The 56,132-nt window shown below is 60.7% G+C and carries 51 protein-coding genes and 4 tRNA genes (2 of these 55 only partly in view); 21 read left to right on the plus strand and 34 right to left on the minus strand.

Annotated features, from left to right (window positions below; all coding sequences use genetic code 11):
• The 3 genes from HBO41_RS08560 to HBO41_RS08570 all read left to right on the plus strand — a co-directional run.
• Positions 1-1,146, plus strand: the 3' portion of a protein-coding gene (locus HBO41_RS08560; protein ID WP_017136392.1) for an MFS transporter. 45 nt of this gene lie to the left of the window's left edge; 1,146 of the gene's 1,191 nt are visible here — the last part of the coding sequence; its start codon lies beyond the left edge, outside the window; it ends in the stop codon at positions 1,144-1,146.
• A gap of 109 nt (positions 1,147-1,255) precedes the next feature.
• Entirely contained in the window at positions 1,256-2,434 is a 1,179-nt protein-coding gene (locus HBO41_RS08565; RefSeq protein ID WP_017136391.1) for a TDT family transporter, read from the plus strand.
• Positions 2,435-2,499: 65 nt separating this feature from the next.
• Entirely contained in the window at positions 2,500-4,374 is a 1,875-nt protein-coding gene (locus HBO41_RS08570; protein ID WP_169985795.1) for an MFS transporter, read from the plus strand.
• Positions 4,375-4,481: 107 nt separating this feature from the next.
• Here the strand turns inward: HBO41_RS08570 and sugE are convergent, their stop codons facing one another.
• The 3 genes from sugE to rdgC form a co-directional block, all read right to left on the minus strand.
• Positions 4,482-4,796 carry a quaternary ammonium compound efflux SMR transporter SugE gene (sugE, locus tag HBO41_RS08575; protein WP_017136389.1) on the minus strand — a complete coding sequence of 105 codons (315 nt, stop codon included), beginning with the start codon at positions 4,794-4,796 and terminating at the stop codon, positions 4,482-4,484.
• Positions 4,797-4,908: 112 nt separating this feature from the next.
• On the minus strand, positions 4,909-5,868 hold the full coding sequence (locus tag HBO41_RS08580; RefSeq protein ID WP_169985797.1) for a bile acid:sodium symporter family protein: 960 nt from the start codon (positions 5,866-5,868) through the stop codon (positions 4,909-4,911).
• 209 nt (positions 5,869-6,077) lie between these two features.
• A complete protein-coding gene (gene rdgC / locus HBO41_RS08585) occupies positions 6,078-6,998 on the minus strand; it encodes a recombination-associated protein RdgC (RefSeq protein WP_003172886.1) in 921 nt (306 codons plus the stop codon).
• A 159-nt stretch (positions 6,999-7,157) separates the two neighbouring features.
• On the opposite strand from rdgC, the gene HBO41_RS08590 reads away from it, so the two are divergent.
• The 4 genes from HBO41_RS08590 to HBO41_RS08605 all read left to right on the plus strand — a co-directional run bounded on the left by HBO41_RS08590 (position 7,158) and on the right by HBO41_RS08605 (position 7,875).
• Positions 7,158-7,233: transfer RNA gene (locus tag HBO41_RS08590), tRNA-Val, on the plus strand.
• 19 nt (positions 7,234-7,252) lie between these two features.
• Positions 7,253-7,329 (plus strand) — tRNA-Asp (locus HBO41_RS08595).
• A gap of 374 nt (positions 7,330-7,703) precedes the next feature.
• Positions 7,704-7,779 (plus strand) — tRNA-Val (locus HBO41_RS08600).
• A 19-nt stretch (positions 7,780-7,798) separates the two neighbouring features.
• Positions 7,799-7,875 (plus strand) — tRNA-Asp (locus HBO41_RS08605).
• Between the two features lie 79 nt (positions 7,876-7,954).
• On the opposite strand, the gene HBO41_RS08610 is transcribed toward HBO41_RS08605, so the two are convergent.
• Positions 7,955-9,457 (minus strand): MFS transporter, encoded by a 1,503-nt coding sequence (locus HBO41_RS08610; RefSeq protein ID WP_169985799.1) that lies wholly within the window; start codon positions 9,455-9,457, stop codon positions 7,955-7,957.
• Between the two features lie 105 nt (positions 9,458-9,562).
• On the opposite strand from HBO41_RS08610, the gene HBO41_RS08615 reads away from it, so the two are divergent.
• The gene (locus tag HBO41_RS08615) at positions 9,563-10,486 is read left to right on the plus strand and encodes a LysR family transcriptional regulator (RefSeq protein ID WP_169985802.1); all 924 of its coding nucleotides are present in this window, start codon (positions 9,563-9,565) and stop codon (positions 10,484-10,486) included.
• On the opposite strand, the gene HBO41_RS08620 is transcribed toward HBO41_RS08615, so the two are convergent.
• From HBO41_RS08620 to HBO41_RS08655, 8 genes are all read right to left on the minus strand, one after another.
• The gene (locus HBO41_RS08620; protein ID WP_138450464.1) at positions 10,446-11,138 is read right to left on the minus strand and encodes a response regulator; all 693 of its coding nucleotides are present in this window, start codon (positions 11,136-11,138) and stop codon (positions 10,446-10,448) included. The two genes, HBO41_RS08615 and HBO41_RS08620, sit on opposite strands and share 41 nt — an antisense overlap.
• Positions 11,135-13,786, minus strand: coding sequence for a sensor histidine kinase KdpD (locus tag HBO41_RS08625; RefSeq protein ID WP_169985805.1), 2,652 nt, complete (start codon positions 13,784-13,786; stop codon positions 11,135-11,137). Before HBO41_RS08625 ends, HBO41_RS08620 begins: the two co-directional genes overlap by 4 nt.
• Before the next feature lie 122 nt (positions 13,787-13,908).
• Entirely contained in the window at positions 13,909-15,978 is a 2,070-nt protein-coding gene (gene kdpB, locus HBO41_RS08630) for a potassium-transporting ATPase subunit KdpB (RefSeq protein WP_017136383.1), read from the minus strand.
• A gap of 11 nt (positions 15,979-15,989) precedes the next feature.
• Positions 15,990-16,637: a potassium-transporting ATPase subunit KdpC gene (kdpC, locus tag HBO41_RS08635; RefSeq protein ID WP_169985807.1), complete on the minus strand. Its 648-nt coding sequence runs from the start codon at positions 16,635-16,637 to the stop codon at positions 15,990-15,992.
• Between the two features lie 10 nt (positions 16,638-16,647).
• The gene (gene kdpA / locus HBO41_RS08640) at positions 16,648-18,354 is read right to left on the minus strand and encodes a potassium-transporting ATPase subunit KdpA (RefSeq protein WP_099547873.1); all 1,707 of its coding nucleotides are present in this window, start codon (positions 18,352-18,354) and stop codon (positions 16,648-16,650) included.
• Positions 18,355-18,461: 107 nt separating this feature from the next.
• On the minus strand, positions 18,462-18,623 hold the full coding sequence (kdpF, locus tag HBO41_RS29800) for a K(+)-transporting ATPase subunit F (RefSeq protein ID WP_368665703.1): 162 nt from the start codon (positions 18,621-18,623) through the stop codon (positions 18,462-18,464).
• 498 nt (positions 18,624-19,121) lie between these two features.
• Positions 19,122-20,285, minus strand: a complete 1,164-nt coding sequence (locus HBO41_RS08650) for a catalase family protein (protein WP_017136379.1) — start codon at positions 20,283-20,285, stop codon at positions 19,122-19,124.
• Complete coding sequence (locus HBO41_RS08655) at positions 20,282-22,093, minus strand: di-heme-cytochrome C peroxidase (RefSeq protein ID WP_017136378.1); 1,812 nt, start codon at positions 22,091-22,093, stop codon at positions 20,282-20,284. Before HBO41_RS08655 ends, HBO41_RS08650 begins: the two co-directional genes overlap by 4 nt.
• A 258-nt stretch (positions 22,094-22,351) precedes the next feature.
• Here HBO41_RS08655 and HBO41_RS08660 point away from each other — a divergent pair, with 258 nt between their 5' ends.
• The 4 genes from HBO41_RS08660 to HBO41_RS08675 all read left to right on the plus strand — a co-directional run bounded on the left by HBO41_RS08660 (position 22,352) and on the right by HBO41_RS08675 (position 24,746).
• Positions 22,352-23,092, plus strand: coding sequence for an FKBP-type peptidyl-prolyl cis-trans isomerase (locus HBO41_RS08660; protein ID WP_017136377.1), 741 nt, complete (start codon positions 22,352-22,354; stop codon positions 23,090-23,092).
• Between the two features lie 395 nt (positions 23,093-23,487).
• Positions 23,488-23,943, plus strand: coding sequence for a YkvA family protein (locus HBO41_RS08665; RefSeq protein WP_017136376.1), 456 nt, complete (start codon positions 23,488-23,490; stop codon positions 23,941-23,943).
• A 96-nt stretch (positions 23,944-24,039) separates the two neighbouring features.
• A complete protein-coding gene (locus HBO41_RS08670; RefSeq protein ID WP_026013635.1) occupies positions 24,040-24,378 on the plus strand; it encodes a helix-turn-helix transcriptional regulator in 339 nt (112 codons plus the stop codon).
• The gene (locus tag HBO41_RS08675) at positions 24,375-24,746 is read left to right on the plus strand and encodes a hypothetical protein (RefSeq protein ID WP_005786715.1); all 372 of its coding nucleotides are present in this window, start codon (positions 24,375-24,377) and stop codon (positions 24,744-24,746) included. The genes HBO41_RS08670 and HBO41_RS08675 overlap by 4 nt, the downstream gene beginning before the upstream one ends.
• Here the strand turns inward: HBO41_RS08675 and HBO41_RS08680 are convergent.
• Together HBO41_RS08680 and HBO41_RS08685 are read right to left on the minus strand one after the other, a co-directional pair.
• Positions 24,743-26,506, minus strand: a complete 1,764-nt coding sequence (locus HBO41_RS08680) for a bifunctional diguanylate cyclase/phosphodiesterase (RefSeq protein WP_026013634.1) — start codon at positions 26,504-26,506, stop codon at positions 24,743-24,745. The two genes, HBO41_RS08675 and HBO41_RS08680, sit on opposite strands and share 4 nt — an antisense overlap.
• A gap of 119 nt (positions 26,507-26,625) precedes the next feature.
• Positions 26,626-28,740: a carboxy terminal-processing peptidase gene (locus HBO41_RS08685; protein ID WP_017136373.1), complete on the minus strand. Its 2,115-nt coding sequence runs from the start codon at positions 28,738-28,740 to the stop codon at positions 26,626-26,628.
• Between the two features lie 105 nt (positions 28,741-28,845).
• Here HBO41_RS08685 and HBO41_RS08690 point away from each other — a divergent pair, with 105 nt between their 5' ends.
• Positions 28,846-29,808, plus strand: coding sequence for a zinc-binding dehydrogenase (locus HBO41_RS08690; RefSeq protein WP_169985809.1), 963 nt, complete (start codon positions 28,846-28,848; stop codon positions 29,806-29,808).
• Between the two features lie 136 nt (positions 29,809-29,944).
• On the opposite strand, the gene HBO41_RS08695 is transcribed toward HBO41_RS08690, so the two are convergent.
• The 6 genes from HBO41_RS08695 to HBO41_RS08720 all read right to left on the minus strand — a co-directional run bounded on the left by HBO41_RS08695 (position 29,945) and on the right by HBO41_RS08720 (position 35,327).
• Positions 29,945-30,598 carry an HAD family phosphatase gene (locus HBO41_RS08695; protein ID WP_017136371.1) on the minus strand — a complete coding sequence of 218 codons (654 nt, stop codon included), beginning with the start codon at positions 30,596-30,598 and terminating at the stop codon, positions 29,945-29,947.
• Between the two features lie 30 nt (positions 30,599-30,628).
• On the minus strand, positions 30,629-31,618 hold the full coding sequence (locus tag HBO41_RS08700) for an ABC transporter ATP-binding protein (RefSeq protein WP_169985811.1): 990 nt from the start codon (positions 31,616-31,618) through the stop codon (positions 30,629-30,631).
• A complete protein-coding gene (locus HBO41_RS08705; RefSeq protein ID WP_169985813.1) occupies positions 31,615-32,415 on the minus strand; it encodes an ABC transporter permease in 801 nt (266 codons plus the stop codon). Before HBO41_RS08705 ends, HBO41_RS08700 begins: the two co-directional genes overlap by 4 nt.
• On the minus strand, positions 32,402-33,265 hold the full coding sequence (locus HBO41_RS08710; protein WP_178110818.1) for an ABC transporter permease subunit: 864 nt from the start codon (positions 33,263-33,265) through the stop codon (positions 32,402-32,404). The genes HBO41_RS08705 and HBO41_RS08710 overlap by 14 nt, the downstream gene beginning before the upstream one ends.
• The gene (locus tag HBO41_RS08715; RefSeq protein ID WP_169985815.1) at positions 33,244-34,050 is read right to left on the minus strand and encodes an alkaline phosphatase family protein; all 807 of its coding nucleotides are present in this window, start codon (positions 34,048-34,050) and stop codon (positions 33,244-33,246) included. Before HBO41_RS08715 ends, HBO41_RS08710 begins: the two co-directional genes overlap by 22 nt.
• Positions 34,051-34,259: 209 nt before the next feature.
• On the minus strand, positions 34,260-35,327 hold the full coding sequence (locus tag HBO41_RS08720; RefSeq protein WP_017136367.1) for an ABC transporter substrate-binding protein: 1,068 nt from the start codon (positions 35,325-35,327) through the stop codon (positions 34,260-34,262).
• A 351-nt stretch (positions 35,328-35,678) separates the two neighbouring features.
• Between HBO41_RS08720 and HBO41_RS08725 the strand changes: the two genes are divergently transcribed.
• On the plus strand, positions 35,679-36,392 hold the full coding sequence (locus HBO41_RS08725; protein WP_017136366.1) for a UTRA domain-containing protein: 714 nt from the start codon (positions 35,679-35,681) through the stop codon (positions 36,390-36,392).
• A gap of 123 nt (positions 36,393-36,515) precedes the next feature.
• Here HBO41_RS08725 and HBO41_RS08730 read toward each other — a convergent pair whose 3' ends face one another.
• Genes HBO41_RS08730 through HBO41_RS08765 form a run of 8 tightly spaced genes read right to left on the minus strand, consistent with a single transcriptional unit; the run spans position 36,516 to position 42,624 of the window.
• On the minus strand, positions 36,516-37,430 hold the full coding sequence (locus HBO41_RS08730) for a metal ABC transporter solute-binding protein, Zn/Mn family (protein WP_017136365.1): 915 nt from the start codon (positions 37,428-37,430) through the stop codon (positions 36,516-36,518).
• Positions 37,430-38,329, minus strand: coding sequence for a metal ABC transporter permease (locus HBO41_RS08735; protein ID WP_169985818.1), 900 nt, complete (start codon positions 38,327-38,329; stop codon positions 37,430-37,432). Before HBO41_RS08735 ends, HBO41_RS08730 begins: the two co-directional genes overlap by 1 nt.
• Positions 38,329-39,072 (minus strand): metal ABC transporter ATP-binding protein, encoded by a 744-nt coding sequence (locus tag HBO41_RS08740; RefSeq protein ID WP_169985820.1) that lies wholly within the window; start codon positions 39,070-39,072, stop codon positions 38,329-38,331. Before HBO41_RS08740 ends, HBO41_RS08735 begins: the two co-directional genes overlap by 1 nt.
• A complete protein-coding gene (locus HBO41_RS08745) occupies positions 39,069-39,989 on the minus strand; it encodes a metal ABC transporter substrate-binding protein (RefSeq protein WP_017136362.1) in 921 nt (306 codons plus the stop codon). Before HBO41_RS08745 ends, HBO41_RS08740 begins: the two co-directional genes overlap by 4 nt.
• A gap of 19 nt (positions 39,990-40,008) precedes the next feature.
• Complete coding sequence (locus tag HBO41_RS08750) at positions 40,009-40,569, minus strand: DUF6162 family protein (RefSeq protein WP_017136361.1); 561 nt, start codon at positions 40,567-40,569, stop codon at positions 40,009-40,011.
• Positions 40,566-40,889, minus strand: a complete 324-nt coding sequence (locus HBO41_RS08755) for a hypothetical protein (protein WP_017136360.1) — start codon at positions 40,887-40,889, stop codon at positions 40,566-40,568. The genes HBO41_RS08750 and HBO41_RS08755 overlap by 4 nt, the downstream gene beginning before the upstream one ends.
• Positions 40,886-41,425: a thiamine pyrophosphate-binding protein gene (locus HBO41_RS08760; RefSeq protein ID WP_099547882.1), complete on the minus strand. Its 540-nt coding sequence runs from the start codon at positions 41,423-41,425 to the stop codon at positions 40,886-40,888. Before HBO41_RS08760 ends, HBO41_RS08755 begins: the two co-directional genes overlap by 4 nt.
• Positions 41,425-42,624, minus strand: a complete 1,200-nt coding sequence (locus HBO41_RS08765) for a PepSY domain-containing protein (protein ID WP_017136358.1) — start codon at positions 42,622-42,624, stop codon at positions 41,425-41,427. The genes HBO41_RS08760 and HBO41_RS08765 overlap by 1 nt, the downstream gene beginning before the upstream one ends.
• A 268-nt stretch (positions 42,625-42,892) precedes the next feature.
• On the opposite strand from HBO41_RS08765, the gene leuC reads away from it, so the two are divergent.
• The 6 genes from leuC to HBO41_RS08795 all read left to right on the plus strand — a co-directional run bounded on the left by leuC (position 42,893) and on the right by HBO41_RS08795 (position 49,887).
• Positions 42,893-44,311: a 3-isopropylmalate dehydratase large subunit gene (gene leuC / locus HBO41_RS08770; RefSeq protein ID WP_169985822.1), complete on the plus strand. Its 1,419-nt coding sequence runs from the start codon at positions 42,893-42,895 to the stop codon at positions 44,309-44,311.
• Entirely contained in the window at positions 44,308-44,922 is a 615-nt protein-coding gene (gene leuD, locus HBO41_RS08775) for a 3-isopropylmalate dehydratase small subunit (RefSeq protein WP_099547884.1), read from the plus strand. Before leuC ends, leuD begins: the two co-directional genes overlap by 4 nt.
• A gap of 445 nt (positions 44,923-45,367) precedes the next feature.
• Positions 45,368-46,522, plus strand: coding sequence for a KamA family radical SAM protein (locus HBO41_RS08780; protein ID WP_169985824.1), 1,155 nt, complete (start codon positions 45,368-45,370; stop codon positions 46,520-46,522).
• 26 nt (positions 46,523-46,548) lie between these two features.
• Positions 46,549-47,913, plus strand: a complete 1,365-nt coding sequence (locus tag HBO41_RS08785) for an acetyl-CoA carboxylase biotin carboxylase subunit family protein (RefSeq protein WP_236447051.1) — start codon at positions 46,549-46,551, stop codon at positions 47,911-47,913.
• Positions 47,914-47,917: 4 nt separating this feature from the next.
• Positions 47,918-48,658 (plus strand): 2OG-Fe dioxygenase family protein, encoded by a 741-nt coding sequence (locus HBO41_RS08790; RefSeq protein WP_099547886.1) that lies wholly within the window; start codon positions 47,918-47,920, stop codon positions 48,656-48,658.
• On the plus strand, positions 48,655-49,887 hold the full coding sequence (locus tag HBO41_RS08795) for an MFS transporter (protein WP_169985826.1): 1,233 nt from the start codon (positions 48,655-48,657) through the stop codon (positions 49,885-49,887). The genes HBO41_RS08790 and HBO41_RS08795 overlap by 4 nt, the downstream gene beginning before the upstream one ends.
• On the opposite strand, the gene HBO41_RS08800 is transcribed toward HBO41_RS08795, so the two are convergent.
• The 5 genes from HBO41_RS08800 to soxR form a co-directional block, all read right to left on the minus strand.
• Complete coding sequence (locus tag HBO41_RS08800) at positions 49,868-50,782, minus strand: LysR substrate-binding domain-containing protein (RefSeq protein WP_222933963.1); 915 nt, start codon at positions 50,780-50,782, stop codon at positions 49,868-49,870. The two genes, HBO41_RS08795 and HBO41_RS08800, sit on opposite strands and share 20 nt — an antisense overlap.
• Before the next feature lie 156 nt (positions 50,783-50,938).
• Complete coding sequence (locus HBO41_RS08805; protein ID WP_169985830.1) at positions 50,939-52,243, minus strand: dicarboxylate/amino acid:cation symporter; 1,305 nt, start codon at positions 52,241-52,243, stop codon at positions 50,939-50,941.
• Positions 52,244-52,339: 96 nt separating this feature from the next.
• Positions 52,340-53,215 (minus strand): alpha/beta fold hydrolase, encoded by an 876-nt coding sequence (locus HBO41_RS08810; protein WP_099547890.1) that lies wholly within the window; start codon positions 53,213-53,215, stop codon positions 52,340-52,342.
• Positions 53,216-53,636: 421 nt separating this feature from the next.
• Positions 53,637-54,095, minus strand: coding sequence for a VOC family protein (locus HBO41_RS08815; RefSeq protein WP_099547891.1), 459 nt, complete (start codon positions 54,093-54,095; stop codon positions 53,637-53,639).
• Between the two features lie 162 nt (positions 54,096-54,257).
• Positions 54,258-54,707, minus strand: a complete 450-nt coding sequence (gene soxR / locus HBO41_RS08820; RefSeq protein WP_017136347.1) for a redox-sensitive transcriptional activator SoxR — start codon at positions 54,705-54,707, stop codon at positions 54,258-54,260.
• A 100-nt stretch (positions 54,708-54,807) separates the two neighbouring features.
• Between soxR and HBO41_RS08825 the strand changes: the two genes are divergently transcribed.
• The gene (locus tag HBO41_RS08825; RefSeq protein ID WP_099547893.1) at positions 54,808-55,173 is read left to right on the plus strand and encodes an antibiotic biosynthesis monooxygenase; all 366 of its coding nucleotides are present in this window, start codon (positions 54,808-54,810) and stop codon (positions 55,171-55,173) included.
• Here the strand turns inward: HBO41_RS08825 and HBO41_RS08830 are convergent.
• Positions 55,162-56,132 carry the 3' portion of a sigma-54-dependent Fis family transcriptional regulator gene (locus tag HBO41_RS08830; protein ID WP_017136346.1) on the minus strand. The gene runs 133 nt beyond the window's last position, so only the last 971 of its 1,104 coding nucleotides appear in the window; the start codon falls outside the window, past its right edge — the gene reads right to left on this strand; it ends in the stop codon at positions 55,162-55,164. The two genes, HBO41_RS08825 and HBO41_RS08830, sit on opposite strands and share 12 nt — an antisense overlap.

Here is a 56,132-nt window from a genome sequence, read left to right on the forward strand (position 1 = left end):
ATCACGGTGTTGACCTTCCTCGCCGCGTCCAGCGCGCCGACGCCGTTGTATCAGGTGTATCAGGAAAACCTGCATTTCTCCGCGACAATGCTCACGGTGATTTTCGGCGTATACGCCGTCAGCCTGTTGGCAGCGTTGCTGACCGTGGGTTCACTGTCGGATCACCTGGGGCGCAAGCCGGTGATTTTTGTCGCATTGCTGCTCAATATTGCGGCGATGCTGCTGTTTATCAACGCCGACAGCACCGCGCATCTGATTGCCGCCCGCGCGCTGCAAGGTTTCGCCACCGGCATGGCCACGGCGGTGCTGAGTGCGACCTTGCTCGACACCGACCGCCAGCGCGGCCCGATGCTCAATAGCCTGGCGCCGCTGTTGGGCATGGCCAGCGGCGGGCTGGGCAGTGGCCTACTGGTGGAGTTCGCGCCGCGTCCGACCCAATTGATTTACTTCACGCTGTTGGGGTTGATGGTGTTGCAGGCTGTGTATGTGTGGCGCCTGGCGGAAACCGTCAGTCGTATTCCGGGGGCCTTGAAGTCGCTGGCGCCGACCCTGCATGTGCCGCAGCAAGCGCGCCGGGCTTTATGGTTGGTGATGCCGCTGAATGTGGCGGTGTGGGCGCTGGGCGGGTTCTTCTCATCCCTGGCGCCGTCGCTGATCAAGGCTGCCACCGGTTCCACTTCGCACCTGATCGGTGGCGGCCTGGTGGCGGTCGTGACCTTGAGTGGCGCGGTGATGATCTACAGCGTGCGCGAGCGCCCGGCCGATAAAATCATGCGGCTGTCGGCAGGGCTGCTGGCCGTGGGCGTCGCGTTGCTGCTGGTGGCCGTCCACATGGGTATTTTGTGGCTGTTCTTTGTCGCCAGTGTGATTGCAGGTTTTGGTTTTGGCGGCGGCTTCATGGGCAGTGTGCGCAGCATTGTCGGACTGGCGTTGCCCCATGAGCGGGCCGGTTTGATGTCGGCGTTCTATGTCTTGAGCTACTTGGCGTTTTGCCTGCCAGCGCTGTTGGCGGGTTACTTGTGCCAGGTTTACGGCCTTATCGTCACGACTGAAGGTTATGGTGCGGCGCTGATACTGCTGGCCCTGAGTGCCTTGGTCGGTTTAATGCTGCAGAACTCGGTGCGGGCCAAGGCGGCAGTAGAGTGATGCTGTATATTGGTAAAGTAGATAACTTATAGAGATATTACCCGTTATATAGATATTCGTTCAGGTTCTATGATGGCTTCAACCTCATACGAGGAAGAGGATTGCCATCATGACCTGCACGACGACTCCCAGTTGCACGCCCCCAGGCTGCAAAACCCCAAGCTATAAGCCCTTGAGCCATCTGACCCGCCCACGGGAAGTGATTCGCCAGTTCACCCCCAACTGGTTCGCCGCGACCATGGGCACCGGCGTGCTGGCCCTGGCCTTGGCTCAACTGCCGTTCAACCTGCCAGGTTTGCACGCCATTGCCGAAGGGCTGTGGCTGTTCACCATTGGCCTGTTTGTGCTGTTCAGCCTGTTGTACGCGGCGCGTTGGGTGATGTTCTTCCACGAAGCGCGACGCATCTTCGGGCACTCCACGGTGTCGATGTTCTTCGGCACCATTCCCATGGGCCTGGCCACCATTCTCAATGGCCTGCTGCTGTTCGGCCTGCCGCGCTGGGGCAGTGAGGTGATCCCGCTGGCTGAAGCCTTATGGTGGCTGGACGTGGCGATGGCCCTGGCCTGCGGTGTGTTAATCCCGTTCATGATGTTCACCCGCCAGGAACACAGCATCGACCAGATGACCGCCGTCTGGCTGTTGCCGGTGGTTGCCGCCGAAGTGGCCGCCGCCAGCGGTGGCCTGCTGGCGCCGCACTTGGCCGACGCCCATGCGCAACTGGTGATGCTGGTGACCAGCTACGTGCTGTGGGCGTTTTCCCTGCCGGTGGCGTTCAGCATCCTGACCATCCTGATGTTGCGCATGGCCCTGCATAAACTGCCGCCTGCCAATATGGCCGCATCGAGCTGGCTGGCCCTTGGCCCCATCGGCACTGGTGCGCTTGGCATGTTGCTGTTGGGCGGTGACGCCCCGGCGATTTTCGCCGCCAATGGCTTGCCGGGTGTGGGTGAAATGGCCAATGGCCTGGGCGTGGTGGCTGGCATCACCTTGTGGGGCTTCGGTTTGTGGTGGATGTTGATCGCGGTGCTGATCACCCTGCGTTACCTGCGCGCCGGCATTCCGTTCAACCTCGGCTGGTGGGGGTTTACCTTCCCGCTGGGGGTTTACGCGTTAGCCACGCTGAAGCTGGCGAGTCTGCTGCACCTGAGCTTTTTCAGCATCTTTGGCAGCGTGCTGGTGCTGGCACTGGCGCTGATGTGGCTGATCGTGGCCAAGCGCACCGTGCAGGGCGCCTATAAAGGTGAGCTTTTTGTTTCGCCATGCATTGCAGGACTAGCGAATAAGTAAGCGCGATTAGGTAAAGTCGTGGCCTGAGAAACTACACGCCTTCAGGCCACGCAGGAACACGGACGATGAGCCACCCCTCACAATTCACCTTGCTGCGCACACGGCGCTTTCTGCCGTTTTTCATCACCCAGTTACTGGGCGCATTCAACGACAACATCTTCAAGCAATCGCTGATCCTGGCGATTCTCTACAAGCTCACCATCGAGGGCGACCGCTCCATCTGGGTCAACCTGTGCGCCTTGTTGTTTATCCTGCCGTTCTTCCTGTTCTCGGCGCTGGCCGGGCAGTTTGGCGAGAAATTCAACAAGGACGCGCTGATCCGCGCGATCAAGATCGGCGAGATCGTGATCATGGCCGTGGGCGCCACGGGCTTTCTGTTCAACCACCTGGAACTGATGCTGCTGGCGCTGTTTGCCATGGGTACGCATTCGGCGTTGTTCGGCCCGGTGAAGTACTCGATCATGCCCCAGGCGTTGCACGACGATGAGCTGGTGGGCGGCAACGGACTGGTGGAAATGGGCACGTTTCTGGCGATTCTGGCCGGCACCATTGGCGCCGGGATCATCATGTCGTCGAGCAAATACGCGCCACTGGTGGCGGTGGCGATTGTCGGTGTGGCGGTGCTCGGCTACCTGGCCAGCCGCAGCATTCCGCGGGCGGCGGCGTCCACGCCCGAGCTGCGCCTGAACTGGAATATCTTCAGCGAATCCTGGGCCACCTTGCGCTTGGGCCTGGGGCAGACGCCGGCAGTGTCGCGCTCGATTGTCGGCAACTCGTGGTTCTGGTTTGTCGGTGCGATCTACCTCACGCAAATCCCGGCCTACGCCAAGGAATGGTTGTACGGCGACGAAACTGTGGTGACGCTGATCCTTACGGTGTTTTCGGTGGGCATCGCCGTTGGCTCGATGCTCTGCGAAAAGCTCTCGGGCCGTAAGGTCGAGATCGGCCTGGTGCCGTTTGGCTCGTTTGGCCTGACGGTCTTCGGCCTGCTGCTGTGGTGGCACTCGGGCGGCTTTCCGCAATCGGCCCAGGAACATAGCTGGCTGGCGGTACTCAGCTACGGTCAGGCGTGGTGGGTGTTGTTCGATATCCTTGGCCTGGGTGTGTTCGGTGGTTTCTATATCGTGCCGCTCTACGCGCTGATCCAGTCGCGCACGGCCGAGAACGAGCGCGCGCGGGTCATTGCGGCCAACAATATTCTCAATGCGTTGTTCATGGTGGTTTCGGCCATCGTTTCGATCCTGCTGCTGAGCGTGGCCAAGCTGTCGATCCCCGAGTTGTTCCTGGTGGTGTCGCTGCTCAACATTGCGGTCAACACTTACATCTTCAAAATCGTCCCCGAGTTCACCATGCGCTTCATGATCTGGCTGCTCAGCCATTCCATGTACCGCGTGGAGCATCGCAACCTTGAGCTGATTCCGGATGAAGGCGCGGCGCTGCTGGTGTGCAACCACGTGTCGTTTGTCGATGCACTGTTGATCGGCGGCGCGGTACGTCGGCCGATTCGCTTTGTGATGTACTACAAGATCTACCGTTTGCCGGTGCTGAATTTTATCTTCCGCACGGCCGGGGCGATTCCGATTGCCGGGCGCCATGAAGATATCCAGATCTACGAAAAGGCCTTCATGCGAATTGCCCAGTACCTGAAGGAAGGGGAGTTGGTGTGCATCTTCCCGGAAGGCAAGCTGACCGCCGATGGCGAGATCAATGAGTTCCGTAGCGGGTTGACGCGGATTCTGGAGCAGACCCCGGTGCCGGTGATTCCGATGGCGTTGCAGGGGTTGTGGGGGAGCTTTTTCAGTCGCGATCCGAACAAGGGCATCTTTCATCGGATCTGGTCGCGGGTGGTGTTGGTGGCGGGTGAGCCGGTTGCGGCGGAGGCCGCGACGCCTGAGCAGTTGCAGGCGCGGGTAGGGGTGTTGCGCGGGAGTGTCAGGTAGTTATTTGCTGGCTGTAAGGGCCTCATCGCAGGCAAGCCAGCTCCCACATTTGAACGCTGAACACCGTCCAATGTGGGAGCTGGCTTGCCTGCGATAGCGGTAGTGGCTCAGGCGCTGATCTTGAGCCCAACCAGCCCGCAAATGATCAACGCCACACTCGCCAACCTGAACAGCGCCATGGACTCCCCAAACAGGATAATCCCGGCGATCACCGTACCCACCGCACCCACACCGGTCCAGATGGCATAGGCGGTGCCCAGCGGCAGCTCCTTCATGGCCAGGCCCAGCAGGCCGAGGCTGATGGCCATGGCGGCGATCGTCAGTGCTGTCGGCAGCGGCTTGCTGAAACCGTCGGTGTACTTCAGGCCGACCGCCCAGCCGACCTCAAACAGCCCGGCAAAAAACAGAATGATCCAGGACATGTTGATCTCCCCTCTATAGCTGGGGTCGTCCCCGGATTAAGCGCTTGAGAGCGTCGCGAGGTCGTCCCCGCGAAGCCCGGTAGCTTGCCGAAAATTGATCAGGTGATCAAGTTTACGGCGCGCTCTCCAGGGCGCGACGGTCTTCTTTTTCGCTCATTCTGCGAAAGTAAGTCGACAACAATGCCCCGGAAATATTGTGCCACACGCTGAACAGCGCGCTCGGCACCGCCGCCAACGGCGAAAAGTGCGCACTGGCCAGCGCGGCGCCCAGCCCGGAGTTCTGCATGCCCACTTCCAGCGCCAGGGATTTACGCTGCGCCAACGGCAGTTTGAACAGGCGGCCGGTGAAGTAACCGAGCAGAAAACCGAAGCTGTTGTGCAGCATCACCACGGCCATGATCAACAGGCCGGACTCGGCGATCTTCGCCTGGCTCGCTGCAACGACTGCAGCGACGATGATTACGATGCTTACCACTGAGACCAGCGGCAATACCTCCACGGCATGGCGCACCCGGTCGCCCAGCACGCGTTGCGCCACCACGCCCAGCACGATCGGCAGCAACACCACTTGCAGGATCGACCAGAACAGCTCCATGAATGACACCGGCAGCCAGGCCGAGGCCAGCAGCCAGATCAATGCGGGCGTCAGCAGCGGGGCGAGGAGGGTGGTGACGGCGGCGATGGCTACCGACAGCGCGAGGTCGCCCCGGGCCAGCCAGGTCATGACGTTGGACGACGTGCCGCTTGGGCAGCACCCGACCAGGATCACGCCGACGGCGATTTCCGGCGGCAAGTGGAACGCCTGGCACAGCAGCCAGGCCACGCCCGGCATGATCACAAAATGCGCAACCACGCCGAGGGCCACGCGCCAGGGATGGCGGGCGACTTCGGCGAAGTCTTCCAGTTTCAAGGTCAGCCCCATGCCGAACATCACCAGGCCCAGCAGCGGCACGATGGCGCCTTTGAGGCCAATGAACCAGCCGGGCTCAAGGAAGGCGAGCACCGCGAAAATCAACACCCAGTAGGCGAAGGTATTGCCAACGAAGCGGCTCAAGGCGGCGAGTGCGCGCATGGGGAAGTCCTTGTTATTAGAGTTCGAGGGTGTAACTGCAATCAAATGTGGGGCTTGTGTGGGAGATGTTTGTGTGAGGACTGGCTTGTGTGGGAGCCGGGCTTGCCCGCGATGCAGGCACCTCGGTCTTCAGCTGGATCGAGTTGATGCTATCGCAGGCAAGCCAGCTCCCACACAAGCCAGCTCCCACATTTTGATCTTCACATGGCTTAGATGCCCTGCGGGGTTTCTTCGCCGCCCAGTGCCTCAACCAACGCCGGCAGGAACTCACCAAACGTCAGCATCATCAGGGTAAAGCTGGCATCCAGCTGGCCCAATGCCTCGTCGCCGCCGTCCTGTTCAGCCTGGTCTTGCAGCAGGTCTTCGAACTTCAGGCGCTTGACGGTCATTTTGTCGTCGAGCATGAAGGACAACTTGTCCTGCCAGGCCAGGGACAATTGCGTCACGACTTTGCCGGTAGTCAGGTGCAGTTGGATCTCTTCGCCGGTCAGGTCCTGGCGCTTGCAGCGCACGATGCCGCCGTCTTCGTGGGTGTCGCGCAGTTCGCATTCGTCGAGGACGAAGAAGTCATCGGCCGGCTTCTGCGTGGTGACCCAGTCGGTCATGATCGCCGTTGGTGCGGTTTTAACCGTCAGCGGGCGTACCGGCAGGGTGCCGATTACTTCGCGCAGGGTCGACAGCAGGTCTTCGGCGCGTTTCGGGCTCGCCGAGTTGACCAGGATCAGGCCCTGTTTCGGCGCAATGGCGGCGAAAGTCGACGAGCGACGGATAAAGGCGCGCGGCAGGAAGGCCTGGATGATTTCATCCTTGATCTGGTCGCGTTCCTTCTTATAGACCTTGCGCATTTGCTCGGCCTCGATCTCTTCGACTTTCTCTTTAAGCGCGTCACGCACCACGCTACCCGGCAGGATGCGTTCTTCCTTGCGTGCAGCGATCAGCAGGAAGTCACCGCTGACATGCACCAGGGGAGCGTCTTCACCTTTACCAAAAGGTGCGACGAAACCGTAAGTGGTCAACTCCTGGCTTGCACACGGGCGCGCCAGTTTGGTGGCCATGGCCGCTTCCAACGCCTCGGCATCAACAGGCAGATCTTGGGTCAGGCGATAGATAAGCAGGTTCTTGAACCACATGGGGTGAGTCTCTCCTTTATACAAAGGGGGGCATTATTCTCTTGATCCGGGCTGAGGCCAACCCTGCCTAAGCCATTGGAAGGGCTGAAAAAAAAGATTTAAGAAAGTGCTTGCCAGACTTAAGGTCGCTCCGTAGAATGCGCGCCACACCGAAGCGAAGGGTGATTAGCTCAGCTGGGAGAGCGTCTGCCTTACAAGCAGAATGTCGGCGGTTCGATCCCGTCATCACCCACCATTCGTTTCAAGTGTTACGCGCAGCGGTAGTTCAGTCGGTTAGAATACCGGCCTGTCACGCCGGGGGTCGCGGGTTCGAGTCCCGTCCGCTGCGCCATATTCGGTAACCTGGAACACTGAACGCCAGGTCACCACAGAAAGCCCGCTCACTGAGCGGGCTTTTTGCTGTCCGGGGTTTGTAAAACCAAAAAAAACGCCGCCGATCATTTCCGATGATTGGCGGCGTTTTTTTATGGGCTGATCAGAAATCCCAACGCGTTGTCACCATCACGTTGCGCGGCTCAGGTGTCATTGATAATGGTTTTTAACAGTGCCGCCAAGCAACGTATAAACGCAATAGACTCACATTTGGGGCTTGAGGCCCCGTTTTCCGGGGCGCGGAGGACACCAGAGAAATTATTTTAAATAAATTGCATTTAAATCAAGACATTGCAGATTTTTGGTGTATTATGCCGCCCACACCGAAGCGAAGGGTGATTAGCTCAGCTGGGAGAGCGTCTGCCTTACAAGCAGAATGTCGGCGGTTCGATCCCGTCATCACCCACCATTCGTTTCAAGTGTTACGCGCAGCGGTAGTTCAGTCGGTTAGAATACCGGCCTGTCACGCCGGGGGTCGCGGGTTCGAGTCCCGTCCGCTGCGCCATATTCGGTAACCTGGAACACTGAACGCCAGGTCACCACAAGAAGCCCGCTCATTGAGCGGGCTTTTTTTTGCCTGCGATTCAGCTTTGCGCTTCGGCGGCGAGCGCCACACGCGCGGGTGCAATCTCACGTCGGCTCAGAAACACAAACACCACCACCGCCGTAAACAGGGTGAGCCCGGCCAGCCATTGCAGCAACGTATTGAAGCCCGCGAGGTAGGCCGTGCGCAGCAATTCCAGCGGGAGGTTTGCACGGGTGTCGCCCATGACCAACTGCTGGGCAACCCCAGCAATGTCCTGCGAACTGTCTGCGGGCAGATGATGGGCAACCAGCGCACTCAACACCGCCACGGTGATGGCCAGCGCCACACCTTCACTGGCAACCCGGGTCGTATTGAAAATGCCTGCGGCCATGCCCGCACGCTCTGTGGGCACCACGCTGATCGCCAGGCCATCCATCAAGCCCCACGGCAAGCCCGTACCTATCCCGATCACCAACATTGCCACGACAGTCGGCAATGGCTGGCCGGACTGGGCCAGGCTCAGCCCATACAACCCCGACGCCGCGATCAACAGGCCAAGGGCACACAACAGCCCCGCCGACAGCCAGCGTGTCAGCGTTGCGGCCAGTAACGGCACCACCAGCATCGGCGCAGACAGCGCCAGCATCATCAAACCCGCCTCTGACGCGCTGGCGCCTTCGACCCCAATAAACCGCAGCGGCAGCAACACCACCAGCACGATGTAGCAGTAGCAGGTGCCAATCGGCAACAATTGCACGCCGATAAAACGCGCAAAGCGAAACAGGCGCAGATCCAGCATCGGTTGGCTCGCACGCTGTTCAACCAGGATAAACACCAGCAAGAAAGCCGCAGCCGCCGCAAGCAGGCAACCGGTTGTCACCGAAGCCCAACCCAACTGCGGCGCGAGAATGATCGCCGTGGTCAAGCTCACCAGCATTGCCGAAAACGTCAGTACGCCAGGCAGGTCCAACTGCAGCGCTTGCGGGTCGCGGCTCTCTCGCATTGTGGGTGCGGCGCACAGCAACGACAGGCCCGCCAGCAATGCGGTGGTGAAGAAAATCGCACGCCAGCCCCACAGTTCAATCAGCCACCCAGACAGCAGCGGCCCGAAAGCCAGGCCCGCGCCAAAGGTGGTGCCCAGCAAGCTGAAGGCGCGTGTCCTGGCATGGCCGTCGAACTCCTGCGCCAACGCTGCGCAGCCGCTGGCCAATGCGGTAGCTGCCGCAACACCTTGAACACCGCGCAGTACATCCAGCCAGAGCATGCCCGGCGCCACGGTCAGCAGCAGCGAGACACCTGTAAACAGCGCCATGCCCCACAGGAACAAGCGCTTGCGACCATACCGATCGGCAAGGGTGCCGGCGGCCATCAGCAGGCTGCCAAAACTAAGCATGAATGCGTTGGTGATCCACGCCAACTGTGTGGGGTGCGCAGCAAATGCGTGGCCGATAAAGGGCGTCGCTATGGCGCCACCGGTAAAGCTCATGGGCAACACCAGAGCCGCCAGGCAGATCGCGGCAAGAATGGCATAGCGGCCATGGGCGGAGTCGGCTGTGTTCATCGGGAGATTCCTGTGGACCTGTAAAGATAAAGACTCTAATCAGGATGTAATGGCGGATAAATGGGCCTACATTCCACACATAACGGACAAATTGGATGCATTGGTATGAGCGACAATCTCAGCGGTGTGATCGCCTTCGTGAAAACCGCTGAAGCGCTCAGCTTCACAGGCGCGGCGCGGGCGATGGGCATTTCCGCCTCGGCGGTGGGCAAAAATGTGGTCAAGCTGGAAGCGTCGTTGAATGTGCGGTTGTTGCACCGCAGCACGCGCAAAGTCAGCCTGACTGCTGAAGGCCAGTTGTTCTACGAGCGCTGTCGGAAAATTCTCGATGACCTGCAGGACGCCCGCGCCATGCTCTCCCATGCCATGCAGGCCCCCCGCGGCAAGTTGCGGGTCAGCCTGCCCACCATCGGTTACAGGTTTCTATTTGCGCATATGGTCGCCTTCAGGCGGGCCTACCCGGAAATTGAGTTGGAGCTGGATTTCAACGACCACCTGGTGGATGTGATCGAGGAAGGCTTCGACGTGGTGATCCGCAGCGGCGGTCTGGCCGATTCGACCTTGATGGCGCGCCGACTCGGGCCATTTCGCTTTGTGTTGTGTGCATCGCCTGAGTACCTGCGTGCGAACGGTCGGCCAGCAACCCTCAGTGACCTTGAGCGCCACCAATGCCTGCGTTATCGCTTCGCCACCACCGGCAAAATCATGGAGTGGACCTTATCCGCCAACCCGGCGATCACCCAATTACGGCTGCCCACGGCGCTGACGTTGAACAATATGGAAGCGATGCTTCGGGCCGCAATCGATGGCCATGGCATCGCTTACGTGCCGGACTTTCTGGCCCGAGAGGCGCTGGCCCAGGCACAGTTGGAAACCGTGTTGGACGGGCACTCTGATGACCAAGGCCAATTCTGGGCGCTGTGGCCTTCCAGCCGGCACCTGTCGCCAAAGATCCGGGTGTTTGTGGACTTTGTTGCTGAGCGCCTGTTCACAGCCCCATCAAACGATACCCCACCTGCAACTCGGTAATAAAATGCTGTGGCTGCGCCGGATCCGCCTCCAGTTTTTGCCGCAAGTGCGCCATGTGTACACGCAGATAGTGCGGGCGGTCGATGTAGTCCAGCCCCCACACTTCGAGCAATAACTGCCGATGTGTCAGCACCCGGCTCTGGCCGCGAATCATTGCGCAGAGCAGGCGGTACTCGATGGGTGTGAGGTGCACCGGCTGGCTCTGGCGCCACACTTCGTGGGTCGACAGGTCGACTTCAATCTCGCCAAACGCCACCTTGCTGGTCGCCGCCACAGCGCCGGTCTGCCCGTGCCGGCGCAGTTGTGCGCGGATGCGAGCGAGCAATTCGGGCACGCCGAACGGCTTGGTCAGGTAATCATCGGCCCCTGCGTCCAAAGCGGCGACTTTCTCTTCTTCGCGATCACGCGCCGACAACACCAGAATCGGCACCGCCAGCCAACCACGCAACTCACTGATCAGTTGCTTGCCATCGCCATCGGGCAAGCCGAGGTCGACGATCACCAGGTCCGGTTGACGGCTGGCGGCATGAATCAGCGCACGTTTGACGCTGTCGGCTTCGAACACCTGAAAGCCTTCATCTTGCAGGGCGATCCCGACAAAGCGGCGGATATTGGCTTCGTCTTCAACAATCAAAATGCGTGCAGTGCTCATAGGTTTTCCATGGCCGGCGGGGTGCCGGCCGGTAAGGTGATGATGAAGTGCATGCCGCACGTCTCAAGCGGGTGGGTGTGGATATGCCCGCCATGGGCTTCAACGATGCGTTTGGCCAGCGCCAGGCCCAGGCCGATGCCCGTGACGGAAGATTCCTGCTGGCCACGTGCGAAAGGTTCGAACAGGTTGGCGGGAGCCTTGCCCGGGCCGTTGTCGCTGACTTCCAGCACGATGCTGTCCGAAACTTTGCTGCCAGTGACGGTAATGAGGGTGCCCGCCGGCGTGTATTTGGCGGCGTTATCCAGCAGGTTGACAAGCACCCGCTCGATCAGCAGGGCGTCGATATCCACCAGCGGCAACTGTGAATCCAACAGGGTTTGCACGCGGTGGTGTGCCAACGGCTCACGCAACTGGCGCAGGGCGCTGCCGACGACTTCTTCCAGCGAATGCCACTGCCGGTTCAGGCGCACGCCGCGCTCTTGCATGCGCGCCATGTCCAGCAGGTTTTCGATCAGCCGCTGCATCGATGTAGCTTGTTCATGGATGCCGTGCAGCAATTCGGTCAGCGGACCTGGCGGGGCATGGGGCAGGGCGGTGTCGGCGGCGCCGATCAGGGTGGTCAGGGGCGTGCGCAAGTCGTGGGAAATAGCGGCGAGCAGGGTGTTGCGCATCTTCTCGCCTTCCATCTGCACCAGCGTGCTTTGCGCCACTTCGACGAAATGCACGCGCTCCAGCGCAATCGCCAATTGGCTCATGCAGGCTTCCAGCAGACGGCGCTCCTGCGGGTCGTTCAGGCGCTCGCTCTGGGCCAGTTCCAGTACCAGCACGCCGCGCACGCGCATCGGCGCTTTGAGCGGTAAGTAACAACCTTTGGCTGCTGACAAGGTGTCGGTGCCATGGCCTGCGGCTTGGCCATGGTCGTAAGTCCATTGGGCGATGCTTTCGTCAATCGGCAAGCCGCTGGCACTCACGCTGTGCACGCCATCGGCGGCGTCCGGCAGCGCCAGGCCGACGCGTGCTTCGAACACGCCACTGAAGGTGCGCAGCGCGACTTCGCTGATGTGCTCTACGGTCAGTGCCGCCGACAAGTCGCGAGCCAGCCGCGCCAAAGAGGTAGCGCGCCGTTCGCGCGCGGCCGCCGTGCGTGCTTCATGGCGCAGGCGGGCGGTGAGTTGCCCGGTGATCAAGGCAATGCCGAGCATCAGCGCAAAGGTGAAGAAATACTGAGTGTCGTTGACGGTGAACGAGTAGCGCGGCTGTACGAAAAAGAAGTCGAAACACAGCACCGCCAGCATCGCCGCCCACACACCGGGGCCGCGCCCATAACGCAAGGCCACCAGCACCACGGTGAGCAAAAACAGCATGACCACGTTGGCCAGGTCGAACACTTGCAGCAGCAATGCAGCGACGGCGCTGGCGCTGAAGCAGGCGAGCGTGGCCCACAGGTAGGCCAAGGCGCGGCCGGGGGGCAGCGAGGGTTTTTCGAGGGTCGGCGCAGGCCCGGGCAAGACGCTGTGAGCGATCACGATCTGATCGATCTGCGGGTGATGTCGGCTGATCCGGTCGCTGACCGACTGATGCCAGAAGCGCCAGGCCCGACGCGGATGATGGCCGAGCACCAGGCGATTGGCGTTGTGTTCGCGGGCGCAGGCGGCCAGGGCTTCAGCCACGTCCATGCCCGGCAGCGTCGCGGTATCGGCGCCGAATTCGCTGGCCAGGCTCAGGGTTTTCATCGCCGTGAGGTAACGCTTGGCGCCGCTGCCTTGGGCCGTTGCGACATGCACGACGATCCAGTCAGCTTCGAGCTTTTGCGCCAATCGTGCAGCTTCGCGCACCAGGCGTTCATCACCGGCGTCGCCCGCCACACCCACCAGCAAGCGTTCGCGGGCTGGCCACAGGGCTTTGATCGACTGTTCGCGACGGTACACGCGCATTTGCGCGTCGACCCGATCCGCCGTGCGCCGCAGCGCCAGTTCGCGCAGGGCCAACAGGTTGCCCTTGCGAAAAAAATGCTGTGCGGCGCGCTCCGCTTGCGGGCCGAGATAGACCTTGCCGTCCTTCAAGCGTTGCAGCAAGTCGTCGGGCGGCAGGTCGATCACCACCACGTCATGGGCGTTATCAAACACATGGTCCGGCACGGTTTCGCGCACGCGAATGCCGATGATGCCGCTGACCAGATCATTCAGGCTTTCCAGGTGCTGGACGTTGAGCGTGGTCCACACGTCGATGCCGGCGCTGAGCAGTTCTTCAACGTCTTGCCAGCGTTTGGGATGCCGCGAGCCAGGCGCGTTGCTGTGGGCCAACTCGTCCACCAGCAATACGGCGGGCTGCCTGCGCAACGCGGCGTCTAGGTCGAATTCGCTGAGCGCAAAATCGTGGTGCAGCAAGGCAGCGCGGGGCAGTTGCTCCAGGCCGTCGAGCCGCTCGGCAGTCTCCGTGCGGCCGTGGGTTTCTACTACGCCGGCAAGCACATCACGGCCCAGGGCGACTTCGCGTTGCGCCGCCGCGAGCATGGCGCAGGTCTTGCCCACCCCGGCATTTGAGCCGAAGTAAATACGCAATTTGCCGCGCAAGGCGGCCTGTTCTTCGAGCTGTACCCGCGCGAGCAAGGCGTCGGGGTCGGGGCGTTCGTGGTTGAGTGCGGGCATGTTCTTCCTGTTGAATACAACACGATTAACTGTGGGAGCTGGCTTGTTGTGGCGAGCAAGCTTGCTTGCGCTGGGGTGCGAAGCACCCCCAAAAAGCCAGCTCCCACATTGGGTTTGTGGTGTTACACCAAGCCCAATCCACTCAGCAGCATGTCGATCACCTTGATCCCGGCAAACGGCACCAGCACGCCGCCCAGGCCGTAGACCAACAGGTTGCGGTTAAGCAACGCCGCTGCGCCGATGGCCCGGTACTTCACGCCGCGCAAGGCCAGCGGAATCAACGCGACAATGATCAGCGCGTTAAAAATCACCGCGCTCAAAATTGCCGAATTGGGGCTGCTCAGGTGCATCACGTTCAAGGCGCCCAGCTGTGGGTAGGTGGCGACAAACGCCGCCGGGATGATTGCGAAGTACTTCGCCACGTCATTGGCCACGCTGAACGTGGTGAGCGCGCCACGGGTCATGAGCATCTGTTTGCCGACCTCGACCACTTCGATCAGCTTGGTCGGGTTGCTGTCGAGGTCGACCATGTTGCCGGCCTCTTTGGCCGCCTGGGTGCCGCTGTTCATCGCCACGGCCACGTCGGCCTGCGCCAGCGCAGGTGCGTCGTTGGTGCCGTCGCCGGTCATGGCTACCAGCTTGCCCTGGGCCTGGTAGTCGCGGATCAGTTGCAGCTTGTCTTCCGGGCGGGCTTCGGCGAGGAAGTCATCGACACCGGCTTCCACCGCAATCGCAGCGGCGGTCAGGCGGTTGTCGCCGGTGATCATCACGGTCTTGATGCCCATGCGCCGCAACTCGGCGAAGCGTTCCTTGATGCCGCCTTTCACCACGTCCTTAAGCTCAACCACGCCCAAGGCCTTGGCACCGTCGCTGACCACCAGCGGTGTGCTGCCGCGCCGCGAGACTTCATCGACCTTGGCCTGCAATGCCGCCGGGAAACTCCCGCCCAGGGTTTCGATATGGTTGCGAATCGCATCCGCCGCGCCTTTGCGAATCGCCCGGCCTTCGGCCAGGTCGACGCCGCTCATGCGGGTTTGCGCGGTGAAGTGCACAAAGCGTGCGCCCAGGGCGTTGATGTCCCGCGCACGGATGTCGAATTTTTGCTTGGCCAGTACCACAATGCTGCGGCCTTCCGGGGTTTCGTCTGCCAGTGAGGCGAGTTGCGCGGCGTCAGCCAGTTCAGCTTCCTTCACGCCGGGTGCCGGCAAAAAGCTGCTTGCCTGGCGATTGCCCAAGGTGATGGTGCCGGTCTTGTCCAGCAGCAACACGTCGACATCACCCGCCGCCTCGACGGCACGGCCGGAGGTGGCAATCACATTGGCCGACATCATGCGGCTCATGCCCGCCACGCCGATGGCCGAGAGCAGGCCGCCGATGGTGGTGGGGATCAGGCACACCAGCAACGCCACCAACACCGTGGCGCTGATCACGCTGCCATTGCCGCTCATGGCCACGGCGAAGATCGAGTAGGGGCTCAGCGTGGCGATCACCAGCAGGAACAACAGGGTCAGGCCCACCAGCAGAATCGTCAGCGCGACTTCATTCGGCGTCTTCTGGCGCTTGGCCGATTCGACCATCGAGATCATGCGGTCCAGGAACGATTCGCCGGGGTTGACGCTGATGCGCACCACCAGCCAGTCCGACAGCACCCGCGTGCCGCCGGTGACCGACGAAAAGTCGCCACCGGCCTCACGGATCACCGGCGCCGATTCGCCGGTAATTGCGCTTTCATCCACCGACGCCACGCCTTCAATCACCACGCCGTCGAGCGGCACCAGATCACCGGCTTCGATCAACACTACGTTGTCCTTGCGCAGCAGGCTCGCCTCCAGCGGCAGCCACGCTGCACCGTGGCGCGGTTGCTGCAGCAATTTGGCCAGGGTCTGGCGTTTCATGCCGCGCAGGCTCGCGGCCTGGGCACGGCTGCGCCCTTCGGCCAGGGCTTCGGCGAAGTTGGCGAACAGCACGGTAAACCACAGCCACAAGGTGATGCTGAGGATAAAACCGCTGGGCGCTTCACCCTTGCCGCCCAGGGACTGGAACCACAGCAAGGTGGTGAGAATGCTGCCCAGGTACACCACGAACATCACCGGGTTTTTCCACTGGGCCTGGGGCAGCAATTTCTTCAGTGCATCGACGCCGGCAGTGAGCACGATGCGCCGGTCAAACAGAGGTAAACGAGCATTTTTCATGAAGGAATCTCTTACTCACTGAGCGCAATAGAGGGCTGACGCGCATCCAGCGCCACGTTGAGTTGCAGCACATTCACCCGGGGCTCGCCGAGCAGGCCGAAGGTGCGTGCGGCGGTGTGGTCGTTGAGCAGTTGCAGCAGTTCGGGTTCGGCGATGTGCCGCAAGCGCGCCACCCGTGCCAACTGCAGCCGGGCGTTGGCCACCGAGATATGCGGGTCGAGGCCAGAGGCTGAGGCGGTGACTGCGTCCACCGGCACCGGGGCGTCAGCGGCCAGGCCGTTATCCTGGCGATAGGTTTTGGCGCGTGCGGCCACCTGGTCGAGCAGTTTTTGGCTGGTAGGGCCGAGGTTGCTGGCGCCGCTTGCGCCTGCGTTGTAGGGCTGCGGCACGCTTTTGCTCGGGTCTTGCGGATCAGCGCCGAGGGTCATGCTGGGGCGGCCCTGGAAGTACTCCGGCTTGGTGAAATTCTGGCCGATCAGCACCGAGCCGATCACCCGCCCATCGCGTTCAATCAGCGAGCCTTGAGCCTGAAACGGGAACAGCCATTGCGCGGCCACGGTGGTGAACGCCGGGTAAGCCAGCCCGGTCAGCAGCATGAAAAACACCGCCGACACCAGCACCGGGCGCAGCAGCCCTTTGAAGATCGATTGAGTGGTCATCAACATGTCCTTAGTTGTAGGTCTGGCCGGACAGCAACTGCAGTTGCTCCACCAGCGGGCCAAGCGCGAGCGCGGGCAAGAAGGTCAGGCCACCGACCACCAGCACCACGAACACCACCAGCAACATGAACAGCGGGGTCGCGGTAGGAATGGTGCCTGCGCCGGCCGGCACGGTTTTTTTCATCGCCAGGGAACCGGCCACGGCGAGCATCGGCAGCATCGTGAAGAAGCGCCCGATCAGCATCGCAAGGCCAATGGTGGTGTTAAAAAACGGTGTATTGGCATTCAGCCCGGCGAACGCCGAACCGTTGTTGGCGGTGCCGGAGGTGTAGGCGTACAGCACCTCGCTGAAACCGTGCGGGCCAAGGTTGTTGAGACTGGCCAGGGTGTCTGGCCACAGGGCGGCGAGGGCGGTGAAACCCAGGATACTGACCGGGTGCGCGAGCACCGAGAGCATCACCAGTTTCATCTCGCGGGCCTCGATTTTCTTGCCAAGAAATTCCGGGCTGCGGCCGATCATCATGCCCACCAGAAACACCGTGAGCAGCGCGTACTGGATCAGGTTGATAAAGCCCACGCCGTCACCGCCGAACACGCAGTTGAGCATCATCTGCGCCAGGGGCACGAAGCCGCCCATGGGCGTCAGCGAGTCGTGCATGGTATTGACCGAGCCGGTGGTGGCTGCCGTGGTGGTGGCGATAAACAAGCTGCTGTCGGCAATGCCGAAACGCAGTTCCTTGCCTTCCATGTTGCCGCCGCTTTGCTCGATCGACAGCACCTGGTTGGCGCCGGCCTGGGTCAGCAACGGGTTGCCGGTTTGCTCGGCGCCATACACAAGCGCAAGAAAGCCGATAAACATCACCAGGAAGGTGCCGAAAAACACCCAGCCCTGACGACGTTGCAACAGCATGCTGCCAAAGGTGTAGGTCAGCGCCGAGGGGATCAACAGCATGCTGAGGATGTGCAGGATGTTGGTCAGCGGCGTCGGGTTTTCGAACGGGTGCGCGGCGTTCATGCTGAAGAAACCGCCGCCGTTGGTGCCGATGTGCTTGATCGATTCAAAGCTGGCAACCGCGCCGACGATCAGCTGTTGTTGCGCGCCTTCCAATGTTGTCGCCAGGGCTTGGGAGGCTAAGGTTTGCGGCATGCCTTGCCATACATACACCAGCGCCATGCCCACGCACAGCGGCAGCATCACGCGGTAGAGGGTGCGGGTGAAGTCGACCCAGAAATTGCCGATATCGGCCGCGCTTGAGCGGCTCAAGCCACGTATAAAACCGGCGGCCGCCACCACGCCGGAGGTGGCACCGACAAACATCAAAAAGGTAATGACCGCCATCTGGCTGAAGTTCGACAGGCTGGTTTCGCCCGAATACGCCTGCCAGTTGGTGTTGGTGATAAAGGACACGGCGGTGTTGAACGCCAGGTCCGGGGTTTGCGCAGCCAACCCCAGGGGGTTGATCGGCGTTACCGCCTGCAGGCGCAGGATGCTGTAGCCCAGCAGCATCATCGCCGCGTTCGACAGCAACAGCGCTGAACCGTAGCGGCCCCAGCTCATGGTTTCCAATGGGTTGATGCCCAGCAGGCGGTAGGTAAAACGTTCCGGCAGGGCATGGCGGTTCCCGGTGAATACCCGGGTCAGCCACTTGCCCATGAGCACGGCAAGCGCGGTCATCAACCCCAGGACCAGCGCAAATTCCAGCAAAGTGCTTAGCATGTCGTGGCTCCGTTCAAAGCTTGCCCATGGCGACAATGGCCATGGCAGTCGCAACAAAAAACACCAGGGAGAGGCCCATAAACATCACGTCGTACATGGCGGGCTCCCTAGAACTTTTCGGCGCGAATGAGGGCGTAGCCCAAGTAAGCGAACAGCCCCACGGCGCATAAGCCGCTGGCCACATAAATGAACGTTAGTGTCAGCACGGTGTAACTCCCCTTGTTGAGTAAGCCGGGGAGGTTAGGCGCTCTTGTATCAAGCTCGGGCACTGATTACGGCGGGCGGTATTAAGACGGTATATAGAAGATTTAAAGCAGGGCGCACGAAAACAAGGGATAGCCCGCGGGTGGCTGATCCCTTGAAAGTCTGGGGTTCTGCTGATTTCGTTGACCAGCTTATTTGGCTTTCTTTTTCTTCTCGCTGCGGGTGGCGAGGTGTTCGAAGCAAAACGCGGCGGTGCCGAAGAGCGCAATCATTGACAGGACGACCATGCCTAAAGTTGAACTTTCCACGATGACTTCCTACGGGTTTTGGAGGTAGGAAGTGACGGTAGAGTTTAGGGCTTAGTTGTTCAATAGAGGCGACGTAATCGTTATGGGGAACTTCGGATTTATACGGATTCTTTACGGTGATTGGCTTTTCTGTTCGATCGTTCCCACGCTTTGCGTGGGAATGCATCCTGTGACGCTCCGCGTCACGCCCCTTAACTGCGGACGCAGAGCGTCCAAGACGGCATTCCCACGCGGAGCGTGGGAACGATCATAACCTCACAAATTCCGACTATGCCGATAGTCGCTCACCGCCTCATACACCGCCTTGCGCAACCGGTTAATCCCACCAATCGGCCGATGCGCCTCCAGCCCGAACCACGGGTTGAACGACTGGTTATCACAGGCAAGATTCAACGCGGGCGTATCAAAGTCCTGCGCAGGAATCCGCACCTTGGCCACTGTCTCATAGGGCGCATCACTTTCCTTCCATTCGATGCTGGTGTCTTCGATCGGCATGAATTTCTGCGGATTTTGCCGCTGAATCTGCAACACAAAACACGCCGGTACACGGTCGGTGGACAGTTGCTGGTTCAGTGCGCTGCGCAGAAAGTTCGGCAGGTCCTGATTCTGCTTGGGCAACACATATTCCGGGCAACTCTGCGGGTCGGGTGCTACACGAAACTTGGCATTTGCCGCGCCAAATTTGTAGGGGGAAACCGAAAAGTACGTCGTCTGCGTCGGGCTCGCCGGAGCGGGCGCCAGGGTGGCCAGGGCGATAAACAGGTGGCGCACTTGCCAACTGCGCGGGTCGGCTTTAGGGAAGAACGCCAACACCTTTTTGCCGTCAGCCTGGGCACCGATGTTCTGCGCGTATTCGGCCACATCGCTGACAAAAAAGTTCGGGTGGCTGAACATCACAAAGTCCTGTTCGGTGCGCGTTTGTTGGTCGGCCATCAACTGTTTGCCTGGCACATCCAGCAGCTTGATCGCCATGCCTCGCGCATCGCGGATGCTGTCGAACTGCGGGTAGGCGTTGCCGTTGGACAGGCGCATCTGCGCTTGCCAGGTCTTGCCAGGTTCAGCGAATACGCCTTGGCGCAGCGCCGGGTCGAGGTCCGTCAGCACGCTGACTTCGGCCTTCACGCAGCCGTGGGCCTTGGCATGCGCGTCACGCAGGTAGCGCGTGCCTTCGCGATGCTGATCGACGATGCGCACTGCCGTCTGGATGATGCCTTGGGTCATGGCTGTTTCGCCGGGCGGGATCTGTTCATCCGGCGACACCGGGCCGCTGTGTTGCCAGGCGAACCAGGCCGTGGCGAACAGCCAGCCCAGCAGCCCCAAACCCAGCAGCCACAGCAGGGTTTTACCGAGAAAGGCGCCCAGGCGTAGCCAGAGGCGTGCGAGCAGCGAACGTTGGTTGTATTGAGATCGGATAATCATGGCAGTGGTTGCTCCAGCGGGCCGCCCAGCACTTTGAGGTATTCCAGCAGCGCCCAGCGTTCCTGCGGCAGCAAGCCACGGCCGATCACGCCATTGCCACGTTTGCCATCACGGAATTCGTGACCGCTGTTGTGGTTGCCGGTTATTTTGGTATCGAACAAAAAGGCGTTTTTGAACGCACCCGTTTCAAAGCCCAGGTGACGCGGGTCGTAATTGAACGTGCCTTTGTAGAAGGTGGTGCTGCGCTCGTCCTGGGGCGAGAGCAATTGATAGATCGTCGGCACCGAGCCGTTGTGCAGGAATGGTGGTGTGGCCCATACGCCGGCCAGCGGTCGGGCCTTGTAGGCGCGCAATTCACGCACACCGATGGGCAGGCCAAAACCATCCAGGCCTGGGCGTTCGGCCGGGGTTACACCGGCGGCGTGGTAGGCGTGTGCTTCGACGAAGGCAGTGACGTAGGCCAGGCCTTGGGCCACCGACAGGTTGTGCAGGTCCAGCGGTGCGGTGGGCGTGGGGTGCAGCTCGACATTGAGCCTGGCCAGTTCCTCCGGGTCCCACTGCAGGGCGCTGAGGTCATAGCGCTGGTCGGCGATGTTATTGGCCGTGCCTGGGTCGGTACCGATGTAGTCCACGGGCAACATCTTCAGTTGCTGCACCGGGCGGCCGTTTTCCTGCGTGACTGCAGGCACATGGCAACCGGCGCAGTTCTCGGCGAACAGCGCGCGGCCTTGGGCGGCGAGGGGCTTGTCGATGGCGCCGAACAGGTCCTGCGGCCAGGTCGGCGGCTTGAGGCGTTGCAGGGTTTCTTCGATCCGGTTGAGGTCGCGCACGCGCACGCTGGAAGGGTAACGGGCATCGCCCTGGAGGGGTTGGCCGGCCGCGTCGAAAAAGGCCAGGGTCGCACCCACGCCCAAGGCCTCGCCGATGTTACGTGCCATGGGCTGCTGGGCCGAACCGTTCCATTGCACCCAGTCGAAGGTCCAGATATCCCACAGGTGCGGGTAGTCCACCGGCGCATTGGCGACCCGGTAGTTAGCCGGCGAGATAGCGTCGCCGAAGCTGGCATTGGCGATGCGGCCAAATGCGTCAGTGCGGCCCGGGCCTTCTTCGGTGGGGTAGAGGCCACGGTGCGTGTCGTTCCAGGCAACTTTAAGGAACTGGTTCAGCGACTGCTTGAAGTCCTGACGCAGTTGTTGCTTGTTGTGATCGTCATAGTCGTGGCCGAGCACGTTGTGGGCGAAGCGATCGAACTTCCAGGGCAGGTAATAGGTGGCGGCGAGGCTGGCCACCAGCGCCTGGCCGAAGCTGCCTCCGCGCAGGGTCGGTACGCTGGACGGCAGCACATGCTGGGCCGAACCGCCGTCGATGCGCAGCGCCTGGTTTTTGAAGTGCAGCTCGCCGGTGTGGCAGGCGGCGCAGGTGATGTCCAGGTACTGCACCTGGCTGCCGGCGTTCTGGTGCCGGGCGAAACCCACCGGCAGGTTGCCGGGGTTTTGTGCGCTGGGCACCTGCTTGGGATCGACCAGAAAGCCGAAGCGTGCGAGGTAGTCGGGTGTGGCAAAACGCCGGTCCGAAAAGGGCAGTTCGAGGGCGGTGAACCAGTCGTAATGCAGGCCTTTTACCTGGGTGCCCTGGGGCGTGAAGTAGTAGGTCTGGCGATCGGCTTCGCTCCATTGTTGCTGATAGTGCACCTGCTCCACGGGCACGTAGTCCGGCAGCTTGGGGTTGAGGGTGTAATAGAGGACCACGCCCAGCAGCAAACCCAGGGCGAGCAATATCAGAAGTAAAACACGGGAAAAAATGCGCAAGATGGCTATCCTTGTCTCGGCCTTGTCGAGTTGTAGCGTTCTTATGCCATTGCGTCACAGGTGCGGCAAGTGGCCAGCAGCCTGGTTGCGAATGGTCCCGCGATCCTTCGCGGGCCTCCATAATGAATGAAAATGCTTTTAAACACGTGAACTTATCAGAAGTTTCCTGCTCACATGCCGGTAGCCATTGGTCGTGGCCGCCTGATAAGCTCGCGACTTTACTCGAATGCCCTTTTGGCGCACGAACAAGGAAATAGCATGAAACAGCATCGGTTGGCGGCGGCGGTGGCCCTGGTTAGCCTGGTACTTGCGGGTTGTGATTCGCAGACCAGCGTAGAGCTGAAAACCCCGGCGCAGAAAGCTTCCTACGGCATCGGCCTGAACATGGGCAAAAGCCTTGCTCAAGAAGGCATGGATGACCTGGACTCCAAAGCGGTAGCCCAAGGCATCGAAGATGCCGTCGGCAAGAAAGAACAGAAGCTGAAGGACGACGAACTGGTTGAAGCGTTTGCCGCACTGCAAAAGCGTGCTGAAGAACGCATGACCAAAATGAGCGAAGAGTCGGCAGCCGCCGGCAAGAAATTCCTCGAAGACAACGCCAAGAAAGACGGCGTAGTCACTACCGCTTCCGGTCTGCAATACAAGATCGTGAAGAAGGCCGACGGCGCTCAGCCTAAGCCGACCGACGTAGTGACTGTTCACTACACCGGCAAGCTCACCAACGGCACCACCTTTGACAGCTCCGTAGATCGCGGCAGCCCGATTGACCTGCCGGTCAGCGGCGTGATCCCGGGTTGGGTCGAAGGCCTGCAACTGATGCACGTGGGCGAGAAGGTCGAGTTGTACATCCCGTCCGACCTGGCCTACGGCGCACAGAGCCCGAGCCCGGCGATTCCAGCCAACTCCGTGCTGGTATTCGACCTGGAACTGCTGGCCATCAAGGACCCAGCCAAGGCTGAAGCCCCTGACGCACCTGCGGCGCCAGCTGCCAAGAAGTAATCGGCACCTGAACACACAACGCCCCGTTTTTACGGGGCGTTGTTGTTTCTGGCGTTTGCATGATTGTTCCCACGCTCTGCGTGGGAACACATCCGGTGACGCTCTGCGTCACATGTGCCTTGGGGCGGCATTCCCACCCAGAGCGTGGTAAGGATCGCAAATCCGACCGAACCCCTGGAAACTGTCACAGTCTGATATAAGACTCGAGCACGGGTAGCCGCACATCAATGCCAAGTCAATGAATTCTTGGGTTTTTTTTATGTGCGCAAAAAACGCCCGATCTGACTGCAAGCCTTGTAAATCGCGGCTTTCAGCCGATAAAACAGGCTCTGTTCACAAGGTTATCCACAATTTGTGTGGATAACCTTTTATGTCGCCTGGAACTGGAGTGACCGATGAAACCACCCTTCAATTTCACCCGTTTCCTGCCCATGGCCGCACGCTTGCTGGGTCGTGGCCGGTTGCCGACCCTGCTGTTCGCCGTGGCCGCCAAAGGCTCAAGCCAGGGCAATCGGCTGGGTAAACTCAAGGATGATCTCAAATTGCTCCAGGCCTTGTGCCTGGCTTACTGGCGCGGTGAGTATCGCGCCATAAGCCCCAAGGCGCTGATCTCGGTAGTGGCGGGGCTGATGTACTTCCTCAGCCCGATTGACGCGATCCCGGACTTTATCCCGGTGTTCGGCATGCTCGATGACATTGCCGTGCTGGCATGGGTCATGAAGACCCTGGACGGCGAACTGAGCGCGTTTCGCGCCTGGCGCGACGCCCAGCGCCCGGAAAAACTCGCGGTGGTTGAGCGGCTGCCTGCGACGCCTGCGCTGCTGGCCCAGGAAAACCCGCAAAAAAACTGAACACGCTTATATCCCCCTGCGACCTTTGTGGCTGTTAGGATTACACTTCTAAGGAAAGAACTTACTTAGTAAGTGTTGTTATCCTACGGGGCAGTCATGGATATTCAGATAATTTCACGCGATGGCGCACCCGAGTATGCGGTGCTGCCATGGGACCAGTACCAGGCGCTACTAAAAGCAGCCGGTCAGCAACAGCCTGTCGCCACTCCTTCTTCTACCGCTCAGGTCGCGCCCGATCAGGCTTTACGCCCGCTCGCGGACCTGCGCGGCCTGCGTGAGGCCAAGGGCTTGGCCATTGAAAGCCTGGCCCGCACCGTGGGCATCAGCCCTTCGTACCTCGGATTGATTGAAAGTGGTGAACGCCAGCCGGATGCCGCCATCCGCCGCAGCCTGGCCTGGGAATTGGGCGTTGCAGGTTGGAGGGATGAATCTTGAGTCTACGAATCAGTCGTCAACACTGGGATGGGTTACTCAACGAACTGGACCAGGCGCGCCGCCAGCGCCATTTGCTCACCTACCGCGCGCTGCTGGAGCGCCTGCAATTTCCCACGCCGGCCATGCAAACCCTGGCCGCTGCCCTTGAGCACCTGGCCGCGTTGGACGCCAAGGCCGAGCAGCCGTTGCGCAGCTCCCTGGTGATCAGCCAGGGCGCCAGCCGCTTGCCGCGTACCGGTTTCTTTGAGTGTGTGGAGCGCCTGGGGCGTTTCAGCGGGCCGTCCGATGGTGTGGCTGCTGCGTCCTGGCATGCTTCGGAAGTGGTGCGGGTGTTCGAGTACGAGTACCCGGAGTCCGCCGAGGCCTAAGCGGGCAGGTTGTCCATGCTGTCGATCACATGGATGCTGTAGCCGGCGATGTCTTTGGCGTGGTGCTTGGCTTGCGAGGCCAGCTCCGCTAACTGGCTGGCATCCAGTTGTGCACAGGCCTGTGGATATAAATGCACCACGCCGATCGACAACGACAGCAAAGCGAATTCCTGGCGCACGCCCTGACGGTTCAATGCCACGAAGCAACCGGCGTCCAAGTGCTCGGCACGATAGAAGCGTCGGCATTGGGTGTGGAAGTCATCCAGTAACTGGTTGAGCCGCTTGCGCCAATCCTGCGGGCCGAGCACCAGCAAAAAATCATCACCGCCGATATGCCCGACAAAATCGCGGCTAGGGTCAACCCGATCGTTCAGGCACTGCGCCAGGCACAACAACACCTCATCCCCACGCCCGTAGCCGTAGATATCGTTGAACGGCTTGAAGCTGTCGATATCCACGTAGCAGATCACCGACTCGCGCTGTTGCTGCAGCAACCGCGTCAGGCATTGCTGGATCGGCACATTGCCCGGCAGCAGCGTCAGTGGGTTGGCATAGCGTGCCTGCTGGATCTTCAGCTCAGTGATCAACTTGAGCACATCGATCACCCTACCCAGGCCCAGGTAGTCACCGTTGAGGGTGATGATGAAGTCTTCCTCGATCCGTTGCCGCGCGCGGCTGGTGAGCAGGCGGCTGACCTGTTGCAGGGACTGGCTCAACTCCACCGCCAGGAAGTCATCGCTCATCAAGCGGCTGATGGGTTTGCGCGCGAACAGGTCGGTGGCGAACGGTTTGAGCAGCGCATCCGACAACGAATGCCGGTGCACGATGCCGACCGGGTGACCGCGCCCATCCAGCACGGCCAGCGAGTTGAGGTTGGCCTGACGGCGGAAGGATTCGAGCACCTGGGCGGTGGCGGTGTCCTGATCCACCGCCGGTTGCTCGTTGAGCAAGGCGCTGAGGTCGCTGCCTTCTTCGTTGAGGGTGATGTTGGTGTGGTCCTGCTTGGGCAACATCAACCGCGCTTCCTGGGGCGGTTGTTCCTGGGGGCGGCAAAGCAGGTAGCCCTGGACCAGGTCAACGCCCATTTCCGTCAACACCGCCAACTCCTCCGGCAGCTCGATACCTTCGGCAATCACCTGGGCGCGGGATGCCTTGGCGATTTGCAGGATGGAGCCGACGAACTCGCGCTTGAGCGCATCCTGATGGATACCGTCGATAAAGTGCCGGTCGATTTTCACGTAGTCCGGGCGTAGCTCAGACCATAAACGCAGGCTGGAATACCCGGCGCCCAAGTCATCCAGAGCGATGGCAAAACCCATGTCGCGGTAATGATGCAGCGCGGTTTGCAGCAGGTCGAAGTCGTCGGTGGGCGTTTGCTCGGTGAGTTCGATCACCACCTGGCTCGGCGGGATGCCGAAGTCGCGCAACAACTGCAAGGTGCGGCCCGGTTGATGCGCCGTCTCCATCAAGGACTCCGGCGAGATGTTCAGGAACAGCTTGCCCGGCAACTTTTGCTCGCTGAAGCGTCGGCAGGCACTTTCGCGGCAGGCCATTTCCAGTTCGCTGAGGCGCCCGGCATGGCTGGCCACGCTGAACAGGGCGACGGGGGAGTGCAAGGGGCTATTGGATGGGCCACGGCTGAGCGCTTCGTAGCCGAGGATTCGTCGCTCGGACAGGCAAATGATCGGTTGGAACAGGCTGTGTAAACTGCCTTGAGCCAGGATTGAGCCCAATGCATTCAGCTGTTCGGTCATGGTCATGGCAATCTCGATCGAAAAAAAAGGACCGCAGGCTTAACGCCTGCGGTCCCTTTATTTCACGACAGAATGATGTCTATATGATGACACTCAGTGGAGCGCTCACATTAATTTGCCATCATTTACTGCTTGGCCACCTGCTTGCTGATTTTCAGGTAGTCCAGCAGAACCCGGCCTGTCTCGGACAGATAGGCGTCGTCTTCCGGCTTGGTTTTTTCCGGCTCGGCCGGCAGCGCATCTTCATCTTCTTTCTTCAGCTCTTTGAGCGGATCTTCGCCTTTGGCCTTGCGGCGAGCGTTTTCCAGTACAAGCTGCTGATTTTCGATGCTGGTGTGCTGCGCACGACGATCGACTTCGTTGAGGCTGACGGTTTTTTCTTCCATCAGCTTCTTGGCCAGGGCCAGTTTGTCGCGGATAAACACGAACTCGGCATCCTTGGCGGAGCGCGTCTCGTGGTCAGCCTTCAACTGCGTCAGGTACGGCTTGAACGGGTCCGAAGCCGGCTTGATCGCAGGGCGGATGGTGTCCCATGGCATTGCCTCAGGCAGCGCGCTCTCGCCGATTTCCTTGGTGTCGATGATCGACGGGAAGTCCACATCCGGCAATACGCCCTGGTGCTGGGTGCTCTGCCCGGAAACCCGGTAGAACTTGGCAATGGTCAGCTTCAGTTCGCCATGGTTCAGCGGCTGAATGGTCTGCACGGTGCCTTTACCGAAGGTCTGGCCGCCAACGATCAACGCGCGGTGGTAGTCCTGCATGGCGCCGGCGAAAATCTCCGAAGCCGAGGCCGAGAGGCGGTTGACCAGCAGCGCCATCGGGCCTTTGTAGAACGCGCCCGGGTTCTCGTCTTCGAGCACGTCGACACGGCCGTCCGCGTTGCGGACCAACACGGTTGGGCCTTTGTCGATAAACAGGCTGGTCAGCTCGGTGGCTTCCTGCAGGGAACCGCCGCCGTTGTTGCGCAGGTCAATGACCACGCCGTCGACTTTCTCTTTCTGCAGTTCTGTCAGGATTTTCTTAACGTCACGGGTGGTGGACTTATAGTCCGGGTCACCGGCACGGAACGCTTTGAAGTCCAGGTAGAACGCAGGAATCACCACCACGCCCAGTTTGTAGTCCTTGCCATCCTGCTTGAGGTTGAGGACTTGTTTCTGAACGGCCTGGTCTTCGAGTTTCACCGCTTCACGAGTGATGGACACGATCTTGCTGGTCTGGTCGTTCGGCGCATTGGTGTGCGGAATCACTTCCAGGCGCACCACGCTGCCTTTCGGCCCACGGATCAGCTTGACCACTTCGTCCAGGCGCCAGCCGACCACGTCGACCATCTCTTTGTCACCCTGGGCGACGCCGATGATCTTGTCGGCCGGTGCGACCTGCTTGGTCTTGTCGGCCGGACCTGCCGGCACCAGACGCACGATCTTGACCTGGTCATTGTCGCTTTGCAGGACGGCACCGATGCCTTCCAGCGACAGACTCATGTTGATATCAAAGTTCTCGGCGTTATCAGGCGACAGATAATTGGTGTGCGGGTCGTAGGACATCGCGAAGGTGTTGATGTAGGCCTGGAAGATATCTTCGGCGCGGGTCTGATCCAGACGTGCCAACTGATTCTTGTAGCGCTTGGTCAACAGCTCTTGAATGGCCTTGGGCTCTTTGCCGGCGATCTTCAGGCGCAGCACTTCGTCCTTGACGCGTTTGCGCCACAGGTCGTCGAGGGCGGCGGTACTGGTCAGCCAGGGCGCGTCCTTGCGATCCACCAGAAGGGTTTCCTTCTGGGTGAAGTCGAGCTTGTCGACGCCTTTGTTCAGCTCACCCAAGGCGAAGTCCAGACGCGCTTTGACGCGATCCAGGTAGCGCTTGTAGATGGTGAACGCAGGCTGCAGGTCGCCGCTCTTGAGGAAGTCGTCGAACTGGGTCTTCCACTTGTCGAACTCAGCGATATCGCTGGCCATGAAGTAGCTGCGCGACGGGTCCAGCAGCTTGAGGTAGCTGTCGTAGATGATCACCGAGCGCGCGTCGTCCAGCGGCGGCTTGCTGTAGTGATGGCGCTTGAGCAACTCGACGACGTTAAGGCTGGCAATCACCTCATCGCGATCAGGCTGAAGATTGTCCCAGCTATTGGCTGCGAACGTATTGGTCGACATCGACGCAAAGCCGAGACCAATGAAAAAAGCGAGGGCGGTACTGGGGAACAAATGCTTCATGCTGATTCGACGCGGGGGCAATTGATAACGCATATTAGGCCGTCTTTGAGGGAGCCGGTTCCATATGATCCGGTCGCATAATGCAAAAAGCCCGGCGCTACAGCTACGGGCTCAGTCCAGACTCACTATGGAGGCACTGTGAAAGCATTGCAAGGCGTTGAAGGTCATGTGGAGTGGATGGAAGAACCCAGTCCTACTTGCGATGTAGGCCAAGTTCGCATTCGGGTGGCGGCAGCGGGCCTTAATCGCGCCGATTTATTACAACGTGCGGGGCTCTATCCGCCACCTCCTGGCGCCAGCCAAGTGCTGGGCCTGGAGTGTTCCGGGGTGATCAGCGAGGTAGGCGCGGGTTCTTCCTGGCAAGTCGGCGACCGCGTCTGTGCGCTGCTGGCCGGGGGCGGCATGGCCGAGGAAGTGGTGGTGGATGCCCGCCATGTGCTGTCGGTGCCTGAAGGTTTGACGTTGACCGAAGCGGCGGCGTTGCCCGAGGTGTACGGCACTGCGTGGCTGAATCTGTTCCAGTTGGCGGGCCTCAAGCCCGGCGAAAAAGTCTTGCTGCATGCCGGCGCCAGCGGCGTGGGCTCGGCAGCGATCCAGTTGTGCAAGGCGTTTGGCAGCCCGTGCTGGGTCAGCGTCGGCTCGGCAGAACGCCTGGCTTACTGCGAAGCACTCGGCGCCCAGGGCGGCGTGGTGCGTACCGACGGCATTGAAGGGCTGCGCGATTTCGGGCCGTTCGACGTGATCCTCGACCCGGTCGGCGGCAATTATGCGGCGATGGATCTGAAGCTGCTGGCCCTCGATGGGCGTTGGGTATTGATCGGCTTGATGGGCGGCCGTGATGCGCAACTGGACCTGGCGCAGGTGCTGGGCAAGCGCATCCAGCTGCTGGGCTCGACCCTGCGCAGCCGCAGCGATCAGTTCAAGGCCGACCTGTTCAGCGACTTGAGCCAGCATGTGTGGCCGCTGTTTGTTGAAGGTCGCCTGAGCCCGCAACTGGCCAGGACGTTTGCGATCAAGGATGCCGAGGCAGCATTTGCTGAGCTGGCGACCAACCGGATTTCCGGCAAGTTGGTGTTGGTGATAGACGAGACCCTGATCTGATCTCAAGTTGAAATACAGCCACTGTGGGAGCTGGCTTGCCTGCGATAGCGGTGCATCAATGAAGAATGTTTCATCTGATACACCGCTATCGCAGGCAAGCCAGCTCCCACCGTTGATTGGGTTTCAATTCAAACTGTCAGACCCAATGATGAATCGGCCAGCCAGCCTTTTCAGCGTGCTCGCGCAACACCGGATCCGGGTTCACCACCTGTGGATGATCCACCTTCAGCAACAGCGGCAAATCATTGCGCGAATCCGAGTAGAAATACGCGCCCTCCAGGCTTTCACCTTCCTGCTTCAACCATTCCAGCAACCGCGTGATCTTGCCTTCACGGTAAGTCAGCACACCCACGGTCTTGCCGCTGTACACACCATGGCTGAGGTCCAGGTCAATGCCCAGCACTTCATCAATCCCGATACGTGCCGCAATCGGCGTGACCAGGTGCGTGCCCGAGGCAGAGATCACCAGGATCCGGTCACCCTTCGCGCGGTGGCGGGCGATGGTCTTGGTGGCGTCGCTGTAGATCAGCGGCTCGATGATGCCTTCTACCCACGGTTCGACCAGATGCGCGATCTCTTCCGGCGTGCGCCCGATCATCGGCTCCAGGCTGAAGTCCATGAAGTCTTCCATGGCCAGCTCGCCGCGGCTGTAGGCGGCCATGAGTTCGTCGTTCTGGCGCATGAACGACTCTGGGTCAACCCAGCCCAGGCGGCCCATCTGTTCGCTCCACAAGGTGGCGCAGTCGCCGTGGATCAGGGTGTCGTCCAGATCAAAAATTACCAATGCCATCTGTCACGCTCTCTCAAATCAATCGTTGCGTCAGGCTACTTCACACAACGCACTGGGGTCGATGGAAAGTGCCAGGCGCTGACCATCCGGGTGCAGATCGTCGGCCGAGCGGTTGAGCACGTCCACCACCAATTCCACGCCACGCGCTTCGATGCGATAGCGGATCACGTTGCCCAACAAACTGTGGCTGCGTACCAGCGCGTCGAGTTCGCCGCTGCGACTCAGTTCGATGGCTTCCGGGCGAATCGCGATGCGCCCGCTGATAGGCCGTTGCAGCAACTGGCTGGCCTTGTCGGCGTCAAGCAGGTTGTAGTTGCCGATAAAGCCGGCGGCAAATACATCCACGGGCGCAGTGTAAAGGGTCTCGGCATCACCGCTTTGTACGATTTTGCCCTGGTTCATGAGGAAAATGCGGTCTGACATGGTCAGCGCTTCTTCCTGGTCATGGGTCACGAAAATCGTGGTCAGGCCCAGTTCGCGCTGGATCTGGCGGATCTGCTCGCGCAGGTGCTTGCGAATCCGTGCATCCAGCGCCGACAGCGGCTCATCCAGCAACAGCAGGCGCGGACGCGTCACCAGCGAGCGGGCGAGGGCCACACGCTGGCACTGGCCGCCGGACATCTGGTGCGGGTAGCGGCCGGCGAGTTCTTTGAGCTCCACCAGTTGCAGCACTTCCTGCACGCGCTTGTGGCTGTCGTCGGCGTTGACCTTTTGCATGCGCAGGCCGAAGGCGACGTTCTGTTCCACGGTCATGTTGGGGAACAGGGCGTAGCTCTGGAACACCATGCCGATGTGCCGTTTCTGCGGGCTCAAGGGCACGATGTCCTGGCCATCCAGCAGGATCTTGCCGCTGTCCACCGAGGTCAGCCCGGCGATGCAGCGCAGCAGGGTCGACTTGCCGCAACCGGACGGGCCGAGCAGGGTGACGAATTCACCCTTGGTGATTTCGCAGTTGATGTCACTGAATACCGGCGTGCCGGCGTAGCCTTTTTGCAGGTGTTGGACGCTGACGAAGCTCATTGGCTTTTGTCCTTGTTCAAGATATTGGCGGCCCAGGTCAGCACCAGCACAAAGAAGAAATAGGAAATGACGATGGCACTGGTGAAGTGGCCGCTCGTGTTGCGCATGTTGTTCAGGTACACCTGCAGGGTCTCGTAGCGAGTGCCCACGAGGATGTTGGCGAACACGAACTCACCGAACAGGAACGAGAACGACAGCAACAGCGCCACCATCAGGCCTTTGCGCAGGTTTGGCAGCACGACAAAAATTGCGGCCTGCCAGGTGCTGGCGCCCAACAGCTGCGAGGCGTCCATCAGGTCGCGAAGGTTGATCGCTTGCAGGTTGTTGGTGATCGCGCGGTACATGAACGGCAAGGCCACGGTGAAGTAGCAGCCGATCAGGATCCACGGCGTGCCCACCATCGCAAATGGCCCGGAGCCGTAGAGTTGCAACAAGCCCACCGATGACACCACCGGCGGCACCGCGAAGGGCAGCAGGATCAGGATGTTCATCAGCGCGTCGAGCTTGGGAAAGTGGTAATGCACCACGAACAGCAGCGGCAGAATCAGCACCACCGACAGGATCAGCGCACCCACGCACACCAGCAATGACTGACCGAAGGCGGCCAGAAAGCGCGGGTCACTCCACAGCTGCACGTACCACTTCAGGGTAAAACCGGCGGGCAGGATGGTGGCCGACCAACTGCTGGCAATGGAGTAGACAAAGGTGCCCACCAGCGGCAATACCAGGATCGCAAACAACAGGTACACCACTGCCCGATGGTAGAGGGAGGCCGAGCCAGCTTCAGCGCGAGACATGATAGCTCCTCTTGAGCAGCAGTTGATGGACGACGGTGACCACCGTCATCAGCGCCACCAGCACCACGGCCAGGGCGCTGGCCATGTTCGGGTCCAGCGAGATGTCGCCGGAAACCATTGCCGCGATACGAATGGGCAGCACGTTGAAGTTGCCGGTGGTCAATGCATACACCGTGGCATAGGCGCCGAGGGCGTTGGCCAGCAGGATCACGAAAGTGCCAAGCAGCGCCGGGGTGAGCACCGGCAGGCCGATGTGCCGCCAGAACTGCCAGCTGCTGGCGCCGAGCAGCGAGGCCGATTCGCGCCAGTCTTCGCGCAAGGCGTCGAAGGCCGGGTAGAGCAGCAGCACACCCAGCGGAATCTGGAAGTAGGTGTACAGAATGATCAGGCCAGTCTTGGAGTACAGGTTGAAGTCCTGAATGATCCCCGCCTGCTTGAGCATGATGGTGATGCTGCCGTTAAAGCCCAGCAAAATGATGAACGCGAAGGCCAGGGGCACGCCGGCAAAGTTGCTGGTCATGTTGGCGAAAGCCGTCACGAAGTTACGCAGTGGGCCATCCACGCGGCGCAATGAGTAGCTGCCGAGCACCGAGATGATGATCCCGAACACGCTGGAGTAGAAACTGATCTCCAGGCTGTACTGGATGGCTTGCAGGTAGAACTTCGAACTGAAGATTTTGGTGAAGTTGGCCAGGCCCCAGCCGAACTCCTCCGACTGCAGGCTGTTGATCATTACCCACAGCAGCGGGGCGATTTCAAACACGATAAAGAACAGCGCAAACGGCACCAGGCACAGGATCGCCAGCCATTTGCCACGGGTTATGGCGTTCACTTCAGCAGCTCCCGGCATACAGGTTTGTCGTGGGGCACACCGAGCAGTTCGCAGACGGTGCCGCACAGGTCGGTTTGCTTCGGGATGGCGCCTGGGTCGAAGGTGAAGGCCGAGCCCATTACGAACAACGGCACTTCGCGTTCTTCCGGCAGCACACCGTTATGGGAGCGGTCGTTGTTCATGCCGTGGTCGGCAGTCACCAGCACCTGGTAGCCGGCGTTGAGCCAGCCTTGCAGGTAGTCGGCGAGGATGATGTCGGCCGAGCGCGCGCTGTTGCGGTATTGCGCGGTGTCCAGCCCATGCTTGTGGCCGGCGTCATCAATGTTCATCGGGTGTACCACCAGGAAATTCGGCGCGTGTTTGCGGCGCAGGCTTTCGGCGTCGGCGAACAGATGGGAATCCGGGTAGTGGTCATTCCAGTAGAAATGCCCGTGCTGGATCGCCAGCGCCTGGTCGTCGGTATGACGATCACGCACGGCATCAAAGGGCGTGCGGTTATACAACTCGCTGACCCAGTGGTAAGCCGCCGCCGCGGTGGTGAGACCCGCATCGGTGGCGTAATGGAAAATGCTGCGCTGGTTGGACAGGCGCGAGACATGGTTGTGGACAATGCCGCTGTCGATCGGGGGCACGCCGGTGAGGATGCATTCATACAACGGCCGGGACAGGGCCGGCAGTTCACATTCCAGTTTGTAAAGCGCTGCGCGTCCTGCGCCGATATAGGCCTGGAGATGCCCCATGGCATGTCGGGCAACCTCGTAGTTCAGGCCGTCGAGCACCACAAGGATGACGTTGTGCTTCATAGGGGGAGACGCTCCGCGACGATAGGCTTGACTCAATTTCACTTGGGGAACGGGGTCAAAACTGTGGGAGCGGGATTGTGTGGGAGCTGGCTTGCCTGCGATAGCATCACCTCGGTTCACATCACAAACCGAGTCGTCTGCATCGCAGGCAAGCCAGCTCCCACACTGACCGCTTCCACAGCTCTGGGTCTAAATAAGACCCGGGAGCCTTACTGCATATTGATGATGACTTCTTCCTGCCACTTCTGCGGCAGTGCCTTGGAGGTTTTCTCCCAAGCGTCGGCATCTTTGATCGGCGTGACTTTCTTGTACTGCTCGTTCGGCAGCAGTTTGGCCTGTACATCGGCTGGCAGGGTCAGGTGCTCGGCGCGGATTGGACGTGCGTTGCCACGTGCCAGGTTGGTCTGGCCGGCGTCGCTGAAAATGTACTCACGGGTCAGCTTGGCGGCGTTCGGGTGCTTGGCGTATTTGTTGATGATGGTGGTGTAGCCGGAAATCACCGAGCCGTCCGACGGGATCAGCACCACGTAGTCATCCGGGTTGGCCATTTTGGCTTTGTAGCTCAGGCCGTTGAAGTCCCAGACCACGCCCACTTCGACTTCGCCTTTTTCCATGGTGGCGATGGTCGGGTTGGCCAGTGACAGGCGGCCTTGCTTGGCGATCTCGGCGAACATCAGCAGTGCAGGCTGGATGTTCTTCTCGTCGCCACCGTTGGCCAGGGCGGCAGCCAGCACGCCATTGGCGGCTTGGGCGGCGGTGCTCACATCACCAATAGAGACTTTGTATTTGCCGGTTTTAAGATCAGCCCAGCTTTTTGGCGCTTCAGAGCCGTGCAGCAGTTTTTTGTTGACGATAAAGGCGATGGTGCCGGTGTAGGCCAGGGCCCAGTTGCCGTCTTTATCTTTGGCCCAATCCGGCACTTGTGCCCAAGTGGTCGGTTTGTACGGCTGTGCCACGCCCTGTTTCACCGCAATCGGGCCGAAGGCAGCGCCGACGTCACCGATATCAGCGCTGGCGTTGTCTTTTTCGGCGGCGAACTTGGCGATTTCCTGGGCCGAGCTCATGTCGGTGTCGATGTGCTTGAGGCCATAGGTCTTGGCCAGGTCGTCCCAGGTGCCTTTCCAGTTGGCCCAGTCATCGGGCATGCCGACGCTGTTGACGGCGCCTTCCGCTTTCGCGGCGGCTTCCAGAGTTTTTAGATCGGTATCAGCAGCCATGGCGGCGGTGCACATGGCAATGGTCGAGCCTAACAGTGATGCCAGGAAAAGCTGTTTCATCCGAAGCTCCTTTGGGCGTTTTCAACGCTGCGTTTTTATCGACGTTTGCGGTGGTGTTGGTCTAGGTCAGCAATACCTGAGCCAATTTAGGCTCGGTGGATGACAGTTTCATGTCGATGTCGTTTTTAAATCGTTTATGTCGCTGACTTCAGACTCAGCGTAGACCATGCCCAAGCGCCCGCAGGCCCTGGACTTGGCCGATGTATTGCAGGGTGTGGAGTGGGGCGGCGGCACGGGCTGTCATCTGTCGGTCATCTGTAATGCCTAGGCTGGCAGGTAACGGCAGACGCCCGAATACAGCGCGGTTTGTGCACCTGAACGGTGCTGGTCTAGTCCAGATAGGTAACGTTGATGCGTGATGAGGCAATCAAGGCGGTGACATCCATCGGCCTGGCACTGCAAGAGCAGATCGGCCACGGGCTGTTGCCACCCGCGAGCAAACTGCCCGCCGAGCGCAAGCTCAGCGAGTTGTTTGGTACCACGCGTATTACGGTGCGGGAAGCCTTGTTACAACTGGAGGCCCAGGGCCAGATCTATCGCGAGGAGCGGCGTGGCTGGTTCGTCTCGCCGCCGCGCCTGGCTTATAACCTGATGCAACGCAGCCATTTTCACGCGATGGTCAGTGAGCAAGGGCGCGTAGCCTCGACCGAAGTGATTTCGGCGCGGCTGCAGCCGGCATCGGCAGCGGTGTGTGCATGGTTGCAGTTGCCGGCGTTGTCGAGTGTGATCCAGATCTGCCGGGGCCGGCGGATCGATGGGCGGTTGGTGCTGTATGTGGAGCATTACCTGAACCCGCAATATTTTCCGGGGATTCTGGCGTGCGACCTTAACCAGTCGATGACCGAGTTGTATGCACGCAAGTACGACCTGCATTACGGCCGTGTGCGTTTCGAGATTGTGCCGACTTCACTGCCGGTGGAGGCTGCTGGCGCATTACGTGTGTCGGTGGGCAGCCCCGGCTTGCGGATCGCCCGGGTCAACTATGACCAGCATGAGCGTTTGATCGACTGCGACCTGGAATTCTGGCGCCATGATGCGATTCACGTGGGTGTGGATGTGGTTTGACCGCCGGACATTCAACGGATGCACCACACACTGAATGTGGGAGCTGGCTTGCCTGCGATAGCATCACCGCGATCTGACAGTGATACCGAGTTGCCCGCATCGCAGGCAAGCCAGCTCCCACATTCAGGGCGTCAGTGCCTTGATCACCTGATCCACATTGCCTTCCAGCTCCGCCACCGGGTCAGCTCCGTCGACATTTAATACCAGCAATTGCGCACCGCCTGCCGTCACCGCCGTTTTAACGGCCTCACTCGGTTGGCGGTGATGCAGCACCACGGCCACGTCGTTGCTTTTCAAGTCGGCACTGAGGGTGTGCAAGGCCTCAGGCGTCCACTGCGCATCCGGCCGGGCATCGGTGCTGAGCACTTCCAGGTTCAAGCTGCTGACCAGATAAGCAAAGTGATCACTCAAGCTGACCACACTCAGGTTGTCCGCCTTGGCCAGTCTTGCTTCGCTGTCGGCGCTGAGCTTGAGCAGGCGCTGTTTGAGCGCCGCGAGGTTGGCGTCGATCCTGGGTTTGGCTGCGGGCGCCAGGCGGCTCAGGTCGGCCGCCATCACATCGGCCATGCGCCCCATATTGTTGCTCGACTGCCACGGCTGGCTGTTCAGGCCATCGGCACCGCCTGGTTGCACAGCAATACCCGGCAAGCCGCCGTCCACCGGGCGCGCGGCGTCCACTTCGACGATACGGATATTGCTGCGCCGCGCCACGGGGTAGAGCGGGTCATCCGCCCACAGCGAGCGCAGGCCGATAGCCGCGTCGGCGTCCTGGGCCAAACTGCCCAAGGCCGGCGCACCCCGGCCGGTGAAGTAGGACACCTGCCGCGAACCGGGCAGGTTGGCCGGTGCTGCGCGCTCAAGCTGTACATCGGTGCCTTTGAGCAGCACCTCGGCCAGGCCGTAGGTGATGGGCAGCGAGGCCAGCACTTTCACCGGTTTGGCGGCGTGAACCGCAGGTTTTGCGGCTTCAGCGGCCATCAACGGCGCAGTGAATAAACAGGCAATGGCCAGGGCCAGCGGATGAAAAACAGAGCGCATTATCCAAGATTCCCTTTGAGGCTGGGCACGGTGCCGCGCGCGATGGCGGCAACGGCAAAGGCGATACCGGCCACCAGAATGATCGCGGCACCGGACGGGATGGGCAGGTCGAAGATGATCGGCAGCAGAATGCCGCACAGCGTGCTGAGCGTGGCGATCACCACCGAGACCCAGAAAAACCCCTTGAGCGACTGGCTCAACAGGCGCGCTGCCGCCGCCGGAATCACCAGCAGGGCGCCGACCAAAATGGCGCCGATCACCTTGACCGCCGCCACGGTGATCAAGGTCACCAGGATCACGAACAGGTAATCCAGGGTCTTCACTGCCACGCCACGCACAGCGGCCAATTGCGGGTTGAAGCTGGCCAGCATGATGCGGTTGTACAGCGGCAACGCCAGGGCCATCACCAGTGAGCCGACGACCGCCAACACCAGCAGGTCATTGCCGTTCACCGTCAGCACCGAGCCGAACAATACGTTTTCCAGAATGTGCACGTTGATCTTGCCTGCCAGAATCAACAGCAGGCTCGCGCCCAACGCCAGCGACACCGAGAGGAACACGCCGATCAGGGTGTCTGGCGCCAAGCCGGTGCGGTTGCGCAGGTAATTGAGCAGGATGCCGAACAACAGGCAGTAGCCGAACAGGCTGCCGTAAGGCCCGGTATAGGGCTCGCCGAGCAGAATGCCCACGGCCACGCCGGTCAACGCGGCGTGCCCGACGGCTTCAGAGAAGAACGCAAAGCGCTTGACCACCACCAGTGTACCCAGGCCGCCCAGCACCGGGCCGATCAGCAAGCCGGCGAGCAAGGCGTTGACCACAAACCCATAGGCCAGTGCTTCCGGCAGGTACCCGGATGAAGCCCAGCCCTGGACCATCAAACGAAAGGCTTCATAACTCATTACGCCGGGCTCCGAGGATGGGTGGAAAACAGGCTCAGCAGGCGGTCCGGGGTCAGCGCTTCTTTCGGTGTGGCGTCGAACAGCACGCGACGGTTCAGGCCGGTAACGCGATCGGCCAGGCGGCCCACAGCTTCCAGGTCATGCTCGATCCACAGCACGGTGATCCCGGCCAGGCGCCAGTCATTGAGCAGCCGTTCGAACACCTGGATACCGGCCTCATCAAGCGCTGACATTGGCTCATCCAGCACCAGCAGTTGCGGCGCCGGAATCAGGCCTTGGGCCAACAGCACGCGCTGACGCTCACCGCCGGACAACGCGCCCATGCGGCGCTTGCGTTTGTCCTGCATGCCGACCCGTTCCAGCGCTTCGCCAATCGAGGCGGCGTAATGCCGGGACAGGCCCAGAAATGCCGGGCGCCGCTGGCACATGGCGGCCATGAAATCGTCGACGGTCATCGGCAGGCCCCGATCGAATTCCAGCGCCTGTGGCACATAGCCGACCGTGCCTGGCGTGTTCGGCCAGTGCAGGCGCAATTGGCCCTGGTGCGGGGTCTGCCCCAGCAAGGTCTTGATCAGCGAGCTTTTGCCGCCGCCGTTCGGGCCGACCAGGGCGTGGATGCTGCCCGGTTCGACCTCAAAACTCACCGCGTCGAGAATCACTGTGCGGCCCAAGGTCAGGGAGACCGTGTCGAACTCAAGGGTCGGGCCAATGCTGGCCACCTTCAATTGCTGCGCTGCCGTCATGCCCCCGACTCCTGAATCGCCCGTACCACGGTGTTGAGGTTGCCGGTCATTTCCACTTCGTATTTCTCGGGCGTGTATTCGCCGTAGGAAATATGCGACAGCGGGTACAGCTTGACCCCGGATTCACGCTGGATGGTCTCGACGTAGGTAGACGGGAAATCCATCTCCGAGAAGATCACCTTCACATCCAGTGCGCGCAGTTCATCGATGGTCTTTTTCAACTGGCTGGGGCTGGGCTCGATGCCATGGGCGGGCTCGACCACGGCGGTGACTTCCAGGCCGAATTCGCGCAGCAGGTAGTCGTAGGCCGCGTGCACGGTCGCAACGCGCAGGTCCGGGTTCGGCGCGCTGGTCAGCTTGGCGAGGGCATCGGCACGCATCTGGCGCAGGCGCTTGCCGTAGGCGCGGGCGTTTTGGGTGTAAGTCTTGGCGTTGTCCGGGTCGAGCTTGCCCAGTTCGCGGGCGATGTTGTTGACCTGGGCAATCGACGCACTGATCGACAGGAAGGTGTGCGGATTGACCACCTTGCCCGCACCGCGCGCGGCGTTACCGGTGGCGGCCAGCAGCGGTACGTTGGCGTTGGCTTCGATCACCGGGATGTCCGGGCGCTCGCTGGTGGCGATCATGCGGTCGGCAAAATCATCATGGCCGACGCCATTGAGCACGATCACGTCCAGGGTGCCGATGCGCTTGATGTCTTCGGCGCGCGGTTCGTAGGCGTGGGGGTTGAAACCGGCGGGAATCAGCGGCACCACCTCGGCCTTGTCGCCGACGATATTGGCCACGTAGCTGTAATACGGGTGCAGGGTGATGCCGATGCGCAGGCGCTTGGCCGCTTCGGCATTCGCGAGCGGGGCGAGCATCAGGCTGAACAGGCCAACCAGCAACAGGCGTAACAGGGGCGATGAAATAGACATGGGCACTCGGTCTTCTGGTTCAGTGACGGTGCTGGCGGGTCACGCCGGCATCGAATTGCGTGACCACCTGGCGCCAGCCGGCGGCGATCAGCGCCGCGTCGGTGAGGTCGGCAGGGGCGGCGAGGTTGGCCTGGCGGTTGAGCCACACATCCGGCTCGTCACCTTGCACGCGCATCAGCACCGAGCCGCTGGTGCTTGGCGCTTGGCTCAAACCCAGGTAGGCCACAGGCTCAAGCAGCTGCCAGCGATGGTCGCCACGGCTCACCGAACTGGCGTCCTGGGCAAACGGTGCGAAGCCTTCTTCGGCCAGTTGCGTGGGCGTCGGCAGGGCGTTTTGCTCCTGCTGCAACAGCTGGATTTCATCCAGGGTCACGCGCAGGTCGGCGTAGATGCCTTGCTCGGCAGCGCTCAGGTCACGGCGTGCGTCCAGTTGGTGGCTGGGCACGGCGGCGACCTCCTGGGTTTCACCGTGCAGCGCCACCACCGTGCCAGCCACCGCGAGGATGATCAGGCACAGCAGCAACACGTAGAGGGTTTCATGGCCGGCCCCGGCAGGGCGTACAACCTGTGTGGTGCTCATTGGGGCTGGATATCCGCTTGGTCGATTTCCACCACATGGCCGGGGCCTGCATCAAACAGTACGTAAAACTCGGCCGAGGGCTTTTTGAACGTCAGGGTCGAGTCCTGACCGAGCTTGCCCGGCAGCAGGATGGTTTCGTCGTAGCCGATCACATCCAGGGTCACGCCCGGCGCGCCGCTGCCGTCGGAAAAGCCGCCGGTGCACTGGATCTGTTCGCCGGGGATTTCCTTGCATTCGCACATCGGGTTATGGGCCAGGGCGACGCTACTGAAGCCGGCGCAGAGCAATAAAACGGCGCGAGTCAGGCGCATTAACGTCATGGTTTAACTCCTTGCTTGTTCAGCCAGGCAATGGTGGCAGGCGAGGCCTGGCTCAGCGGAATGGAACCCTGGTGCATGGAGCCGTCCCAGCCTTCCATGGTCACCCACACTTCGGCATCCACGGGTGTGCGTTCCGGCACCGGCAACACCGCACCCATGCGGTACGGCGTGCCGAAGAAAATCACCCCGGCCGCGCGCAGGCTGCGCGGTTTGCCGATACGCAGGTAAGTGGCCTTGACCTGCTCGGCGCAGGTGTCGCACAGGGCGGCGTTGAAAAATTTCATCGGGCCGGCCGGGTCCGGGCGCGGGCCTTCGTTGCGAAACTCTGCGAGGGTCAGGCTCCACGGCCCCACCTGCACTTCGCCGGCCACGCGCTCGCCAATGCCGCTGTCACCGCGAAACAGTGCGGCGTCGGAAAAGTACTTGGGCATGAACCCCAGGGGCACCAGCAACAGCAGGACATTGATGTGGAAGCGCCACTTGAGCCAAAAGGCCCGCAGCGGCGAAGGTGGTGTGGTGGTCGCACGTTTGCTCATCAATTGGCCTCCGAGGTTTCAGCCTGCCTGGCCGTGGCGGGGGCTGGCGCGCGTTGCGTCTTGGCCTCGCGCTTGAAGGCGTTGAGGGTGGCCAGCGCGGTGCGTTTGGTCCAGATCAGCAGACCGCTCAACACCATCATGCTCATGATCAGGCCGAAGAATGCCCAGATCAGCTTGACCCACAGGCCGCCAAAGTCGCCGGTGTGCAGCGGTCGCATGGATTCGGTGACGAACTCCAGTGTCGAGCGGTCGGACAGCAGGTGCGACACGGCAATTTCACCGTCGTACGGGTTGAGCTGCGCCGTCTGGAACATCAACGGGTACCAGCCGCGCCCGCCGATCTGCAGGTGGCTATAGGCGTTGCTGGGCAGGAACACAAAACTGGCCTCCAGCCCGGGAATGCGCTGCGTGGCGATCTCGATGGCCCGATCGATCGGGATCATTGGTGCCGGTACGCCCGGTGCCGACACAGGCACCTTCTCCCGGGCAATCACCGGCACGATGGGCTCACTGGAGATGGAAATCTGGTTGTCGCCCAGAATTGCCCGGATCAGGAACCAGATGCCGGTGATGGAAATTACCGCGATAAACCAGATCGACCAGATACCGCTCAAACGATGGAAGTCACCCCAGAAGATCCGCGCGCCATGGCGGATTCGCAGGGTCGGGCGCAGAAACCCTTTCCAGAAACGCTTGTACACCACCAGCCCGGTGACCAGGGATGCCAGCAGCGGTATGCCAAGCGCCGACACCAGGTACCAGCCCCAACTGTAGCCATTGGTAAACGGCACCAGCCACCAACCGTGCAAGGCACGGGTAAATTGCTGGAAGTTGAACGCTGGGCTGATGCCCTGGATCACGCCGGTATACGGGTTGACGTAGACCTCCACCGAGCGCCCGTCGGGGTAACTGAGGTCGACACTCAGCGCGAAGTGCGACTCGTCCGGGCGGGTGATCGACTGCACGATTGCCTGGGGTTCGTTGCGCTTGATGGCGCCGATGACCTGGTCGTAACTCAGCCGTTCGGCATCGTCCGACGGCTTGCTGGCGCGGATGTCCGGGTTGGCCAGCCAGACGATTTCCTGGCTGACCACCGCCAGGGTGCCGGTGACGCAGACGATCAGTACAAAAAACCAGATGGGCAACGCCAACCAGCTATGAACCAGAAACCAGAGTTTTGAGCGTGACTTCTTCGACATGTGAATGCGGGTCTTGATCGGAGGAGGGCGAAGGAGGCCCGGAAAAGGCCAGTCGTAGCTTTTGCTGACGCGACGGGCTGTATCTAAGTTAAGACGGATGAGAATGAGAAATCCCTAAGCGGGATATGAAAGAAAATGTTTCAGCGTTGCCGGATTGAACACGAAACATGTTCCAAGCCATCACCCAGGTGCCATTGATGGGGCCGGGGGGCTGCGTAGGATGGGGTCATACCGTTGAGCGAGCGCTTATAAAAGTGAGTCCACAAACATGACTGCCAGAACCCTCTACGACAAACACATCGACTCCCACACGGTGTGCGCCCTGGATGACCAGGGCCATGTGCTGCTGTATATAGACCGCCAGGTGATCAACGAATACACCAGCCCCCAGGCGTTCAGCGGCCTGCGCGAGGCCAAGCGTGGCGTATGGCGCCCCGGCACCGCGCTGGCGGTGGTCGACCACGTAAACCCCACCACGCCCATGCGCATTGCCGCGATGCCTGACGCAGGCGGCGCGCGGCAAGTCTCGTACCTGGCGGAAAACTGCCAGGACTTCGGTATCGAGCTGCTGGACATCCTCGACAAACGCCAAGGCATCGAACACGTGATTGCCCCGGAGCAGGGCTTTATCCTGCCGGGCATGGTGATCGCCGCCGGCGACAGCCACACCACCACCTACGGTGCCCTCGGCGCCTTCGGCTTTGGCATCGGCACCTCGGAAATCGAGCACCTGCTGGCCTCGCAGACCCTGGTGTACAAACGCCTGAAAAGCATGCGCGTGACGGTTGAGGGCACCCTGGGCAACGGCCTGACCTCCAAGGACGTGATCATGGCGCTGATCGGCAAGATCGGCGCGTCCGGGGCCACCGGTTACGCCATCGAGTTTCGCGGCGCCACCATTGATGCGCTGAGTGTTGAAGCGCGCATGACCATCTGCAACATGGCGGTGGAAGCTGGCGCGCGGGGCGCGTTTATGGCACCCGACGAAAAAGTCTTCGCCTACCTCAAAGGCAAGCCGCGTGCGCCCAAGGGCGAGTTGTGGGAACAAGCCCTGGTGCAATGGCGCACGTTGCACACCGACGCCGACGCGGTGTTCGACCAGGAAGTGCAGCTGGACGCCAGCACCCTGGAGCCTATGGTTACCTGGGGCACCAGCCCCGACCAGGCCGCGCCCATCGGCGCCCGCGTGCCGGACCCGCAAGACGTCAGCGACCTGATCCTGCGCCAGGACATGCGCCGCGCCCTCAACTACATGGGCCTGGAAGCCGGCATGCCGCTCAGCGACATTGTGATCAGCCACGCGTTTATCGGCTCTTGCACCAACGCGCGCATCGAAGACCTGCGCGACGCCGCCAGTGTGTTGCGCGGCAGGCAGGTGGCCGAGCATGTGCGGGCGATGATCGTGCCGGGCTCCACCGAGGTACGCGACCAGGCCGAAGCCGAAGGGCTGGCGGCGATCTTTATCGACGCCGGCTTCGAATGGCGCCAGTCAGGCTGCTCGATGTGCCTGGCGATGAACGATGACGTGCTGGCGCCCGGTGATCGCTGCGCGTCCAGCACCAACCGCAACTTCGAAGGCCGCCAGGGCGCCGGGGCGCGCACTCACTTGATGAGCCCGGCGATGGTCGCTGCCGCGGCCATCACCGGCCGCCTCACTGATATCCGTCATTTTGGAGACCGCCCATGAGCCTGCAACCGTTTACCCAGGTCACCGGCCAGGCCGCGCCGATGCTGGCGGCGAATATCGACACTGACGTGATCATGCCCAAGCAATTTCTCAAAGGCATCGACCGCGCCGGCCTCGATCGCGGGCTGTTTTTTGACCTGCGCTTTTTGCCCAATGGCGCACCCAACCCCGAATTCGTATTGAACCAGCCGGCCTGGCAGGGCGCGAGTTTTATGGTGGTGGGGCCCAACTTCGGCTGTGGTTCCAGCCGCGAACACGCGGTGTGGGGCTTGAAGCAGATGGGCATTCGCGCGCTGATCGGCAGCAGCTTTGCCGGGATCTTTTATGACAACTGCCAGCGCAACGGAGTGTTGCTGATTACCTTGGACGAGGCGGTGCTGCACACACTCGGGCAGACGGTCAGCCAGCCTGCGCAGGCGCAGATCAGCGTGGACCTTGAGGCGCAACAGATTCGCTTGGCCGATGGCCAGGTGATCTCGTTCCAGATCGACACCTTGCGCAAGACCGCGTTGTTGCTCGGCCTGGATGCGATTGGCAGCACGTTGCAACGCAGTGAGCAGATCAAAACCTTCGAGCGCCAGCATCTGGCGGCCAACCCCTGGCTTGGTTGAAAACCTTAATGGGGTAACTACGTAGTTATATAAGTAGAACAAACGCCCTCCAGTTATTGGGGGGCGTTTTTTTTGGGGGACTATTTACTTTTCAAATAACGCCGGTTGCACCGCGTAACCTCAGTGATTGCAAGGGCGGTGTAGCGTTAGTAGATGAAGCCCTGAAAAAATACAAGGGTATTTGTTGACACCTTGTAGGTCATCGGCTTAAGTGGATGCTGACTTGGAAAGTCGCACATTATAAGAAAAGGAAGTTGATGCCATGCCCCGTGAATTAGTGGTCATTTATATCTCTCTGGTGCCGGTGATCGAGTGGGTAACTTGATCGACTTCTGCCACCTGTCAATCAGTTGTCGTTGTTGCGGATATTACGGTCTTTTCCAGTGTGAAAAGGCACATATGCCGATGCCTTAACATTCGTTCAGAACACAGAGAGTTCAAACTCATGTCGATTTTTGATCAAGCGATCCACCGTTCGGTACAGTGGCAGGATTGGCGTTGGCAGCAGAAGAATGCCATCCGCGATGAACCGGCACTGCGGGCTGCCTGCGGTGGCTGGAGCGAGGAAACCAGCGCGCATATCGAACACAACTTGCAAGACCGCAAGCTGCAGATAACCCCTTATTACATTGACTTGATCAAGCGCTCTCTCACCGATGGCGAGGTGATGGACCATCCCCTGTGGCGCCAAGTAGTGCCCTACTGGAGCGAACAGGTCGCTGGCGATTACGACGGCACCTCGGAGAACTGGGAACTTGGCCACGAAATGAAAACGCCGATTTGCCAGCACAAATACGACAACCGCGTGATCCTGCGCATGACCAACACCTGCAACGCCTATTGCCAGTTCTGCTTCGAAGCGCTGCGCACCCTGCAAGTGGGTACCGAGAAGGCCAATGCCAGCGCCGACTCGTTCAAGGACTCGCTCGAGTACATCCGCAACAACCCGGCCATCGAAGAGGTGATTCTCAGCGGCGGTGACCCGTTGATGCTCGCCGACCGCAAGCTCGAAGAGAACCTCGCCGCCCTGCGTGGCATCCGCGACGACCTGCTGATTCGCCTGCACACACGGGCCTTGAGCTTTAACCCGTTTCGCGTCACCGATGAGTTATTGGCCATGCTGGAAAAGTACAAGGTCAATGCGTTTGGCGTGCATGTATGCCACCCGCTGGAACTGAGTGCGGACTTTGCCGTGGCGGTTAAACGTATCCAAAGTGTGGTGCCGATTGTGTTCTCCAACATGCCGCTGTTGCGGGGCGTGAATGATGATGAAGCCACCTTGCATAAACTGTTTATTGATCTTTATCGGTTGGGCGTAAAGCCATATTACTTGTACCACTTCATGCCGTTTTCTCCGGGGGCGTCGGAATATAAAGCATCGATCAGCCACGCCATCGCTATTATGGATCGCCTCAAGCGGCGCGTGTCCAATATAGCCATGCCGGAATATGTGCTGCCGCATGCACAGGGCAAGTTTACCGTGCCGCTGCTGGACTTTGAAAAGCCACAAGACTTGCCGCACTTTGAAGTGCGCGATGGGCAACGTCATTACCGCTTCCGTAATTGGGAAGGGCAGTGGTGCAGTTGGCAGGATGCCTGAAGTGACTGACGCATGAGGCGGTATTAATGATGAAACAAGATGCCATTCTTTTTATTGATATTGATGACAGTGCCTCTGTTCGCTATTGCTACCGCGAGCCGCACTTCGCGGCGGCCCGTGCCCAAGGCCTGGCCTGCTTGACGGCGGGTGTGGCCGGACGCAAGCACCTGCAGCGGCTGCGGGACGACAGTGATGCAGTGTTCCTGCTCGACGCGTTGAATGAACAATCGATTCTGGATTTGGTGGGGCGGCTGGATGGGCAGTACCAGATCCGCGCAATCTTCTGCCAGGCCGGCCACCCGTCTGCGCAGGGCGAAGTCGGCTGCATCGTGGCGCAGGCCTGTCGGCGGCTGGGCCTGGTGCACAGCGACCCACTTGCCATTGCTGCGTGTAACAACAAGTTCCTGATGCGCCGAGCGCTGAAAAAACACGGCGTGCGTTCGGTGCCGTTTGCGTTGTGCAACAACGAACAGCAACTGCGCGAAGGTGCCGAGCAAGTGGGTTACCCGCTGATCGCCAAGCCACCCTTTGGCGGCGCATCGGCGTTTATCAAGAAATGCTCTGACTGGGCGCAGTTGCGCAGCCACTACGCGCATTTCCTGGCAGATCATGCCAGCGCAGCCTATGCGGATTTCTACGGCTGCGCCCACACGCTGCCGGAAGAGGGTGGGCAGCGACGAGAATACCTGCCGGGGCGTAGCCTTTTGCTTGAAGGGTTCATCCCAGGTATTGAAGGCAGCGTGGAGTGTGTGGTGGTGGGCGAGCAGGTTCACCCGCTGCTGATCAATGAAAAACTGATGTTGACCGAGCGCAGTGGCACCGTCCTGGAGAACCTGCTGATTTCGCCGCCGACGTCCTTTACCGACGCCCAGTGTGAGCAGATCCGCCAGTACGCCGTGGAGTGCCTGCGCGCGGTGGGCCTGACCAATGCCGTGGTGCATTTCGAGTTCCGCATGACGGACGCGGGGCCGGTGGTGATCGAAATCAACCCACGCGTCGGCGGGCTGTACGTCAATGCCGCGTTCCGTGACTTGGCGGGTATTGACCCGTACCAGCTGTATCTGTCGCTGCTGCTGGGTGAGCCAGGTGTGAATGCGCAGTTGGACGCCGGCGCACGCCAGGTCGCGCAGGCCTCGCAACACTACTCGATGCTGGCGATCTATCCGGAGCACAGTGGCCACTTCAAGGGTATTGAAGGCCTTGAATGGCTCGCTCAACAGCCGGCGGTGCTGGAATATGCCCAACAGGAGTCCGGTCACTCTATTGATGCCGATATAGAAGAGCATTACTTGCTCAAGTGCTGGGCCAGGGTCGACGATGCTGCCCACGCCCATGCGGTGCATGATGCAATACGGCACAATCTGCGCGTGATTATCGACAATAAGGGTTAGCGATATGGATATCCCACAGATTGGCGCGTACTTGCGCGAGCACCACTATTGTCACCGTCGGGACTTTGGCCAGTTGCTCAAGGTTGAGCCCGGCGAGGAGCAAAGCTTTCGCGCCTACTGGGCGAACCTGGTGCGCGATGAGGCGTTCAAGGCATATACGCATCGCGAACGGCGGATCCTGCGCTATCGTTTATCCCCGACGCGGCAGTTGCAGATCGATCGCAATAGCGCGTTCAAGTCGCCGGTCACCTATGCGGTCAACTATCGCCAGGGCGTGAACCACTTGAGCTACAGCGAGGAGGGCTTTATCGAGCACCCACTGATGCAGAAATTGCTCGCCACCGACCTGGCGGTGCTCGAACCGCACCTTGGCCCGCATGCCTACACCATTGATATCCACCAGTTTCGCGTGCGTGCAGAGGGGCCATCAGCCAGCCCCACCACCTCGGGTATTCATCAGGATGGCCTGGACTGGGTGTTCATGCACTTCATTGGCCAGAGCAACACGGTGCCGGTGGTGTCCGAGGTGTTTACCGGTGAGGCGGAGCATAGCCGCGTGCTGGACCTGGCGATGGAGCAGTTCCTGGAAACCATCGTGATCAACGACCGTGGGCTATATCACCGCGCCGGCGCCGTGCGGGCGCAGGCCGATTCGGCACCGGCCTGGCGCGATGTGCTGCTGGTGAGCCTGCGCGGCGTGGCGGCTGATGACGCACGGGTAGAAGACGAGGTACAACCGGCATGAGCGACGTTCAGCCCTTGGGCCTGTCGACCCGCAACGCCCGCTTGATCATCTTTGCGCGGGGCGTTTCGGACTTTGGCGCATTCCTCAATATGGTGGCGCTCTCCACCTACGTTTACTGGCTCAGCCAAAGCGTGGTGTTTGTCAGTGTGTTCCTGGCGTGCCGGGTGACCGGCGGGATTGTCGCCAGCCTGTTCGGCATCCCGTTTTTCCGGCGCTTCCCGGGGCGCAGTACCTTGGCCGGGCTGGACCTGGCCCGCGCGCTGTTACTGGTGCCGCTGCTGGTGCTGATCCCGTCGCATCAACTTAACGTGCTGCCGTTTATCGCGTTCGGCATCGGCCTGTGCAATTCGCTGTTTGCCATTGGCCTGAACAGCCAGTTGCCGACCTGGGTGGCGCTTGAACAGCGGGTGGGCACCAATGCCTGGATCACCTCGGCGGCGGCTACCGGTGCGGTGTTTGGCAGCTTGCTTTCCGGTGTGCTGATCGCCACGGGCGGATTCGAGACGGTGTTTGCCGTCAACATCGGCACTTACGTGGTGGCGGCTTGCCTGATCCTGCCGTTGCGCGCCTTGTATTCAGTCGCCGTTGCCGCGCATCGTGGGCTTGCGGCCGAATGGCATGAGTTGACCAAAGGCCTGCGCGGTGCACCGGTGTTGGCGGCGATGTTGTTGATCAGCATGCTCGACACCCTCGGCAGCGCGGCACATAACGTCGGCTGGCCGGTGTTGTCGCAATACATTTCGCCGGACACTGCGAAAACCGTCATGGGCTACTTGCTGGCGGTGTGGGCCTGCGGCAAGTTCATCGGCGCGCGCCTGGCCAGTGCGTTGCTCAAGGGCCGTGGCACCCAAGGCATGGAGCGCTGGTTCATGGCGGGTGTGGCGCTGATGTCCAGCGGCTTTATCCTGACCTTCCAGCAAACCGAACTGTGGCTGGCGCTGCTGCTGGTGGTGTGGGCCGGGCTGGGCGATGGCATCTCCGAGGTGGCGCTGGTTTCCCGTGCGCAAAGCGAACCCGATAGCTTGCGCCTGCCGCTGTTCAGCCTGTTGACGCTGATCCAGATGGCCGGCTTTGGCGTGGGCATGCTGGTGGTGGGGCCGTTCTACCTGACGTGGACGCCGGCCCAGGTGATCGTGCTGTTCCACGGGTTGCCATTGACCGCCCTGGTGATCATGACGGTATGGCTGGGTGTCAGCGCCACGCGGGGCGTCAGATCGACAACCCCTTGAAGTGCTCCTGCAAAAACTCCACGCAGGCGCGCAATTTACCGGAGTAGGCCAAACGTGTCGGGTACACCGCCCACACGTTGGCACTCTGTGTGTAGGTGTGCAGCACCTGCACCAGCTTGCCCTGTTCCAGCAGCGGTTTTACGTCCCACATCGAGCGCAATAACACACCGCGCCCGTCCAACGCCCACTGCAACACGATCTCGCCATTGTTCGATGACAGCGGCCCGCGCACGCGCACGCTTTCGGGCGCGCCGTCACGCTCCAGGTTCCAGATACCGAACGCATTGTCGCGCTCCTTGAGCACCAGGCAGTCGTGCTGCTCCAGGTCGCTCAACTGTTGCGGCGTGCCTTTGCGTTGCAGGTATTCCGGTGCCGCGCACAGCACGCGGCGATTGCTCACCAGCCGCCTGCCGATGTGCTGGCCGGGGATGTCATCGCCGACGCGAATCTCCAGGTCAAACCCTTCACTGACGATATCCACCACGCGGTCGAACAGGTCCAGGCGGATTTCCAGGTCCGGGTACTGCTCGGCCAGCAACGACAGGGCCGGCGCCACATGATTGCGGCCGAAACCGAAGCTGCTGCACAGGTGCAGATGCCCGCGCGGGCTGTCGTGGGCATCGCTGAGTTCATCGGACAGTTGCTGGAAATCTTCGAGGATACGCACAGCCCAGCGTTGTACTCGCTCGCCGTCTTCGGTCAGTGCGATGCGGCGGCTGGTGCGGTGCAGCAGGCGCGTGGCCAGTGTGGATTCGAGGATCTGAATGCGCTTGCTCACATACGCAGGCGACAGCCCCAGTTCATCGGCGGCGGCTGCGAAGCCGGCCTTGCGGATCACGGTGAGGAACACCCGCAGGTCTTCGGGTAGGGGCACGGTATCTTTCTTATGAGTCATCAGCGACAGACGTGGCGGCATGAGCTGCCAGAATAGCACCGGTGTGGTGAGGGAGCTTGCTGCCGCTGGACCTGGTGGGTGTGCCCAGGATTCTGGGGCTGCTGCGCAGCCCAGCGGGAGCAAGCTCCCTCGCCACAAGGTGATTGTCTTTAAAGCTTACTCGGCGGCGATCTTCGCCTGCGCGGCAGCCCGCGCATGGCGGCCATGCTTGAGGGCGATAGGGGCCATTTTTTCGCGGTCCAACTCACCCTCCCATGCGGCTACCACCAATGCCGCGACGGCATTGCCGATGATGTTGGTCAGCGAGCGGCACTCGGCCATAAAACGGTCGACACCCAGGATCAGCACCATCGCCGCCACCGGCACGGTGGGCACCACGGCCAGGCTCGCGGCCAGTGCCACAAAACCTGCACCCACCACCGCACCGGCGCCCTTGGAGGTCAGCATGGCCACCGCCAGCAAGGTCAATTGTTGCTCCAGCGGCAAGTGGATATTGGTGGCCTGCGCCAGGAACAACACCGCCAGGGTCATGTAGATGTTGGTGCCGTCGAGGTTGAAGGTGTAGCCGGTCGGCACCACGATGCCCACCACGCCTTTGGACGCACCCAGGCTTTCGAGTTTCTGGATCAGTTGCGGCAGCGCCGACTCCGACGAACTGGTGCCGAGCACAATCAACAGCTCCGATTTGATATAGCCCATCAGCTTGAAAATGCTGAAGCCGGCGTAGCGCGCGATGCTGCCCAGCACCACGGCCACAAAGAAAAACGCGGTGAGGTAGAACGTACCCACCAGCTTCAGCAGCGGCAGCAACGAGCCCACGCCGTATTTGCCGATGGTGAAGGCAATCGCCCCAAACGCGCCGATGGGCGCCACGCGGCTGATGATGCCGACGATGCGAAAGAACACTTCGCTGGCCTGGTTGATCACGCCCACCAGTGGCCGGCCTTTTTCCCCGACCATCACCAGGCCGACACCGAACAGTACCGAGACAAACAGGACCGGCAGGATTTCGCCCTTGGAGAACGCATCAAAAAACGTGGTGGGGATCACGTGCAGCAGGAACCCGGTGATGCCTTCGCCATGTTCGGCCTGGCCGACAAAACCGGCGATGGCCGAGCTGTCGAGGGTCTTCACGTCAATGTTGAAACCCACGCCCGGTTGCAGCAGGTGCGCGGCGAGGAGGCCGATCAGCAGGGCGATGGTGGAAACGATCTCGAAGTACAGCAGCGCCTTGCCGCCGACCCGGCCCACCTGTTTCACATCGTGCATGCTGGTGATGCCGGACACCACCGTGCAGAAGATGATCGGGCCGATGATCATCTTGATCAGCTTGATAAACCCGTCGCCCAGCGGCTTGAGGTCGATACCGATTGGCGGCCAGACATGGCCGATCAACACACCCAGCGCGATGGCGATGAGCACCTGGATATACAGGGTTCCCAGCAGTTTTCGGATTGTCATTGTTATTATCTCGGGATGTTTTTTGGGCAAAGCGAACCCGTCGCAGGCCATTGGCAGCCTGCGAGGCGGGTGTTTCAGATCACGGTGTCAGTGCACTCAGCGAAGGAAGGCCAGGACTTCGCCAAGCAATAACTCAGGTGCTTCCTCGGCGATGTAGTGGCCAGCCGGCAGGGCTTTGCCACGCACGTCGGTGGCGACTTTCTGCCATTCCTTGAGTGGCTCGAAGCAGCGGCCAACAGTGCCTTCGGCGCCCCACATCACCAGCAACGGCAGGTTCAGGTGGTTGCCGGCGTCGATGTCGGCCTGGTCGTGCTCAAGGTCTATACCGGCGGCGGCGCGGTAGTCCTCGCAGATACCGCGAGCGGTGCCTGGCAGTTGCAGGCAACGCAGGTATTCGGCGAAGGCTTCATCGGTGAATGGCTTGAGCCCGGCGCTGCGGCTGCCCATGACGCTGCGCAGGTACAGCTCGGGGTTGCTCTCGATCAGCGCTTCGGGCAACGGCGCCGGGCGGATCAGGAAGAACCAGTGCCAGTAGGCGCGGGCGAAGGCTTCGTCGGTCTGGGCGTACATCGACAAGGTGGGCGCGATATCCAGCAGCACCATGCGCTGAACGGCGGCGGGGTGGTCCAGGGCCAGGCGGTGGGCCACACGAGCGCCACGGTCGTGGGCCAGTACCGAAAAGGTGTCAAAGCCCAGGGCTTGCATCAGCTTGACGCCGTCGCGGGCCATTTCGCGTTTGGAGTAGTTGGTGTGGTGGTCGTTGGCGGGTGGTTTGCTGCTGTCGCCATAGCCGCGCAGGTCGGCGGCGACCACGGTGAATTGTTCGGCTAACTGTTCGGCGACTTTGTGCCAGATGACGTGGGTTTGCGGGTGCCCGTGCAGCAGGAGCAGACCGGGACCTGTACCGCCTTTGCGGTAACTGATGTCCACGCCGTTGACGTGGCACTGGTCTTTTTGGAATCCGGCGAACATGGAATGACTCCTCTTTGTAAGTGCTTGCATCGTGGAATCACGCGGGGTTTGGGGCAAGGGGGAAAGCGTGGAGGGGTTGTTCATGAAGTGTGTAGGAGCGGGGTACATATCCGTTGCTGCGGTAACGGCTACTTAGGGTTCCGCCCTTACGGCGGGTCACGGATTCAAGCCTGCGTTCGGCCATCGTGGTTAACGGGGCGCCTCAGATCAAAAGCAAGATCAAAAGCAGAGCACGGCGACCTAGTAGCCGACCTGAGTGGTTAGGTCAAAAGCGAAAGCGGATCCGCATACACCGAAGATCTGCTTTTCTGTGGGAGCTGGCTTGCCTGCGATGCAGACACCTCGGTACATCAGGTACAACCGGTTGATGCTATCGCAGGCAAGCCAGCTCCCACATTGGATGTGCAGGGTTATTGAAACTTCAGCCTTGCTTGAACATTTCCGTGGCTCGTTCGCGAATCTGCGCTTCAGTCAGGTCCTCCTTGCGCGTAGCCAAAAACCACAGATGACCAAAGGGGTCTTTCACACTAGCCGAGCGGTCGCCGTAAAACTGATCTTTTGGCTCAGACACCGAAAGGGCGCCTGCATCAATGGCCTGTTGGTACTGCGCATCCACGTCGCTCACATACAGGTGCAAACCGACGCTGGTGTGTTCGTCAGGGTTGCGCAAGGCCATTTCGGGGCAAGGCGAGCCGAGCATGATCGCCGAGTCACCGATGCGCAGCTCGGCGTGGCCGACCTTGCCATCGGGCATGTCCAGGCGCATGACCTGGGTAGCGCCAAAGGCTTTCTGGTAGAACTCGATAGCCTCGGCGGCGTTATCGATGCCCATATACGGCGTGACGCTGTGATAACCCTCAGGGATTGGCTTAACGCTCATATCGTTCTCCTCAGGTGGGGTTGTGAAGGTCCGGCCTTTTCACTATAGGCCACGCCCGCCGTGGCTTGCAGGTAACCGACGAGGTGTTGGCAACTCGGTTTAACTGACAGGCCGGGTTGTCTGCATCGCAGGCAAGCCACACACATTGATTGGGTTTTCAGGTCAGGTTTCGGGGCTGGGCTCAAGTAATTGCGCGCCGGGCCCACATTCCCCCAGCTTGTCATCCTGATTACGCAGGGGACACGCCTCCAGCGATAAACACCCGCAACCAATACAACCACTGAGTTTGTCGCGCAGCAGCATCAGCTTGTTAATGCGTTCATCCAGATCCTCGCGCCACAGCGCCGACAAGCGTTCCCAGTCCTGTGCAGTGGGCGTGCGCCCGTCCGGCAAGGTCTGCAACGCCTCGCCAATGGTCGCCAATGGAATCCCCAAACGTTGTGCGATTTTGATCACCACCACGCGCCGCAGCACATCCCGTGGGTAGCGCCGTTGGTTACCAGCGTTGCGGTTGCTCCTGATCAACCCCTTGGACTCATAAAAGTGCAGCGCCGTAACCGCCACGCCGCTACGTGCGGCGAGTTGGCCGACGGTGAGTTCCTTGGTAAGCATAAAAAACTCCAGATAAGCGCTTGACCTTGACTTAACTAGAGGTTTTACCCTGCGTGGCATCGAATCGCAAGATTCTGCCTACAGAGAGAGGGGAGTGTTCATGCAGGTATCAGAGAAAAATCGCAGCTTCACTCAGTTGATCGAGTTTCAGATCGAGCCCCGGCAGCAATTTGCCCTGGTAGCGGCCTTGTCCACCCAGAGCGAACGCCTGGCCCAGGGCCATGGCGGTTTTATCAATGCCAGTGTGCAAGTCAGCGACGACGGGCGGCGGGTGCTCAATTACCTGCAATGGCGCTCGCGTGAGGACGGCGAGGCGGCGTTCAAGTGTTTTGAGCACGGCGAGGAAGACTTCTGGATGCTGATTCGCGCCCACCAGGCCACGGCGGTGACCTTCGGTTCATTCCAGGTGCTGCGCAGTTTCGAACGCAGCCATGACAACGCGTTGCACTGCCGCCTAAATGGATAAATGCAGCATGCGCTCGCCCTGCACATTTTCGCCGGGGCGGCGTTTGTTCACCGCCAACTCGCCGATCTTGATCAGGCGCGTGCGCGTGACGTTGCGGCTCAAACCCAGCAGGTTCGCGGTGTGCACCTGGTTGTAATGGCTGAAACGGTAAGCGGCGCGCAATAGCGCGTCTTCGACCTTTTCATGCAGGGCGCCGGCCTGTTCTTCGAAGAGCTTTTGAAAGGCGCGGGCCAGCAAGGCGTCGGCGCTGTTGTCGGTGCCATGCTGGCTGTCGTCCTGGCGCTCGATGCGCATGTTCGACAGGCGCAAATCATCACGCTCGATCACGCCATTACGGCAGATCAGCAAGGTGTGGTGAATCACGTTTTCCAGCTCGCGGATATTGCCCGGCCAGCTGTAGCTTTTGAGCTTGTGCTCGGCCTCGCGGCTGATGGTGATCGGGCCGTAGCCCAGGCGCTGGCTATAGGCTTCGATAAAATGCCGGGTCAGCGGCAGGATATCGCCGGGGCGCTCGCGCAATGGGCTGAGTTCGAGGCTGACCACATCCAGGCGGTAGTAGAGGTCTTCGCGAAAGTGCCCCGCGTTGATGGCTTTTTCCAGCTGCACGTTGGTGGCCGCCAGCACGCGCACATCAATCGCAATGCTCTTGCGCGAACCCAGGCGCACGACTTCGCGTTCCTGTAGTACGCGCAACAGTTTGACCTGGATCGCCATCGGCAAATCGCCGATCTCATCGAGGAACAAGGTGCCGCCGTCGGCCTCTTCGAACCAGCCGGCCTTGGCGCTGAGGGCGCCGGTAAACGCACCTTTTTCATGCCCGAACAATTCGGCTTCCACCAGGGATTCGGAAAACGCGCCGCAGTTCACCGCCACAAAGGGTCGGTTGCGCCGCGCACTGAGGTTATGAATATGGCGTGCCACCAGCTCTTTGCCGGTGCCGGTCTCGCCGATGATCAGCA

Origin of the sequence: Pseudomonas sp. WS 5146 (assembly GCF_012985495.1) — a bacterium.
In the GTDB taxonomy this organism is placed as follows: Bacteria; Pseudomonadota; Gammaproteobacteria; order Pseudomonadales; family Pseudomonadaceae; genus Aquipseudomonas; species Aquipseudomonas edaphica.

Bases quoted from the DNA above. Each gene is read 5' to 3' on its own strand.
- HBO41_RS08730 (WP_017136365.1), bottom strand. From the start codon at position 37,430: ATGCGCTCTGTTTTTCATCCGCTGGCCCTGGCCATTGCCTGTTTATTC.
- HBO41_RS08625 (WP_169985805.1), bottom strand. From the start codon at position 13,786: ATGCCCGCACTCAACCACGAACGCCCCGACCCCGACGCCTTGCTCGCG.
- HBO41_RS08740 (WP_169985820.1), bottom strand. From the start codon at position 39,072: ATGACGGCAGCGCAGCAATTGAAGGTGGCCAGCATTGGCCCGACCCTT.
- HBO41_RS08805 (WP_169985830.1), bottom strand. From the start codon at position 52,243: ATGACAATCCGAAAACTGCTGGGAACCCTGTATATCCAGGTGCTCATC.
- HBO41_RS08810 (WP_099547890.1), bottom strand. From the start codon at position 53,215: ATGTTCGCCGGATTCCAAAAAGACCAGTGCCACGTCAACGGCGTGGAC.
- HBO41_RS08755 (WP_017136360.1), bottom strand. From the start codon at position 40,889: ATGACGTTAATGCGCCTGACTCGCGCCGTTTTATTGCTCTGCGCCGGC.
- kdpB (WP_017136383.1), bottom strand. From the start codon at position 15,978: ATGAAAAATGCTCGTTTACCTCTGTTTGACCGGCGCATCGTGCTCACT.
- HBO41_RS08565 (WP_017136391.1), top strand. From the start codon at position 1,256: ATGACCTGCACGACGACTCCCAGTTGCACGCCCCCAGGCTGCAAAACC.
- HBO41_RS08800 (WP_222933963.1), bottom strand. From the start codon at position 50,782: ATGACTCATAAGAAAGATACCGTGCCCCTACCCGAAGACCTGCGGGTG.
- HBO41_RS08790 (WP_099547886.1), top strand. From the start codon at position 47,918: ATGGATATCCCACAGATTGGCGCGTACTTGCGCGAGCACCACTATTGT.
- leuD (WP_099547884.1), top strand. From the start codon at position 44,308: ATGAGCCTGCAACCGTTTACCCAGGTCACCGGCCAGGCCGCGCCGATG.
- sugE (WP_017136389.1), bottom strand. From the start codon at position 4,796: ATGTCCTGGATCATTCTGTTTTTTGCCGGGCTGTTTGAGGTCGGCTGG.
- HBO41_RS08785 (WP_236447051.1), top strand. From the start codon at position 46,549: ATGATGAAACAAGATGCCATTCTTTTTATTGATATTGATGACAGTGCC.
- HBO41_RS08700 (WP_169985811.1), bottom strand. From the start codon at position 31,618: ATGAGCTTCGTCAGCGTCCAACACCTGCAAAAAGGCTACGCCGGCACG.
- HBO41_RS08780 (WP_169985824.1), top strand. From the start codon at position 45,368: ATGTCGATTTTTGATCAAGCGATCCACCGTTCGGTACAGTGGCAGGAT.
- HBO41_RS08725 (WP_017136366.1), top strand. From the start codon at position 35,679: ATGCGTGATGAGGCAATCAAGGCGGTGACATCCATCGGCCTGGCACTG.
- HBO41_RS08735 (WP_169985818.1), bottom strand. From the start codon at position 38,329: ATGAGTTATGAAGCCTTTCGTTTGATGGTCCAGGGCTGGGCTTCATCC.
- kdpC (WP_169985807.1), bottom strand. From the start codon at position 16,637: ATGACCACTCAATCGATCTTCAAAGGGCTGCTGCGCCCGGTGCTGGTG.
- HBO41_RS08705 (WP_169985813.1), bottom strand. From the start codon at position 32,415: ATGTCTCGCGCTGAAGCTGGCTCGGCCTCCCTCTACCATCGGGCAGTG.
- HBO41_RS08715 (WP_169985815.1), bottom strand. From the start codon at position 34,050: ATGAAGCACAACGTCATCCTTGTGGTGCTCGACGGCCTGAACTACGAG.
- leuC (WP_169985822.1), top strand. From the start codon at position 42,893: ATGACTGCCAGAACCCTCTACGACAAACACATCGACTCCCACACGGTG.
- HBO41_RS08710 (WP_178110818.1), bottom strand. From the start codon at position 33,265: ATGCCGGGAGCTGCTGAAGTGAACGCCATAACCCGTGGCAAATGGCTG.
- HBO41_RS08720 (WP_017136367.1), bottom strand. From the start codon at position 35,327: ATGAAACAGCTTTTCCTGGCATCACTGTTAGGCTCGACCATTGCCATG.
- HBO41_RS08680 (WP_026013634.1), bottom strand. From the start codon at position 26,506: ATGACCATGACCGAACAGCTGAATGCATTGGGCTCAATCCTGGCTCAA.
- HBO41_RS08765 (WP_017136358.1), bottom strand. From the start codon at position 42,624: ATGTCGAAGAAGTCACGCTCAAAACTCTGGTTTCTGGTTCATAGCTGG.
- HBO41_RS08750 (WP_017136361.1), bottom strand. From the start codon at position 40,569: ATGAGCACCACACAGGTTGTACGCCCTGCCGGGGCCGGCCATGAAACC.
- HBO41_RS08760 (WP_099547882.1), bottom strand. From the start codon at position 41,425: ATGAGCAAACGTGCGACCACCACACCACCTTCGCCGCTGCGGGCCTTT.
- HBO41_RS08650 (WP_017136379.1), bottom strand. From the start codon at position 20,285: ATGATTATCCGATCTCAATACAACCAACGTTCGCTGCTCGCACGCCTC.
- HBO41_RS08580 (WP_169985797.1), bottom strand. From the start codon at position 5,868: ATGCGCGCACTCGCCGCCTTGAGCCGCTTCGTTGGCAATACCTTCGCC.
- HBO41_RS08615 (WP_169985802.1), top strand. From the start codon at position 9,563: ATGAGCGACAATCTCAGCGGTGTGATCGCCTTCGTGAAAACCGCTGAA.
- HBO41_RS08795 (WP_169985826.1), top strand. From the start codon at position 48,655: ATGAGCGACGTTCAGCCCTTGGGCCTGTCGACCCGCAACGCCCGCTTG.
- rdgC (WP_003172886.1), bottom strand. From the start codon at position 6,998: ATGTGGTTCAAGAACCTGCTTATCTATCGCCTGACCCAAGATCTGCCT.
- HBO41_RS08685 (WP_017136373.1), bottom strand. From the start codon at position 28,740: ATGCGTTATCAATTGCCCCCGCGTCGAATCAGCATGAAGCATTTGTTC.
- HBO41_RS08570 (WP_169985795.1), top strand. From the start codon at position 2,500: ATGAGCCACCCCTCACAATTCACCTTGCTGCGCACACGGCGCTTTCTG.
- HBO41_RS08610 (WP_169985799.1), bottom strand. From the start codon at position 9,457: ATGAACACAGCCGACTCCGCCCATGGCCGCTATGCCATTCTTGCCGCG.
- HBO41_RS08620 (WP_138450464.1), bottom strand. From the start codon at position 11,138: ATGAGCACTGCACGCATTTTGATTGTTGAAGACGAAGCCAATATCCGC.
- kdpA (WP_099547873.1), bottom strand. From the start codon at position 18,354: ATGCTAAGCACTTTGCTGGAATTTGCGCTGGTCCTGGGGTTGATGACC.
- HBO41_RS08695 (WP_017136371.1), bottom strand. From the start codon at position 30,598: ATGGCATTGGTAATTTTTGATCTGGACGACACCCTGATCCACGGCGAC.
- HBO41_RS08670 (WP_026013635.1), top strand. From the start codon at position 24,040: ATGGATATTCAGATAATTTCACGCGATGGCGCACCCGAGTATGCGGTG.
- HBO41_RS08665 (WP_017136376.1), top strand. From the start codon at position 23,488: ATGAAACCACCCTTCAATTTCACCCGTTTCCTGCCCATGGCCGCACGC.
- soxR (WP_017136347.1), bottom strand. From the start codon at position 54,707: ATGCTTACCAAGGAACTCACCGTCGGCCAACTCGCCGCACGTAGCGGC.
- HBO41_RS08825 (WP_099547893.1), top strand. From the start codon at position 54,808: ATGCAGGTATCAGAGAAAAATCGCAGCTTCACTCAGTTGATCGAGTTT.
- HBO41_RS08815 (WP_099547891.1), bottom strand. From the start codon at position 54,095: ATGAGCGTTAAGCCAATCCCTGAGGGTTATCACAGCGTCACGCCGTAT.
- HBO41_RS08745 (WP_017136362.1), bottom strand. From the start codon at position 39,989: ATGTCTATTTCATCGCCCCTGTTACGCCTGTTGCTGGTTGGCCTGTTC.
- HBO41_RS08660 (WP_017136377.1), top strand. From the start codon at position 22,352: ATGAAACAGCATCGGTTGGCGGCGGCGGTGGCCCTGGTTAGCCTGGTA.